Annotated in this window: 64 protein-coding genes and 1 pseudogene (1 of these 65 only partly in view); 29 read left to right on the top strand and 36 right to left on the bottom strand. The window is 64.8% G+C overall.

All coding sequences use genetic code 11. From position 1 onward, the window contains the following. The coding region (locus tag CH293_RS10010) for an EAL domain-containing protein (RefSeq protein ID WP_141217163.1) at positions 1 to 699 on the top strand (699 nt) is incomplete at its 5' end. On the opposite strand, the gene CH293_RS10005 is transcribed toward CH293_RS10010, so the two are convergent. Continuing rightward, entirely contained in the window at positions 696 to 989 is a 294-nt protein-coding gene (locus CH293_RS10005) for a putative quinol monooxygenase (protein ID WP_037109665.1), read from the bottom strand. The two genes, CH293_RS10010 and CH293_RS10005, sit on opposite strands and share 4 nt — an antisense overlap. Positions 990 to 1065: 76 nt before the next feature. Next, positions 1066 to 1947 carry a spermidine synthase gene (locus CH293_RS10000; protein ID WP_094720040.1) on the bottom strand — a complete coding sequence of 294 codons (882 nt, stop codon included), beginning with the start codon at positions 1945 to 1947 and terminating at the stop codon, positions 1066 to 1068. A 228-nt stretch (positions 1948 to 2175) separates the two neighbouring features. Between CH293_RS10000 and CH293_RS09995 the strand changes: the two genes are divergently transcribed. Together CH293_RS09995 and CH293_RS09990 are read left to right on the top strand one after the other, a co-directional pair. Continuing rightward, the gene (locus tag CH293_RS09995) at positions 2176 to 2679 is read left to right on the top strand and encodes a PaaI family thioesterase (protein WP_037109670.1); all 504 of its coding nucleotides are present in this window, start codon (positions 2176 to 2178) and stop codon (positions 2677 to 2679) included. Positions 2680 to 2695: 16 nt separating this feature from the next. Continuing rightward, positions 2696 to 3283, top strand: a complete 588-nt coding sequence (locus CH293_RS09990) for a helix-turn-helix domain-containing protein (protein WP_080732958.1) — start codon at positions 2696 to 2698, stop codon at positions 3281 to 3283. On the opposite strand, the gene CH293_RS09985 is transcribed toward CH293_RS09990, so the two are convergent. The 3 genes from CH293_RS09985 to bla form a co-directional block, all read right to left on the bottom strand. Then, a complete protein-coding gene (locus CH293_RS09985; protein WP_094720041.1) occupies positions 3179 to 3820 on the bottom strand; it encodes a LysE family translocator in 642 nt (213 codons plus the stop codon). The two genes, CH293_RS09990 and CH293_RS09985, sit on opposite strands and share 105 nt — an antisense overlap. A gap of 111 nt (positions 3821 to 3931) precedes the next feature. After that, positions 3932 to 4882 (bottom strand): SGNH/GDSL hydrolase family protein, encoded by a 951-nt coding sequence (locus CH293_RS09980; protein ID WP_094720042.1) that lies wholly within the window; start codon positions 4880 to 4882, stop codon positions 3932 to 3934. A gap of 11 nt (positions 4883 to 4893) precedes the next feature. Next, on the bottom strand, positions 4894 to 5814 hold the full coding sequence (gene bla, locus CH293_RS09975; protein WP_094720043.1) for a class A beta-lactamase: 921 nt from the start codon (positions 5812 to 5814) through the stop codon (positions 4894 to 4896). A gap of 282 nt (positions 5815 to 6096) precedes the next feature. Between bla and CH293_RS09970 the strand changes: the two genes are divergently transcribed. The 3 genes from CH293_RS09970 to CH293_RS28170 all read left to right on the top strand — a co-directional run bounded on the left by CH293_RS09970 (position 6097) and on the right by CH293_RS28170 (position 8871). Continuing rightward, on the top strand, positions 6097 to 6948 hold the full coding sequence (locus CH293_RS09970; RefSeq protein WP_255122776.1) for an MBL fold metallo-hydrolase: 852 nt from the start codon (positions 6097 to 6099) through the stop codon (positions 6946 to 6948). An 86-nt stretch (positions 6949 to 7034) separates the two neighbouring features. Next, positions 7035 to 8675, top strand: a complete 1641-nt coding sequence (locus tag CH293_RS09965) for an alpha/beta-hydrolase family protein (RefSeq protein ID WP_176459953.1) — start codon at positions 7035 to 7037, stop codon at positions 8673 to 8675. Between the two features lie 28 nt (positions 8676 to 8703). Then, positions 8704 to 8871: a hypothetical protein gene (locus CH293_RS28170; protein ID WP_176459954.1), complete on the top strand. Its 168-nt coding sequence runs from the start codon at positions 8704 to 8706 to the stop codon at positions 8869 to 8871. A 41-nt stretch (positions 8872 to 8912) separates the two neighbouring features. Here CH293_RS28170 and CH293_RS09960 read toward each other — a convergent pair whose 3' ends face one another. After that, complete coding sequence (locus CH293_RS09960) at positions 8913 to 9128, bottom strand: hypothetical protein (RefSeq protein ID WP_230595540.1); 216 nt, start codon at positions 9126 to 9128, stop codon at positions 8913 to 8915. Between the two features lie 273 nt (positions 9129 to 9401). Here CH293_RS09960 and CH293_RS09955 point away from each other — a divergent pair, with 273 nt between their 5' ends. Beyond that, on the top strand, positions 9402 to 10370 hold the full coding sequence (locus CH293_RS09955) for an NAD(P)/FAD-dependent oxidoreductase (RefSeq protein WP_094720106.1): 969 nt from the start codon (positions 9402 to 9404) through the stop codon (positions 10368 to 10370). Here the strand turns inward: CH293_RS09955 and CH293_RS09950 are convergent. Continuing rightward, positions 10367 to 10816 (bottom strand): MarR family winged helix-turn-helix transcriptional regulator, encoded by a 450-nt coding sequence (locus CH293_RS09950; RefSeq protein WP_255122777.1) that lies wholly within the window; start codon positions 10814 to 10816, stop codon positions 10367 to 10369. The genes CH293_RS09955 and CH293_RS09950 overlap by 4 nt on opposite strands. Before the next feature lie 43 nt (positions 10817 to 10859). Between CH293_RS09950 and CH293_RS09945 the strand changes: the two genes are divergently transcribed. Further along, positions 10860 to 12056, top strand: coding sequence for a multidrug effflux MFS transporter (locus tag CH293_RS09945; protein ID WP_094720046.1), 1197 nt, complete (start codon positions 10860 to 10862; stop codon positions 12054 to 12056). A gap of 40 nt (positions 12057 to 12096) precedes the next feature. Here the strand turns inward: CH293_RS09945 and CH293_RS09940 are convergent, their stop codons facing one another. From CH293_RS09940 to CH293_RS09925, 4 genes are read right to left on the bottom strand one after another with little or no spacing between them, the layout of a single operon-like run. Beyond that, positions 12097 to 12819, bottom strand: coding sequence for a Clp protease N-terminal domain-containing protein (locus CH293_RS09940; RefSeq protein ID WP_094720047.1), 723 nt, complete (start codon positions 12817 to 12819; stop codon positions 12097 to 12099). Positions 12820 to 12870: 51 nt separating this feature from the next. Continuing rightward, complete coding sequence (locus CH293_RS09935) at positions 12871 to 13593, bottom strand: hypothetical protein (protein ID WP_094720048.1); 723 nt, start codon at positions 13591 to 13593, stop codon at positions 12871 to 12873. Then, positions 13590 to 14174, bottom strand: a complete 585-nt coding sequence (locus tag CH293_RS09930; protein WP_094720049.1) for a MaoC family dehydratase N-terminal domain-containing protein — start codon at positions 14172 to 14174, stop codon at positions 13590 to 13592. The genes CH293_RS09935 and CH293_RS09930 overlap by 4 nt, the downstream gene beginning before the upstream one ends. 19 nt (positions 14175 to 14193) lie before the next feature. Then, the gene (locus CH293_RS09925) at positions 14194 to 14634 is read right to left on the bottom strand and encodes a DUF6069 family protein (RefSeq protein WP_094720107.1); all 441 of its coding nucleotides are present in this window, start codon (positions 14632 to 14634) and stop codon (positions 14194 to 14196) included. 203 nt (positions 14635 to 14837) lie between these two features. On the opposite strand from CH293_RS09925, the gene CH293_RS09920 reads away from it, so the two are divergent. Beyond that, the gene (locus tag CH293_RS09920) at positions 14838 to 17096 is read left to right on the top strand and encodes a bifunctional diguanylate cyclase/phosphodiesterase (protein WP_037140079.1); all 2259 of its coding nucleotides are present in this window, start codon (positions 14838 to 14840) and stop codon (positions 17094 to 17096) included. Positions 17097 to 17126: 30 nt separating this feature from the next. Here the strand turns inward: CH293_RS09920 and CH293_RS09915 are convergent, their stop codons facing one another. The 4 genes and pseudogenes from CH293_RS09915 to CH293_RS09900 form a co-directional block, all read right to left on the bottom strand. Then, on the bottom strand, positions 17127 to 17813 hold the full coding sequence (locus tag CH293_RS09915) for a response regulator (RefSeq protein WP_094720050.1): 687 nt from the start codon (positions 17811 to 17813) through the stop codon (positions 17127 to 17129). Beyond that, positions 17810 to 18904: pseudogene (locus CH293_RS09910) on the bottom strand (ATP-binding protein); the annotation flags it as partial. The gene CH293_RS09915 and the pseudogene CH293_RS09910, both read right to left, overlap by 4 nt. A 32-nt stretch (positions 18905 to 18936) precedes the next feature. Further along, the gene (locus tag CH293_RS09905; protein ID WP_037109716.1) at positions 18937 to 19395 is read right to left on the bottom strand and encodes a hypothetical protein; all 459 of its coding nucleotides are present in this window, start codon (positions 19393 to 19395) and stop codon (positions 18937 to 18939) included. Between the two features lie 7 nt (positions 19396 to 19402). Next, positions 19403 to 19984: an RNA polymerase sigma factor gene (locus CH293_RS09900; protein WP_094720052.1), complete on the bottom strand. Its 582-nt coding sequence runs from the start codon at positions 19982 to 19984 to the stop codon at positions 19403 to 19405. 193 nt (positions 19985 to 20177) lie between these two features. Between CH293_RS09900 and CH293_RS09895 the strand changes: the two genes are divergently transcribed. The 7 genes from CH293_RS09895 to CH293_RS09865 all read left to right on the top strand — a co-directional run bounded on the left by CH293_RS09895 (position 20178) and on the right by CH293_RS09865 (position 23515). Then, a complete protein-coding gene (locus CH293_RS09895; RefSeq protein ID WP_037109721.1) occupies positions 20178 to 20657 on the top strand; it encodes an Asp23/Gls24 family envelope stress response protein in 480 nt (159 codons plus the stop codon). Between the two features lie 14 nt (positions 20658 to 20671). Continuing rightward, positions 20672 to 20947 carry an Asp23/Gls24 family envelope stress response protein gene (locus tag CH293_RS09890; RefSeq protein WP_037109724.1) on the top strand — a complete coding sequence of 92 codons (276 nt, stop codon included), beginning with the start codon at positions 20672 to 20674 and terminating at the stop codon, positions 20945 to 20947. 19 nt (positions 20948 to 20966) lie between these two features. After that, positions 20967 to 21191, top strand: a complete 225-nt coding sequence (locus tag CH293_RS09885; protein WP_037109727.1) for a hypothetical protein — start codon at positions 20967 to 20969, stop codon at positions 21189 to 21191. Between the two features lie 13 nt (positions 21192 to 21204). Further along, positions 21205 to 21405 carry a DUF2273 domain-containing protein gene (locus CH293_RS09880; protein WP_037109731.1) on the top strand — a complete coding sequence of 67 codons (201 nt, stop codon included), beginning with the start codon at positions 21205 to 21207 and terminating at the stop codon, positions 21403 to 21405. Then, positions 21395 to 21739: an Asp23/Gls24 family envelope stress response protein gene (locus CH293_RS09875; RefSeq protein WP_230595541.1), complete on the top strand. Its 345-nt coding sequence runs from the start codon at positions 21395 to 21397 to the stop codon at positions 21737 to 21739. The genes CH293_RS09880 and CH293_RS09875 overlap by 11 nt, the downstream gene beginning before the upstream one ends. Next, positions 21736 to 22614 (top strand): hypothetical protein, encoded by an 879-nt coding sequence (locus CH293_RS09870; RefSeq protein WP_094720053.1) that lies wholly within the window; start codon positions 21736 to 21738, stop codon positions 22612 to 22614. The genes CH293_RS09875 and CH293_RS09870 overlap by 4 nt, the downstream gene beginning before the upstream one ends. 238 nt (positions 22615 to 22852) lie before the next feature. Beyond that, entirely contained in the window at positions 22853 to 23515 is a 663-nt protein-coding gene (locus CH293_RS09865) for a DUF998 domain-containing protein (RefSeq protein WP_052059253.1), read from the top strand. On the opposite strand, the gene CH293_RS09860 is transcribed toward CH293_RS09865, so the two are convergent. After that, positions 23450 to 24187 (bottom strand): EAL domain-containing protein, encoded by a 738-nt coding sequence (locus CH293_RS09860; RefSeq protein ID WP_037109738.1) that lies wholly within the window; start codon positions 24185 to 24187, stop codon positions 23450 to 23452. The genes CH293_RS09865 and CH293_RS09860 overlap by 66 nt on opposite strands. Then, on the bottom strand, positions 24187 to 25428 hold the full coding sequence (locus CH293_RS09855) for a CdaR family transcriptional regulator (protein ID WP_094720108.1): 1242 nt from the start codon (positions 25426 to 25428) through the stop codon (positions 24187 to 24189). The genes CH293_RS09860 and CH293_RS09855 overlap by 1 nt, the downstream gene beginning before the upstream one ends. 267 nt (positions 25429 to 25695) lie before the next feature. On the opposite strand from CH293_RS09855, the gene CH293_RS09850 reads away from it, so the two are divergent. The 4 genes from CH293_RS09850 (at position 25696) to CH293_RS09835 (ending at position 29038) form a co-directional block, all read left to right on the top strand. Further along, complete coding sequence (locus CH293_RS09850; protein WP_094720054.1) at positions 25696 to 26853, top strand: epoxide hydrolase family protein; 1158 nt, start codon at positions 25696 to 25698, stop codon at positions 26851 to 26853. 111 nt (positions 26854 to 26964) lie between these two features. Continuing rightward, positions 26965 to 27333, top strand: a complete 369-nt coding sequence (locus tag CH293_RS09845; RefSeq protein ID WP_020110410.1) for a YciI family protein — start codon at positions 26965 to 26967, stop codon at positions 27331 to 27333. Between the two features lie 11 nt (positions 27334 to 27344). Then, positions 27345 to 28568 (top strand): RNA polymerase sigma factor, encoded by a 1224-nt coding sequence (locus CH293_RS09840; RefSeq protein ID WP_094720055.1) that lies wholly within the window; start codon positions 27345 to 27347, stop codon positions 28566 to 28568. 101 nt (positions 28569 to 28669) lie between these two features. Then, on the top strand, positions 28670 to 29038 hold the full coding sequence (locus tag CH293_RS09835) for a VOC family protein (protein ID WP_094720056.1): 369 nt from the start codon (positions 28670 to 28672) through the stop codon (positions 29036 to 29038). A gap of 18 nt (positions 29039 to 29056) precedes the next feature. Here the strand turns inward: CH293_RS09835 and CH293_RS09830 are convergent, their stop codons facing one another. Next, on the bottom strand, positions 29057 to 30367 hold the full coding sequence (locus CH293_RS09830; RefSeq protein ID WP_094720057.1) for an NAD(P)/FAD-dependent oxidoreductase: 1311 nt from the start codon (positions 30365 to 30367) through the stop codon (positions 29057 to 29059). Positions 30368 to 30451: 84 nt separating this feature from the next. Here CH293_RS09830 and CH293_RS09825 point away from each other — a divergent pair, with 84 nt between their 5' ends. Continuing rightward, positions 30452 to 31369, top strand: a complete 918-nt coding sequence (locus CH293_RS09825; RefSeq protein WP_230595542.1) for a LysR family transcriptional regulator — start codon at positions 30452 to 30454, stop codon at positions 31367 to 31369. Between the two features lie 9 nt (positions 31370 to 31378). On the opposite strand, the gene CH293_RS09820 is transcribed toward CH293_RS09825, so the two are convergent. Next, a complete protein-coding gene (locus tag CH293_RS09820; protein WP_241483752.1) occupies positions 31379 to 31885 on the bottom strand; it encodes a hypothetical protein in 507 nt (168 codons plus the stop codon). 39 nt (positions 31886 to 31924) lie between these two features. Continuing rightward, entirely contained in the window at positions 31925 to 33361 is a 1437-nt protein-coding gene (gene mqo, locus CH293_RS09815; protein WP_255122778.1) for a malate dehydrogenase (quinone), read from the bottom strand. A 67-nt stretch (positions 33362 to 33428) separates the two neighbouring features. On the opposite strand from mqo, the gene CH293_RS09810 reads away from it, so the two are divergent. Further along, entirely contained in the window at positions 33429 to 34337 is a 909-nt protein-coding gene (locus tag CH293_RS09810; RefSeq protein ID WP_037109758.1) for a LysR family transcriptional regulator, read from the top strand. 34 nt (positions 34338 to 34371) lie between these two features. On the opposite strand, the gene CH293_RS09805 is transcribed toward CH293_RS09810, so the two are convergent. From CH293_RS09805 to CH293_RS09790, 5 genes are all read right to left on the bottom strand, one after another. Continuing rightward, complete coding sequence (locus tag CH293_RS09805) at positions 34372 to 34938, bottom strand: DUF6188 family protein (RefSeq protein WP_037109759.1); 567 nt, start codon at positions 34936 to 34938, stop codon at positions 34372 to 34374. Next, positions 34935 to 35336 carry an LLM class flavin-dependent oxidoreductase gene (locus tag CH293_RS28535; protein WP_255122779.1) on the bottom strand — a complete coding sequence of 134 codons (402 nt, stop codon included), beginning with the start codon at positions 35334 to 35336 and terminating at the stop codon, positions 34935 to 34937. The genes CH293_RS09805 and CH293_RS28535 overlap by 4 nt, the downstream gene beginning before the upstream one ends. Then, entirely contained in the window at positions 35320 to 35691 is a 372-nt protein-coding gene (locus tag CH293_RS28530) for an LLM class flavin-dependent oxidoreductase (protein WP_255122781.1), read from the bottom strand. Before CH293_RS28530 ends, CH293_RS28535 begins: the two co-directional genes overlap by 17 nt. A gap of 154 nt (positions 35692 to 35845) precedes the next feature. Beyond that, positions 35846 to 36415 carry a hypothetical protein gene (locus CH293_RS09795; RefSeq protein WP_255122782.1) on the bottom strand — a complete coding sequence of 190 codons (570 nt, stop codon included), beginning with the start codon at positions 36413 to 36415 and terminating at the stop codon, positions 35846 to 35848. Positions 36416 to 36456: 41 nt separating this feature from the next. After that, positions 36457 to 36717 carry a PLD nuclease N-terminal domain-containing protein gene (locus tag CH293_RS09790; RefSeq protein ID WP_019665173.1) on the bottom strand — a complete coding sequence of 87 codons (261 nt, stop codon included), beginning with the start codon at positions 36715 to 36717 and terminating at the stop codon, positions 36457 to 36459. 143 nt (positions 36718 to 36860) lie between these two features. Here CH293_RS09790 and CH293_RS09785 point away from each other — a divergent pair, with 143 nt between their 5' ends. Continuing rightward, complete coding sequence (locus CH293_RS09785) at positions 36861 to 37433, top strand: nucleotidyltransferase family protein (RefSeq protein WP_094720060.1); 573 nt, start codon at positions 36861 to 36863, stop codon at positions 37431 to 37433. Between the two features lie 10 nt (positions 37434 to 37443). Here CH293_RS09785 and CH293_RS09780 read toward each other — a convergent pair whose 3' ends face one another. Both CH293_RS09780 and CH293_RS09775 read right to left on the bottom strand, forming a co-directional pair. After that, entirely contained in the window at positions 37444 to 37974 is a 531-nt protein-coding gene (locus CH293_RS09780) for an SWIM zinc finger family protein (protein ID WP_037109764.1), read from the bottom strand. Beyond that, positions 37971 to 39773, bottom strand: coding sequence for a DEAD/DEAH box helicase (locus CH293_RS09775; protein ID WP_094720061.1), 1803 nt, complete (start codon positions 39771 to 39773; stop codon positions 37971 to 37973). The genes CH293_RS09780 and CH293_RS09775 overlap by 4 nt, the downstream gene beginning before the upstream one ends. 364 nt (positions 39774 to 40137) lie before the next feature. On the opposite strand from CH293_RS09775, the gene CH293_RS09770 reads away from it, so the two are divergent. Further along, complete coding sequence (locus CH293_RS09770) at positions 40138 to 41358, top strand: ATP-binding protein (RefSeq protein WP_094720062.1); 1221 nt, start codon at positions 40138 to 40140, stop codon at positions 41356 to 41358. 18 nt (positions 41359 to 41376) lie between these two features. Here the strand turns inward: CH293_RS09770 and CH293_RS09765 are convergent, their stop codons facing one another. Together CH293_RS09765 and CH293_RS09760 are read right to left on the bottom strand one after the other, a co-directional pair. After that, the gene (locus CH293_RS09765; RefSeq protein WP_255122783.1) at positions 41377 to 41784 is read right to left on the bottom strand and encodes a glyoxalase superfamily protein; all 408 of its coding nucleotides are present in this window, start codon (positions 41782 to 41784) and stop codon (positions 41377 to 41379) included. 83 nt (positions 41785 to 41867) lie between these two features. Then, positions 41868 to 42452 (bottom strand): TetR/AcrR family transcriptional regulator, encoded by a 585-nt coding sequence (locus tag CH293_RS09760; RefSeq protein WP_037109774.1) that lies wholly within the window; start codon positions 42450 to 42452, stop codon positions 41868 to 41870. Between the two features lie 79 nt (positions 42453 to 42531). Between CH293_RS09760 and CH293_RS09755 the strand changes: the two genes are divergently transcribed. Together CH293_RS09755 and CH293_RS09750 are read left to right on the top strand one after the other, a co-directional pair. After that, positions 42532 to 43143 carry an NAD(P)H-dependent oxidoreductase gene (locus CH293_RS09755; RefSeq protein WP_094720064.1) on the top strand — a complete coding sequence of 204 codons (612 nt, stop codon included), beginning with the start codon at positions 42532 to 42534 and terminating at the stop codon, positions 43141 to 43143. 282 nt (positions 43144 to 43425) lie between these two features. Beyond that, positions 43426 to 44112, top strand: coding sequence for a methyltransferase domain-containing protein (locus CH293_RS09750; protein WP_094720065.1), 687 nt, complete (start codon positions 43426 to 43428; stop codon positions 44110 to 44112). 16 nt (positions 44113 to 44128) lie between these two features. Here the strand turns inward: CH293_RS09750 and dnaB are convergent, their stop codons facing one another. The 6 genes from dnaB to rpsF all read right to left on the bottom strand — a co-directional run bounded on the left by dnaB (position 44129) and on the right by rpsF (position 50434). Then, entirely contained in the window at positions 44129 to 45526 is a 1398-nt protein-coding gene (dnaB, locus tag CH293_RS09745) for a replicative DNA helicase (RefSeq protein ID WP_027498586.1), read from the bottom strand. A 763-nt stretch (positions 45527 to 46289) separates the two neighbouring features. After that, positions 46290 to 48476, bottom strand: a complete 2187-nt coding sequence (locus CH293_RS09740) for a SulP family inorganic anion transporter (RefSeq protein WP_369597560.1) — start codon at positions 48474 to 48476, stop codon at positions 46290 to 46292. A gap of 314 nt (positions 48477 to 48790) precedes the next feature. Then, the gene (gene rplI / locus CH293_RS09735) at positions 48791 to 49246 is read right to left on the bottom strand and encodes a 50S ribosomal protein L9 (protein WP_019665162.1); all 456 of its coding nucleotides are present in this window, start codon (positions 49244 to 49246) and stop codon (positions 48791 to 48793) included. Between the two features lie 16 nt (positions 49247 to 49262). Next, positions 49263 to 49505, bottom strand: a complete 243-nt coding sequence (rpsR, locus tag CH293_RS09730) for a 30S ribosomal protein S18 (protein ID WP_019665161.1) — start codon at positions 49503 to 49505, stop codon at positions 49263 to 49265. Between the two features lie 43 nt (positions 49506 to 49548). Continuing rightward, complete coding sequence (locus CH293_RS09725; RefSeq protein ID WP_019665160.1) at positions 49549 to 50088, bottom strand: single-stranded DNA-binding protein; 540 nt, start codon at positions 50086 to 50088, stop codon at positions 49549 to 49551. 58 nt (positions 50089 to 50146) lie between these two features. Then, a complete protein-coding gene (gene rpsF, locus CH293_RS09720; protein ID WP_026347802.1) occupies positions 50147 to 50434 on the bottom strand; it encodes a 30S ribosomal protein S6 in 288 nt (95 codons plus the stop codon). Between the two features lie 229 nt (positions 50435 to 50663). Here rpsF and CH293_RS09715 point away from each other — a divergent pair, with 229 nt between their 5' ends. The 3 genes from CH293_RS09715 to CH293_RS09705 all read left to right on the top strand — a co-directional run bounded on the left by CH293_RS09715 (position 50664) and on the right by CH293_RS09705 (position 53489). Then, a complete protein-coding gene (locus tag CH293_RS09715; protein ID WP_094720067.1) occupies positions 50664 to 52019 on the top strand; it encodes a glycosyltransferase family 87 protein in 1356 nt (451 codons plus the stop codon). A 218-nt stretch (positions 52020 to 52237) separates the two neighbouring features. Then, positions 52238 to 52921 (top strand): response regulator, encoded by a 684-nt coding sequence (locus CH293_RS09710; RefSeq protein ID WP_176459964.1) that lies wholly within the window; start codon positions 52238 to 52240, stop codon positions 52919 to 52921. A gap of 169 nt (positions 52922 to 53090) precedes the next feature. Further along, positions 53091 to 53489 (top strand): response regulator transcription factor, encoded by a 399-nt coding sequence (locus CH293_RS09705; protein WP_037109786.1) that lies wholly within the window; start codon positions 53091 to 53093, stop codon positions 53487 to 53489. A gap of 43 nt (positions 53490 to 53532) precedes the next feature. On the opposite strand, the gene CH293_RS09700 is transcribed toward CH293_RS09705, so the two are convergent. Then, a protein-coding gene (locus CH293_RS09700) for a hypothetical protein (RefSeq protein WP_094720069.1) crosses the window boundary here: on the bottom strand, positions 53533 to 53743 show its 3' end. The gene runs 3563 nt beyond the window's last position; only the last 211 of its 3774 coding nucleotides appear in the window; its start codon lies off the right edge, out of view; it ends in the stop codon at positions 53533 to 53535.

The raw sequence follows: 53743 nt of genomic DNA, 5'->3' as shown, positions 1-53743 counted from the left end.
GCGCTCCTCGTGCGTGATCGCGTCGAAAATCTCATCGCCGACGGCGGCCCGACTGTCGTGTTCCAGCCGATCTGCGACACCGTCACCACCGCCGTCGTGGGATACGAAGCGCTGTCGCGCTTTCCGTTCGGCCACGGCTCACCGCTGATGTGGTTCAAGGACGCCACGGCGGCCGGTGTCGGACCACAGCTCGAACTCGCGGCGATCGACGGTGCGTTGAATACGATGCACGTGCTGCCGGAATCGGCATTTCTCTCCCTCAACGCGTCCGCCTCCACCATCCGCTCGACGGATCTACTGGCGCGATTACGCCCTCACATCCACTCTCGGGTGCTCTACCTCGAGATCACAGAACACGAACGGGTCGAGGACTACCGGGCCATCGCCCGATCGGTCGAAGGACTACGTGCGGCGGGCGTTCGGATCTCGATAGACGATGTCGGCGCAGGATTTTCCGGCCTCAGGCAAGTCGTCGAACTCAAACCGGACACACTGAAGATCGACTACACCCTGGTCCACGGGATCGACTCCGACCCGACGCGACGAGCCGCAGCAGCAGCGTTGGCGTCGTTCGCGCACGAGGTCGGAGCAACCCTGATCATGGAGGGCGTCGAGACCGAAGAAGAACTGCGCGTCGCCGTCGAACTGGACGTCGACATGGTGCAAGGTTTCTACACCGGCCGTCCGGTAACCAGCTAGATGTCCGACACCGTGTACTTGGTCAGCCCTGGCGCGGCGGCCAGCAGCGCGCCCAACTCGGTGGTCTTGCCCGGTCCAGCCCTGAACTCACGGTACTTCGCGTCCGCCTCCGCCGATTCCCAACGCTCGTAAGCGATCCAGTGGGTCTCGTCGTCGGAGTCGACGAGCACGTCCACTCCGAGGCACCCGTCGAACGCCCGAGTCTCGGCCAGCACCCGGCCGAGAACCCGCTTGCCCTCGTCGAGCGCTTCGGGCTTCAGTTTCACGTCGAGCAGGGCAACCAAGGTCATGGTGAATCTCCTCTTGCTTCTTCGGGTGTTCGCCGGTGCAGTTGTCGGGATGAATACTGGTACCGACTGTTCCAGCCTATGCCTCGTCGTCCGACAGCGGTTTGGCATCGCGGCAGAACGCCCGCACGCGCTCGTCCGTCCAGACCTGAGCGGGGACTCCGCCGCCGAGTAACTCCCGGGCGAGCCCGGGATCATCGCCGAGCGGGATGTCGCTGCCCGCGATCACGACGTTGCCGTAACGACGGCCCTTGAGCATCGCAGGATCGGCGATGATCGAGGTGTGGGGAAAGATCTCGCCGATGGTCGCGGCCTCGCGCTTGGCCATCGTCAAGTCCCGGGTGTCGCCACAGTTGACCACGTACAGTCCGCCGGGGGCCAGAACCCGTCGGACATGCTCGGTGAACTGCCGGGTGGTCAGTGGCCGGGGAGTCACCGCACCGGCGAACACATCTCGTACGACGAGATCACGGCTGTTCTCGGACAAGGTTTCGGTGACGGCCCGGGCCTCGCCCACCCGGATGCGGAGTAACGGCGCACGAGGTAGATCGAACCAGTCGCGTACCAACTCCGCGAGCTTGCCGTCCAACTCGACGACCACTTGCCGCGCATCGGGATACACCGACGAGAAGTACCGGGCGAGGGTGCACGCGCCACCGCCGAGATGGAGGGCACGCAGCTTGCCGTTCGAGGAGCGCGAAAGAGACGGGCTGGAAAAACCGTGATGCTCGACGAGAGACGCGATCCACCTCATGTACTCGAAATCGAGCCTCTGAGGATCCAGGGCGTCGATGTGCGAGCTGGGTACACCGTTCACTTCCAGCGTCCACCCGTCGGCGGACAGGGAATCGCGCACGAGTGTCGCTGTCCCGGTCTCGATTCGGTACTCCCCAGCCTCGGCGGTGCCCGTGCGCGCCACCGACGGTCGACGCGCCTTCGGGTTGCGCGACTTCGAACTCATGGTCCTGTCCTCATGATTGCGGCCTCACGATTGCGGCCTCGTGATTGCGGCCTCGTGATTGCGGAATGGGAGTGTCCGTCGATCAGCCTAATCATCCGTTGCCGACCAGCTGGTCGGCCCCTCGCCGGTTCGATCCACCTTCGTGCGATTCGGGGTCACATTGCGCGTGAAGGAGCGGAGGCGCATACTGACTTGCATCATGCAAGTTACTAGCTGCGAGGGGTAGCCATGCTCACCGAGGAACACCAGCGTTCGCAGACTTTCTCCTGGGTCAGCCCCCGTGAGGTGCTGCGTCAGGCATCGAAGCTGAGCGGATTGGAAGTCATGCAGGCGGTGGCGTCCGGTGAACTGCCACCACCGCCGATTGCTGTCCTCATGCAGTTCGCTCCCGTCGAGGTGAGCGACGGCAAGGTCGTTTTCGAGTGCACACCGTCCGAGGCGCACTACAACCCCATCGGTACCGTGCACGGCGGGTTGGCCTGCACCTTTCTGGACACACTCGTGGGCTGCGCCGCGCACACGACGCTCCCCGCAGGCGTCGGCTACACCTCGATCGATCTGAACGTCAGCTACCTCAGGAACATTCTCGACACCTCCGGTCCGTTGATCGGGACGGGAACGGTCACCAAGCGGGGCTCCCGCGTGATCTTCGCCGAAGGTTCGATCGTGGACAAGGACGGTAAGCTCGTCGCTACCGGCACGAGCTCACTGCTGGTCATCCCTCCGAGGTAAGGCCGAGGCACAACCTATGCAGCGCAACGCTTTCGACACGATGGGGTGTCCTATCGCGTCCGCGCTCGAACAGGTCGGCGAATGGTGGACGCTCCTGATTCTGCGCGACGCCCTCGACGGCTTCACCCGGTTCGACGAGTTCGAGCACAACCTCGGCATCGCACCGAACATGTTGACCCGTAGGCTGAAATCGCTCGTCGAATCCGGGCTGCTCGAGCGTCGTCGGTACAGTGATCGGCCACCGCGATTCGAGTACGTCGCCACAGAGCGCAGCCGTGAACTCAGCTCGGTCATCGTCGCGTTGTACGCGTGGGGCAACGAACACATCGAACACGAGGACCGAGAGGTCGTTCTCGTCGACGCCGACGGAGAAACCATCGACCCGGTCTTCGTCGATCGACGAACCGGACGCACTCTTGCCGAGAGCAAAGCTCACTTCGTCGCCGGGCCCGCCGCGTCGGACATGATGCGCGAACGGCAGGATCCGGACAAGCGACGCTCACGCAGGAGCCGGGCGGCTTCCGTCGGTCGCGAGCCGAACAGCCAACAGGCCCAACACAGTTCCCATGATGTAGCGCTGCACCCTCATCCAGGTCGGACGTAGCGACAGGAACCGGGCGATGGATCCGGCACCGACAACGATCAGCGCATTGACGGTCACCGCGACGGCAATCTGCACCCCGCCCAGGGTGACGCCCTGCAGGAACACCGAACCCGCTGCGGGATCGACGAACTGTGGAATGACCGAGATGTACATGACGGCCATCTTGGGGTTGAGCAGGTTGGTGAACAGCCCCATCGTGAACAGTCTTCGGTTCGAATCCCGTTGCACACCTTCGACTTCGAACACCTTCGTCGCACCTCGCACCGCCGAGACAGCCAACCACAGCAGGTAACACGCACCGGCGATCTTGATCGCGAGGTACAGCGTCGGGACCGCCGCGAACACGGCAGCGAGGCCGAGATTGGTGGCGATCACGTACACCACCAACCCCAGCGCGACACCGCCCAAGGACACCAGTCCAGCGCTGCGTCCCTGAGAGATGCTGCGCGACACCAGATACACCATGTTGGGGCCGGGAGTCAGCACCATCGCCAGAGCGACGGCGAAGACACCCAGCACAGCTGCCGTGGACACCATGCCTTCAACAGTGTCACCGACGGACGCCGATGTATCGGTCCAGTTCTACGATCCTGGCCCGCTCACTCTTCGGACAGCTGATTCGGTGCACCCCCCGTCGGGCGCAGTCAGCTAGAGATCGATCGAATCCGCGACGACCCGGGCGAATGCCGCCATTCCCGCGGCAGTCGGATGCAGTGGCGCTGCGGGATTCGCCGGAACGACACCTTCGAGGTACCTCTCCGCAGGTGCGGCACATGCATCGTGTCCGACGCTGACCGGACGCACGTCGACGAACCGAGCACCGTGCTCGGTTGCCTGCTGGGCCAGTGCGTCGTTCATCCGGTCGACGCTCGCCTGCAGATAATCCGCATCGCGGGCCCACACCGCCTGCGTTCCGTAACACCCACCGGGACGAACGTACGTTCCGTATCCGACGACGACCACCTGCGCGTTCGGCGCCCTCTCGCCGATCGCGTCGAACACCTCACCCCATCGAGGAGCGGCCGCGGCGACGGCGTCGGCAAGCACATCGGTGCCTCCGGCGGTCAGCGCATCTGCGCACGACGTGCCGTCCGGCTCGGGGGAGAAGTTGACACACCCTCGGGCCTGCCCGACGAGATCGACGTCGTTTCCGCCGATGGTGACGGTCACCAGATCCGTCTCGGGAGACAGTGCCTCGATCTGCAGCGGGATCGGCCCACTGTTGGTCTGTTGCTGATCGGTGACGATGTTCTCCGACCGCGCCCCGGAGCACGAGACGTCCGTGAACGACGCCGCACCGACGAGACCGGCGAGGACATGCGGATAGTTGGAGTCGGACTGCAGGCACCCGGGTGTCCCCGTCGATCGTGGAATCAACGGCCCCGATGCTGCCGAATCGCCCAATGCCACGTAGTCGATATCCGTGCCTTCGGAGACCGTCGGCCGAGGCGCTTGGAGCCCAGAAGACTCGGGAGCGGCGGGAGATTCGGGAGCGTTGGGGGATTCGGTGGAGCAGGCGGCCAGCATGCTCACCGCGCCCAGGACGAGTGCAGCAGTGAACCCGGTGGATACAGGAATCCCCGGTGCTGCGCGCCGCATAGTGGACGACGTTACTCCCGCGCGACGATTTCCCGGACGGCGTCCGCGACCAACTCGTTCATGGCCGCGGCGTCGGGATCGTCGCTCGCCGTTCTCGACAGCACGACCGCGAGAATCCGCCGCCCGTCGGCTGCGAGGAGAAGACCGGCGTCGTTGGAGACTCCGTAGGACCCGGTGCCTGTCTTGTCCGCCGTCGTCCAGCCGGCTGGAACTCCGGCTCGGAATCGGGTGTCCGACGTCTGCGTGCCCGCCATCCAGTCCAGGAGCGTGGCCCTCGACGAGTTCGACAGCGGCCCGCCGGTGAGCAGGGACCGATATCCCGCGGCGAGGCCGGCCGGGGTCGTGGTGTCACGGTCGTCGCCGGGCAGGGCGGTGTTCAGGTCGGGTTCGATGCGGTCCAGACGGAACTGCCCGTCACCGAGGGAACGCGCGAACGCCGTCAGCTCGCCGGTCCCGCCGACCGCGTCGATCAACAAGTTGCCTGCGGTGTTGTCGCTGCGGGTCAGTGCGGCCGCGCACAGCTGTTCCAGCGTCACCGCCTGGCCGGCCTCCCAGTCGATCGCCGATCCCGGCACCTTGTCCTCGGCTTCGACGACGCGTGTCTCGGTCAGCGACAACGTGCCGGCGTCTGCGGCGGCGAGTACGGCGCCGGCCGCATAGACCTTGAAGGTCGAGCAGAATGCGAATCGCTCGTCCGCCCGATACGTCGTGGTCACCTCCGAATCCAGGTCGACGGCGAACACTCCCAGCCGCGCGTCGAATCGCTGCTCGAGCGCCGCGAACTGCTCCTCGAGGCCGGCCGGCTGTTGCTCGGAGGAGTTCGGCTGCCCAGATCCCGCGGAGTCGGGGGAGGGGTCCGCGCCACAGGAGACCGCGAGAGCCGCCGAGCCTGCGATGACGAGGAACTGCCTGCGTGATCGGGTGTGCGCCATGCATCCCAGGAGAACACGGATGCCGATTCACAGGAAGCTCCCAGTGCCGAAAGGCCTGTGTACCTGGTCGGGCCTGCATTCGGCCGGTACCCTCGACCGGGTTCACCTGGAATACATACGAAAGACGAGACACCTATGATCACGAACTTCATCAACCTGATCCTCGGCGGCATCGGCACCGCGTCCGCCGGAAGCAGCGGCTTCGAGTTGCAGCCGGGCGTTCTCCCCTTCGGTCTCTGACAGCCCGCTCTCCTCTGACAGGGCTTTCTCCAGTTGTCCGTCATGAATAATCGGCTTCCGATCTGCGTGACCTGCGGAGTCCAGTACGACCGTGACTCCGCAGGCCGCGACGATCGGCCCGCCGCATGCATCATCTGCGAGGACGAGCGCCAGTACATCGGCTACGACGGCCAGCGGTGGACATCGCTCGCGAAACTTCGGGAGCAGGGCCACAGCGTCGAGATCCGTGAGGAAATTCCGGGTCTGTGGGGACTCGCGACCTCCCCCGCACTCGCCATCGGACAGCGTGCACTCCTCGTCCCCGGCCACGGCGGGACCGTCATGTGGGATTCGGTGACCTACATCGACGACGCCGCCGTCGCCCGAGTCGCCGAGTTGGGCGGCATCTCCGCGATCGCGCTATCGCATCCGCACTACTACAGCTCGATGGTCGAATGGTCCCGAGCCTTCGACGACGCCCCGATCTACGTTCACGAACGTGACGCCCGTTGGCTGACGCGGACCGACAACGTCGTCCTGTGGTCCGGTGAGCGCACGGAAATCCTGCCCGGCCGCACCCTCCTCCGTGCAGGCGTCCACTTCGACGGCGGAACGGTCATGCACTGGGCCGACGGCGTCGACGGGCGCGGAGCGCTCTGCGCAGGCGACATCTTCACCGTGGTTGCCGACCGCCGGTGGGTCGGATTCATGTACAGCTATCCCAACTTGATCCCCGAGCACCCGGACACCATCCTGCGCGCTGTGAAGATGGTCGCTCCCTACAGCTTCGAATCCTTGTACGGCGCATGGTGGGACCGGATCATCACCGACGATGCCCACGCGGCGGTCGTGCGCTCCGCACGCCGGTACTTCGAACACATCGGCGCACGCGAACACATACTGGCGCTGGAGTAACCGGGCGCGGCAGACCCCGGTGCGGTCCAGAAATACCCTGACCGACAAACAGCACCGTTCCGCGCCTACGGATCTACTATGTGACGATGCACTCGCTGCGGCTGTTCAGCTCGCGACTCGAACCGGCCGCACTGTTCCTCGGCGTCGTGTTCTTCGCCTTCTCGATGACCCCGTCGCTGCTGCCGCGCGCCTGGTATCTACAGGGCGTGGCGTCGGGCATCAGCATCGCCACGGGTTACGGCGTCGGCTGCGCCGTGGTGTGGCTGGTGCATCGGTGCGGGATTCGTCCTCGATGGTCCGACGCGACGAAACGGTACGGCTGGTGGGCCCTCGCCGTATTCACCGCGATCGTCGTGCCACTCTTTCTGGTACTCGGATCATGGTGGCAGCAGATCGTGCGACGGCTCGTCGAGGTCGACGACGAAGGCCCGGGCCGAATCCTGTACATCGCAGTACTTCTCGTCGCGGTAGTCGTTGCCGTTCTCCTGCTTCTCGCCGCCCGCGGACTCCGTTGGTGCGCACGTCGGTTGGCTGTTCTGTGCACGCGGTTCGTACCGATCCCCGCGGCGAAGGCAATCGGAATCGCCGTCGTCACGATCCTGACGCTGTTCGTCGTCAACGGGGCGGTGAACAACGTTCTCATCGCGACCATTGCCAGCTCGTCGAAACTGGCCGACGAAGGTAGCCACCCCGGCGTCGAGCAGCCTGCCGCGATGGAGAAATCGGGATCACCGGACTCGTACGAAGACTGGGACTCCCTCGGAATGGAGGGGAGGCGCTTCGTCGCCTCCGGCCCGACTGCCGAGCAGATCGAATCGTTCACCGGTGCAGATGCTCTCACGCCGATCCGGGCGTATGTCGGGGCTGCGGAGGCCGATTCGATCGACGAGGCCGCCGACCGCGTCGTCGCGGAACTGGAACGTACCGATGCGTTCGACCGGGCCGTCGTCGCCGTGGCCACCACCACCGGACGCGGTTGGGTCAACGAAGCCGTCGCCGGATCGTTCGAGTACATGAACGGCGGGGACACGGCGATCGCGTCGATGCAGTACTCGTTCCTGCCCAGCCCCATAGCGTTTCTCGCAGATCGTGATTCACCGCGTGAAGCAGGACGCGCGCTGTTCGACAAGGTGTACGACGCCATCCTCGAGCGTCCCGAGGGCACGCGGCCCGAACTGGTGGCATTCGGAGAGAGCCTGGGCGCGTACGGCGGGCAGGACGCCTTCGGTGGCGCACGGGACATGGTGGCGCGCACCGACGGTGCTCTGTGGGTCGGTAACCCAAACTTCACCAAGCAGTGGGCGGAGACGACGGCGAACCGCGACGCGGGTTCACGCGAGATCCTCCCGGTGATATCGGGCGGCCGCTACGTCCGGTTCGCGGGCAGACCGAGCGACCTCGACATCGGCACTCCTTGGGCCGAACCTCGTGTGGTGTACTGGCAGCACGCGTCGGATCCCATCACGTGGTGGTCGCCGGATCTGCTTCTGCATCAACCGGACTGGCTGCGCGAGCCCCGAGGAGTCGACGTCGACCCCGGCGTTCGATGGTTCCCGTTCGTCACCTTCTGGCAGACGACGTTCGACATGGTGTTCTCCACCGACGTTCCGCAGGGATACGGCCACAACTACGGCGAGGACGCCGTCGACCTGTGGGCCGAGATCCTTCAGCCCGAGGGCTGGACCTCGCAGGACACCGAGCGTCTTCGCGAGATCATCGCGGGTTGAGATCCCGCACTCGGGGTAACCCGGCCGCATGAGTGAAACGAACAAGCAGCCCGATCCCGCCACGACCGATACCGATACGTCGCCGACGGGTGCCGACGACGACGTTCAGTCCGACCCCGCTGCAGGCGAGGAGTCCGGGGATTGGTCCGGTGAAGGCGGCGCAACCCATGAGGGCCCCGCCACCGACACCGAATGATCCCTGTGTGTCACCGAATGATCCCTGTGTGTCGATGACCCTCAGGTTCCGGTAAGCCGATGCTCGGCAGGCCTGAGCAGGTGCACGTCACTGTCGGTCACGACCTTTTCGACGACGCATCGACCGGAGAGCCAATCTCCGGCGATGTCGAATTCCACGCGCAGATCCCCGAGCCAGTCGATGTCGACCACCACCCCGACGGTTCCGGCCGGTACCCCGCTGCACCATGCACGCTTGCCCAGATTGCGTGCGGCCACCACTACGTCACCTCGCCGGTGCAAGTGCTGTCCTCTCCTCATGTATCCCCCCAATTTCGATCCCTGCGGTCCGTGACTCCTGCGGTTCCGGCCTCGAGTCAACCTCACCCCAGCGGGGTCTTCAAGTCGTAGCCAGTCGGCTGAGCTGCGGTTTCACCGTCGATCGACTCGGTTGGGACGGTCCAAACCGACTCAGAATCCGAAAGGGCCCTATCTTTTGCCGAATCGGCAAACCTACTTGCCATGCGGCTGCAGGTGGGCCACAGTGGTCGCATGACTACACACCTCGACCATGACGTCATCATCGTCGGCGGCGGCCCGGCCGGACTTGCAGCGGCGGTGACGCTCGGACGTGCGCGCCTACGAGTTCTCGTCGTGGACGCGGGCTCACCACGCAACGCACCTGCCGACCACGCCCACAACTACCTAGGGCTGGAGGGGATTCCGCCTCTCGAACTCCTGGCACGCGGACGCGAGGAAGCACAGGGATACGGCGCAGAAATCAAGGCGGGCACGGCGGTGAAGGCGGCTGCGCACGGAGACCACTTCACCGTCGAACTCGCCGACGGCGTCACTCTCACCGCCCGACGCCTGCTCGTGACGACAGGCCTGACGGACGAACTGCCCGACATCGACGGTCTCGCCGAGCGGTGGGGGCGTGAAGTTCTGCATTGCCCGTTCTGCCACGGCTGGGAGGTGCGCGACAAGAAGGTCGGCATCATCGGCAGCCCCTTCGGCGTTCATCAGGCACTGATGTGGCGGCAGTGGGTCGACGACGTGGTGCTCTTCACCCGCGAATTCGTGCCCACCGCAGACGAATCGAAGAAACTCGCTGCACGCGGCGTCGCGGTGATATCGGACGCCGTGCAGAAGATCGCCGTCGAGAACGATGCGCTCGTAGGCGTTCAGCTGACCACCGGTTCGGTGGTTCCGGTGGACGCAGTGGTGACCAAGCCGACGTTCACCGCCAACGCCGGCGTTCTGGTGAGCCTCGGACTGGAGGTCACCGACATGATGATGGGCGACGTACCCGCCGGGGCGTCGTTCGTGGCGACGGATCAGACCGGCGCGACGTCGGTTGCCGGCGTCTACGCCGCGGGCAACGTCGCAGCCCCCATGGAGAACGTGATCGGTTCTGCCGCAGCGGGCGTCCGCGCGGCGGGCGGTGTCGTCGCAAGCCTCATCGAGGAGGACACTCGCCTGCCCGCCGGCCCGGACGACTCGACCGGCGCCGCACGCTAAGCGCGGTCGCGCAACTCGTTCATCAGCAGCATCAGGGCCGGCGCTGCCGAGACGAGCTGCGCGGCGGACTCGTCCGGCAGTCGCCCCAGAGCTCCGGTGATCCGTGCCGACCATGCCGCTTCGATGCGGGTTCGGTGGCGCCGCATTCGATCGGTGACGTTCAGTTGCGTGACACGTCGGTCCACCGGCGACGGACTCTTGACCACTAGACCACGCTCGACGAGGGTGCGGACCGCGGCACTGACGTTGGAGGGTTGCATCGCCAACATGTCTGCCAGCGCCGAGACTCCGATGCCCGCATGCCTGTCGATGTGCTTGAGCACGGTCACCTCCGGTGCAGGCAACGGTTCGATGTCGAGCCCTTCCACGCGATCCCCGCGTTGAATGATCCAACTCAGGTCGTGCAGCACCGAGGCGAGGCTTGCAGGTCCGGTCGTGTCCGTCACACCGACATAATACATATAAAAATATAAGCTATTGTCCTAGTCGATGACTACCACCACGCCCTCCCGGACTGCAGCACCGAACGCCGTACTCATCGGCGCACTCGCACTGCTCACCGCCGTACCACCGCTCGCGACCGACATGTACCTCCCCGGGTTCCCGGCGATGGCAGCCGATCTGAACACCTCCGCCAGCAGCATTCAGCTCACGCTGACCACCTTTCTCATCGGCCTCGCCATCGGCCAGCTGATCATCGGACCCCTGTCGGACAAACTCGGCCGACGAGTCCCGCTGGTCGTCGGAGCCGCCGTGTGCCTCGTCGCAGGCATCGCCTCCGCCCTCGCACCGTCGGTCGAGTTCTTGATCGCCGCCAGGTTCGTCCAAGGCCTCGCCGGAGCTGCGGGCGTCGTGCTGTCGAGGGCGATCATCGCCGACCGGACCGAAGGAAGCCACGCCGCCAAGCTGTTCGGGCTGATGATGATCATCGGCGGCGTTGCCCCGGTCATCGCACCACTCATCGGCGGCGCCGTCGTCGACTCCCTCGGATGGCGCGGCGTCTTCTGGATCATTGCGGGCCTGACTGCAGTGATGCTCCTGTGTGCCATCGCGCTGGTCCCCGAGTCACTGGACCGCGAGAACCGCCGTGATGGAGGCCTCGCCCACATGATCAGCGGTATGGGATCCGTCGTGAAGAACCGCCGATACGTTGCCTACACATTGACGTTCGCCTTCGCCTTCAGCGTGATGTTCGCATACATCTCTGCGTCACCGTTCGTACTGCAGAACATGCTCGGCCTGTCGGCGGGCCAGTACTCGGCGGCATTCGCCGTGAACGCACTCGGACTCATGGTCGGAAGTGCCATCACCGCGAAGCTCGCCGACCGAATTTCCCTGCACCGCATGATGACCGCTGGGATCGGCGTACTCGTTGTCACGACCACGCTGCTCCTCGTTCTCGTCATGGTCGGAATCAGCCTGTGGCCGACGCTCCTCTTGCTGTTCCTCACACTCGTGGCCGAGGGCTTCGTCTTCGCCAACGCGACGAGCCTTGCCGTCGCACAGGTTCCGCATCTCGCCGGCACCGGCTCGGCTGTGCTGGGTGCACTCCAATTCGGTCTTGCCGCACTCATTTCGCCACTAGTCGGCCTGGGCGGCGAGGAGACCGCCGTTCCCATGGTCATCGCCATGTTCGTCAGCGCACTCATCGCCGCCGGTGCCTGCTTCGTGAGCCGAAAGGACTGATCAGGCAGAGGCCTCGGAACAGAGGACAGAGGCCTGGTGCTCAGAGCGAGCCGAGAGCCGCCACCAACTGCTCCTCGACGGCATTCTTCTCCAAGCCGAGGTCGGTGAGCAGACCCTCGCCGTTCTCGAACTCGAGCATTGCCAGCAACACGTGCTCGGTCCCGACGTAGTTGTGCCCCAGACGCAGTGCCTCGCGGAAGGTGAGTTCGAGCACCTTCTTCGAGCCTGCGTCATAGGGGATCAGTGCAGGCGACTCGCCTTCCGACGCGGGAAGCAACGCCTGCGCGGCGTCGCGCACCTGCTGTTCGGTCCGGCCGTCGGACAACAGGAATCGAGTGCCGATCGACTCCTCCTCGGTCAGCATGCCGAGAACCAGGTGGGCAGGAGCGATCTCGGCACTGCCCACGGCGTGAGCCTCGTTCTGGGACGCGACAACGACGTTCTTGGCCCGAGGCGTGAACCTCTTGAAGCCCTCGGAGGCGTCCATCGCGGAATCGGATCCGCCCGGCCCCTTCGGAACGAATCGCTTCTGCGCGGCCTGCTTGGACACGCCCATGCTCTGGCCGATCTCGGTCCACGACGCACCCGACCGGCGCGCCTGATCGACGAAGTGACCGATCAGGTGATCGGCCAGATCGCCGAGGGAATCGGCCGCGACGACCGCGTCGGACAGTTGCTCGAGCTCGTCGTCGTGCACTTTCTTGATGGCGTCGATCAGATCGTCGAGGCGGACAGGGACTTGAACTTTCGTTGATTCGACCATGCGTCAACCATAAGTTGACGATCGAGCTTCGTCAACTCCCAGTTGACGATCTCAGGCGAACAGCCGCGCAGCAGCGACGCCCGCCTCGATGTCGACCTGCCGTGCTCCGAACATCGCCCGCAGCTGCTCCGACGTGACCGCCGGACCCGCAGCCACCGCGGCGGCCACCGCCGTCGCGTCGACTCCCGCGGCGACGCCCTGGTCGCCCGCGATGCCGTTCAGGAACTCCGCCAGATGCTCGGTCGTCGCCTGCGCACTGACGGGCGGCAGATTCAACATCGCGAAACCGTCGGGAGCGCTGTACGCGGCGCGTGACCACCGGCCCTTATCGAATACGTAGACGAACCCGAGCCACATGCCCGACCGCTGAATGTCCGCGATGTAATCGGCCACCACGTCGCCCGTCCAGGCAGGTAACCCGCGCAGGAGGTCCGTCTCGGGTTCACCGAAGTACTCGGCGGCTGCACCGAAGTACGTTTCGCTGTACTCGTGGTCGTACCCCACCAGAACTGCCCGCGAGATCTCACTCGACACCGAAGCGGACGCGTCGGCGATCCTCAGTCCCGCGATCCTCGGTGCCGCGATCCTCAGTGCCGCCCAGTTGCCCCCGCCGTCGTCGTAGTGCCACGTTGCACCGGGCGCTGCACTGCTGCCGGGGCGGGCGTGGCAGTGGTCCGGCCAACCCTGCGCCGCCGTGAGGGCCGCACACAACGCCCAGCGACCACGCATGGCCTCCGGCCCCGGCAGATCAGGAGTAGGCGAGCCGCTGCTCATGCCACCGGAGCCGTTCCGGCCATCATGATCTGCTCGACGGCGCTCATGAAGTCCTCCGGTGCCTGGATGTCCGTGGACGCAGCGATCGTCGTCGCCGCCGTGAGCACCGGTTGATCACGCTGGTCGAAGATCTCGTTCTCCACGACCATCAGATCCGCACCCACGGCCCGCCGCGCCGACACCAGTGACACTTCGCAGCTCAACCGATCCCCGGCCAGCAGCGGCCGGTGAAAGGTGAATCGCTGATCCACCTGGAGGATCTGAGGCATCGCGTAGCAACTGAACGTTTCCTCGAACATCCGTCGCTGCGCCACGAACGCGATGAGCGACATGAAGGTCGGCGGCGCGACGAGGCTGCTGTGGCCGAGAGCCGTCGCCTCGTCCTGGTCGAAGTGCGCGGGATGGAAATTCTGTACCGCGTTCGCGAACTCCGAGACCTTGGCCTTGCCGACCTCGTACACATCGTCGATTCGGTAACTCTGCCCGACCATGGCCCGAACCTGCCCAGGGACGTCCTGCGATGCGGCGTCGTCCTGTGATGCGGCGTCGTCCTGCGATCCTGTGCCGTCCGATGCACTCATGGTGTCCGATTTTACGCGTTCATCTGGACTGCCCACTCCCGACGGCCCCCCGGCGCAGGGCTTCCAGACCCAGCGGCACGACCACCGCGATCACGACGTGCATGAGTGCGAGGGTGATCGTGCTGGCCGCGTCGAAGTCGGCGGCGACGGTCATCGCGATGGTGCCCAACGGTGCGACGACTCCGACGACCTGTGCGATGCGAACGACGGGAAGCCACTTCAGGGACACGAGGGCGGCGACGCCCATTCCCACGACCATGGGCACGACCGTCAACATGACGACTCCGCCCGGTGCGACCGCCATGGTGGTTCCGGTGTCGGTCAGCTCGAAATTTCCGCCCGCTGCCAGCCCGATCACCCAGAGAACGAGATTGAGCACCAGAGCGAGCAACACGGAGAACAACACTGCTCGCGGCCGCGACAACGAGCGAGCAGAAATTCCTGAAATCGACGTGGTCATGGGTGACTCCTGCCTGTACGCAAGGACCAGGGTCGCCTTGCTTCGACAGAGCAGACCCGTACCGATCCGAGAACTCATCGCACACCGACGCAGGACTCGTGACGAGGTTCCCAGCACAGTGGAGGGGTCCTACAGTAATCTTCCCGTCAGGGCGAACTTGACAGCCGGTTCGTGGACTACAGCAGCAGGTGAGGGGGCCTCCGATGAACACGAAGGCGCCGTCGATGCATCGAACGCTTGCCGGGGCACCGAAGTTCGTCGGTGCGGCGAGTGTTCTCGCCGTCGGCGCCGTTCTGTTCCTCGTCGGTGACGCGTCGGTTCGGTCGATGGTTCTCGGCACGTTCGCCATCGGAGCCATACTCGCGATCGGCGTCGGCATCCGCAGACACAGGCCGGCCGACGCCACCTCATGGTGGTGCCTGTTCGGGACCGCGATCCTGTTTCTGGTGGGCGTCAGCCTCCGCGGGGACCCGAGTATCTACCCCTCGGGCGTGACGGCGCTGTCGAACACGTTCATGCTCGGCGGGTACGTGTTGATCGGTGTCGCACTGGCCCGGTGGATTCTCGAACGCCGCTCCCGCGACGACGTGACGCCGCTGATCGACGCGACGTTGACCGCAATCGGTGGGTTGTTCCTGTCGTGGGTCCTGCTGATCTCACCCCTTCTCGACAGCGAGATGGACACTGCCCTCGCCGTTCTCAACGGCATCTACCCGGCCATCGACGCAGGCATGATCACGCTGACTGCGTATCTGTTGATGTCGTCCAAGCGCGGCAACACCTCACTGCGGTTGCTGATGCTCGCGTTGCTGTCGGTGTTCGTCGGCGACATCGCCTACGCGCACTTCCTGTCTCGGGCGTCACCGCTGTCACCTGGCCTGCTCGACGGCATCTACCTCGTCGGCTACGTCTCGCTCGGACTCGCGGCGCTGCACCCGCAGATGGCCACGATGGCTCAGCGTCAGCGTGCGACACCCCGTCACCGGCGTCGGTCCGCGTTCCTCTTCGTCATGCTGTTGGTGTGCGCGGCAATCCCTGTCCTCGGAACCTCGTTGTCCACCGCCGATCTCGCGGTTCGCTCCACACTGCTCTCGGCCATCCTCATCGGCAGCTTCCTCCGCGGCGAACGCGCCATGAGCCTGATGGAACGCAGCGAGGACGACGCCAGGTATCGCGCGGCGCACGACGCGCTGACCGGCCTACCCAATCGCACGATGCTGCCCGACGAGTTCGAGCGCCTCGGGGCGCGGGACGAGCCGGGCAGAATTTTCATCCTGTTCGTCGACCTCGACAACTTCAAAGTCGTCAACGACTCGTACGGGCATCGCGTCGGAGACGAAATGATCGCGGCGACAGCGCACCGAATTCGGTCCACGGTCCGCTCGGTCGATACCGTGGTTCGCTACGCGGGTGACGAATTCATCGTGATCGGCCGCTGCACTCGACCCGAGATGGAAGCGCTGGCGAAGTCGATAGTCGATCGAATCGCCGAGCCGTTCGTTCTCAGTGCCGCCAGCGCGTACATCACCGCGTCGGTCGGCATCGCCGCGACCACCAACCGGGCGCATCGTCTCGACGACCTCATTCGCGAAGCCGACACCGCGATGTATCACGCCAAGTCGCAAGGCGCGTCCCGCATCGCATACTTCGACGAGTCCCTGCGGGCGTCGTCCACGGCCGCGATCGAGACGGCGACCGCTCTGCGCGGCGCCGTCCGGCGCGGAGAGTTGGTGGTCTACTACCAGCCGATCGTGATGACCTCGACCCGCGCTACCGTCGTCTACGAGGCTCTGGTGCGGTGGCAGCACGGTGGAAGACTGCGCGGACCAGGCGAGTTCGTGGCCATTGCCGAATCGACCGACCTCATCGGTGAGATCGGTGCGGCCGTCCTTCGTACCGCCCTCACGGACCTGGCCGAGCTGCGTGCGCAGGGCCAGGACGTCACGATGTCCGTCAACATCTCACCCGTACAGCTACGCGACGAGTCACTGCCGGTACTCGTCGGACAGTTGTTGGCCGAGCTCGGATTGCAGGGATCCGATCTGGCACTGGAGGTCACCGAGACGGCGTTGATCGACGACGTATTCGCCGCGAAGAAGATCCTCGACCGCCTCGCTGCGCTGGATGTGCTGATCGTGTTGGACGACTTCGGAGTCGGTTACTCCTCGCTCAGTCGCCTTCGTGAACTGCCCATTGCACTGCTGAAGATCGACCGCTCGTTCATCGCCGAGATCGGGACCGATGCCTCGGGTGGCTCGTTGGTGTCGGCAATCGCCGCGATGGCACGGGCACTACCCGTCTCCATCGTCGCGGAGGGCGTCGAGACCGAGCATCAGGCCCGCGCCATCGAGGCACTGCACTGCCGGTTCGCCCAGGGGTACCTGTACGGGCGGCCTGCTCCGCTGCAGCACTGGCTGAAGCAGGGCAGCGGCCCCGCCTCGTCGTCCGTGCCCGTTCAGTAACACCCAGGCACCCCAGTACCCCAGCACCCGCTACTTCAGTCGGTATCCCATCCCGGTCTCGGTCAGTAAGTGCCGCGGACGGGACGGATCGTCCTCGAGCTTCTGACGTAGCTGGGCTAGATAGATTCGCAGATAGTGCGTCTCACGTTCGTGCTTCGGACCCCACACGGTCTTCAGGATCTCGCGCTGGGACACCAGCTTTCCGCAGTTGCGGGCCAGCAGCTCCAGCACTCCCCACTCGGTGCGGGTCAGATGGACGACGTCCCCGCCGCGGGTGACGGTCTTCGAGGACAGGTCGACGGTGAACGAATCTGTCTCCACCACTGCGTCTTCCACCGCCCTCGGGCCGCGACGCAAGGCCGCACGCAACCGCGCCAAGAGCACGTCCATCTCGAACGGTTTGGTGACGAAGTCGTCGGCCCCGGCGTCCAGTGCATCCACCGTGTCGGCGGAATCCGTTCTCGCCGAGAGCACGACGATCGGAACGTCGGTCCATCCGCGCAGACCCCCGATGACTTCGACACCATCGAAATCCGGCAGACCGAGATCCAGGAGTACCACCTCGGGGTGAAAATCCGCCGCCAGACGGAGCGCTTCGGCTCCCGACGCCGCGGCCACGACGTCGTATCCACGCACTTTCAAGTTGATGCGCAACGCGCGAACGATCTGGGGTTCGTCCTCGACCACGAGGATGCGGATACTCGGCGATTCGGTCACTGCGCGCCCTCCGAGCTCTGCGACGGAACGGGCCGAGCACCCGACGCCCTCAGTTCCGAGGACACCGTCAGTTCCGAGGACACCGTCGGTTCCGGGGACATGAGCTGCACGGCCACCGTCAACCCTCCGCCCGGGGTGTCGAGGGCGCGGACGTGGCCGCCCATCGCTTCGACGAATCCGCGTACGACGGACAGGCCCAGGCCGACGCCTGCGCTGTTGTCGGTGTCCCCGAGTCGCTGGAAGGCGTCGAACATCGTCTGCTGGGCAGCTCGAGTGACACCTGGACCGTTGTCTGCGACGGTGATCGTCGTCTCGCCTCCGCTCTCCGTTGCACGGATGAACACCGTACTACCGGGAGCGTGCCGGACGGCATTGCTCACGAGGTTGGCCAGTACACGCTCGAGCAGGCCTGCGTCGGCGAGTACACAGGCGCTGCCGACGTCGGTGACGGTCGACGACGGATCGGCCTCCAGTCCGATCAACGCTCGCTGCACTGCATCCTCGACGTAGACCGGTGCGAGGGCCGGCCGTACCACACCTGCCTGCAACCGGGAAGAATCCAGCAGGTTCTCCACCAGAGACGTCAGCTGATCCGCCGACTCGTCGATGGTCGCGATCAGTTCGGCGGTGTCCTCGGCCGAGAACTCCACATCGGTGCTGCGGAGCGACGACGACGCGGCTTTGACGGCGGCGAGCGGGGTGCGCAGATCGTGACTGACGGCAGAGAGGAGCGCGCGGCGCAGTGCGTCCGCCTCGGCCAGAGCTGTTGCGCGACTGGCCTGCTGGGCGCGTCGAGCAGCGAGATCGACCAGGACGGCCACCGCCACTGCGACGACCAGCAGCACCACGGTGACGAGAAAGTTCTCGGGCTCGGCGATCGTGAGGCTGTAGCGGGGTTCGGTGAAGAAGTAGTTGAGCAGGAACCCGGAGATCAGGGCCGACAATGCTGCGGGCACGACGCCCCCGAGAAGGGCGACGCACAGGACGACGACGAAGAACAGCGCACTGATTCCACTCGAGTCGAAATCGGCTCCCAGCACTTCGATGAGTCCTGCCGCGGCACACGGAACCACCACTGCAGCAATCCAACTCGATGCTGCTCGTCGAACCGTGAGCCGACGGGTCACGGCCGGATCTCGATGTCGTCGACGTGCACGTCGACGTCGTCACGCGTCAGCGACACACCGAGGATCTCGGCCACGATCGACATGGCGATGCGCGCCAGGTCGTTTCCGACGGCTTGGAGGTCGCTGTCGTATGCACCGACCACCGAGAGCGATACCCCGGTGCACACGTGCCCGTCGGTATGCACGGCGATCTCGGTCGGCTGACACCCGTGAACTCCGGACAGCGCCCGCAGCACCGCGGTACGCACGACGTGATCGCTGACGCGCAGTGTGTCGGATCCACGGCCTTCCGGCGACGTGGGGAACTGCGCATCCACCGGCCACGTCCGACGGGTCGTCGCACGGACCTTGGAGATGATGGAGTTGCTGATATCGAACCAGCGCGGCTCCTCCGGCGCCTCCCGCAGCTCCCGCGCCGCCCGCTGCAACACCCAGTCGTCCGGTTCCGACGTCATAGCTGCATCACTGCCATGCCGCCAACCTTTCACTCAACGTTGCTCGGGCGCGAACCAGGTGACCGCGTACCGCGCTTGCCGACAATGTCATGATCTGCCCGATTTCCGGATGTGTCATCCCCTCCACTTCTCGCAGCAGCCAGCATGCTCGCTGCCGGTAGGGCAGTTCGGCCAGAGCACGCCCCAGATCCGCCATGAAGTCATCATTGGTGGCACTGACCTCGGGATCCGCGCGTGCATCGGTGCTTCGGCGCTCGAACACCCAGTCCTCGGCAGGTGCGACCGCACGCTTGCGCCGATGATCGACGACCTTGTGCGAGACCATCGAGAACAACCACGTCCGTAGTTTCGAGTCGCCCCTGAACGTATCCAATCCCTTCCACGCTGCGACGAAGGCGTCCTGGACCACCTCCTCGGCGGCCCCGTGATCGGAGAGCATGTTGCGGGCGTAGCGGAACATCTCCGGTCCGTACCTGGCGACGATCAGCTCGAAGGCGTCGGTGTCACCCAGAGCCGCGTTGCTGACGAGCACGTGGTCGGACAGTGGCCGGCCGTCGGACATGACGCGGCCAGGCAGCTCGTCGGTCATCGGAGCGTGTCCGCCATCTGTGCCCCCGTCCTCGAAGTGCTCGTGCCGCGTGTGCCCACCTGGACGAGATGCATTCGACACCGTTCTACCAGCGCTTCACAAGTGTGACGCACGCCACTATTTTCAGACGTGCGCTTTTCCGATTTCGCTACGACCTACTTGGCGTCACAATCGATTCGCGAGAGGACAGAACATGAGCACCCAGACGCTGGACAAGTCGACAGAAGCCGCATCCGGAACGGCTGCCAAGAGCGCGACCACAACGTCCGCACTGGTCAGCACCACCGGACGCACCACCATCGCCGACACCGTCGTATCGAAGATCGCCGGTATCGCCACCCGCGAGGTCCAGGGCGTGCACGACGTCGGCGGCGGAACCTCCCGCGCCATCGGTGCACTCCGCGAGCGCATCCCAGGTGCACGCGTCAACCAGTCGCAGGGTGTGTCGGTCGAGGTCGGCGAGCGTCAGGCAGCCGTCGACATCGACATCGTCGCTGAGTACGGAGTGTCGATCGCAGATCTGGCGTCGGGCATCCGTCGCAACGTCATCACCGCCGTGGAGCGGATGACGGGCCTCGAGGTCACCGAGGTCAACATCGTCGTGCACGACGTCTTTCTCGACGAGGGTGACGACGAGTCCGGGCAGGAAGTGTCCGGGACGCGAGTTCAGTGACATCAGGACCCGATATGGGCGCACCCGACGTCTCGGAAGTCATCGCCGACGCGGTGACCGCGACGGCGGGTGTCGCGGGTCTGCACGGCGGTATGTTCGGTGAAGCCGCGACATACCTGCCGGGCAGGCGCGTTTCCGGCGTTCGGATCCGTGAGGACGGAAGCGTCGACGTGCACGTGATCTTGCGTCAGGGCAGCCCGATTCCGGCCACTGCCGACGCGATCCGAACGGCCGTAGCCGCTGTGGCCGACGGACCGGTTCACGTCACCGTCGAGGACGTAATCCGCTGATGATGCGGTCCACTCACGCATGAGCCGTTCGGCCGAGCACACCGCCGCCCGCCGCGCGGTGGCGAGAAAGCACCATCCGGACGTCGGCGGCGACCCGGCTGTGTACGCAGCCGAACTCGCCGCCGTCGACCGCAGGTTTTCTCGCGCACCCACCACGATTCGTCGGCGCACGTGGAAGCACTACTACCGCAGGATCTTCGGGCCCGCAGGGCGGCTGCGGTCCAAACGTTACTTCGACATCTAGCAGGAGCATCATCATGACGACGTCCACCATCGGCTTGTTCGTAGGACTTCTGTTGGCCATTGCGGCCGCTGCCGGCGGATTCACCGGATTTCTCTTCGCCGTGATCCTCGCGGTCGTCGGATTTGCCGTCGGTCGCTACATCGACGGCGAACTGGACGTGTCGATGTTCCAGAGCCGCGACGCGTTCTCGCGTGGCCGCCGCCATGACCGCTGACGAACGAGGCCACCTCGAGGTACGAGTTCGCGCCGTCACCCGCATCGCCGAGATCACGGCGAGCCGGGTGGACGGCGTGGAACGCGTCACCGGTGGTCTCACCTCGAAAACCCTGCCGCGCGTGGAGGCAACCGTCCGAGACGGAAAAGTGAGGGCGACGGTCGAAGCCGCCACGCGGTGGCCGACGCCCATCGCCGAGGTCGCTGCGCGAGTGCGAACCAGCGTGGCGGACGACCTTCGGAAATCCAGTGGGCTGGAGGTCGACACTGTGGATGTCGTGATGCGTTACGTCGCGCCGGAGAAGGTCACGAGTTCAGGGAGGCGAGTGGAATGACCACACAGGTATCGCCCAAGGCCGCGCCTCGCGCGAGTGCAGTCGCTGTGGTCCTCGCGTTGGCCCTCTGTGTCGTCGGTGTCGTTCTCGGTCGCGACACATCGATCGAATTCGGTTTCGTCGACGGTGCGCCATGGATCGCGCCTGCGATCGACTGGGTTCTGGGCGTCACCGTACTCGGCGCGATGCTGCCGATCGGCGTCGTCACCGCGGTGATCGGGCTCGTCCTGATCATCTGTGCGGTGTTGCCGCGCAGCCGAACTCACCGGCCGTCGGGTTCCGATGGGGTGTGGATCGCCAAGGGCACAGCGCCGGCACGAACTTCGTCGATCAGTGTCGGTACCGCCGCTGTCGACCGTCTGGTCACCGCGCTGGTCGGCATCCTTCTCGGCGCAGCCGGACTGGCGGCGGCCGCGTGGGAACGCGACCGGCTACCACAGTTCGTTCACGACGCCAGGCGGACGGTCGAGTCGTGGAACCCCACCGGGTGGGCAGACACGTCGTGGTGGCCGTGGGCGCTCACCGGCGCCACGGTCGTCGTATCCGTCGCTGGGTTGTACTGGCTGTGGGCACACCGGCCCAGGCGTGCCGCCTCTTTGATCGGTACCGACGACGCCAAGGTGGATCTGACCTCCGCCGCCCAGAACGCTGCCGCAGCACTGGCCTCGTCACCCGGGGTGGATGCAGCCAGCGGTCGTGTGGTGGACACCGGAAAGCACCGACTGCTCCGTATCTCTGCCCGCGCAAGCGACGCGGGCGCACCGTCGGCAGATCTCCTCGCGTCGGCCGCTGCACTCCGCGAGACCTGCGCCAGTGCCATGTCCGGACTTTCGGTGGACACCCAGGTGTTGATTCAGCCGCGTCGGGCCAGGTAATCGAGGGCGAGGGCATCCTGAGAATCGGTCGGGTGCTCTGGGCAGGTAGGCGTCGACGAGCAGAGCCGTCGTTCGGGCTGCACTCTCAGGTTGGGCACGTACAGTCACGCCATCGTCCGTACAGCGTTCACCGAACGCCGACTCGCCACGAAGAGAGTTCCTTATCGCCTCACCGACACCCACCCACGACGTCCATCACGCTGCCGCAGGAATTGCCTGGGTCCTGTGCTTCGCCTACTTGCTCGCGGAAGTGTTCACCGCGGCAGCGTGGAGTACCCCGTACAGCTTCGAGGAGAACTCGATCAGCTCGCTCGGGGTGACGACGTGCCACGTCGGGTCCTGCTCACCCCTGCACGACGTCATGAACGCTGCGTTCGTTGCCCTGGGGGTCCTGACTCTCGTCGGAGCACTGTTTCTGCATCGCCACATCAGAAGTGGACGGGTGAAGAAGGCGATCCTGTCGCTCGCCGTGATCATCGCGGTCAGCACCGCGGCAACCGGACTCTTTCCCGCCGACGACGGAACCATCCTGCACTGGGCCGCCGTGCTACCCGGCTTCATCGCTCGGCACGTGGTTCTGGCGTTGATCGCCTGGCACTTCTGGCGTGAGCGACGAGTAGTGGCACTCTGGTCCGCAGTCTGTGCACTCGTCGGTGTCGTCGGCGCGATCCTGATGCTGGCGCAGACATTCGGATTCGGTCTGGGGGAACGCCTGGCGCTCTACCCGATGCCCACGTGGATGGCCGTCACCGGCACAGCAGTACTCGTCGCGCTGGCCCGCCGGACGGTGCTGCGGCGGTTCGACGCGAGATGGCTTCACGTCGTCTTCCGCGCGTCAGCCGAATCGGGCCCGAAGATCGGCGCCCGCAGCAGCGGCGCCGAACAACCAGCCCTGCCCTAACGTCGCACCGAGGCCGAGCGCCCGCGCTCGATCCCGCTCGGATTCGATGCCCTCCGCGAGGATCACTGCACCGGTGGACGCGACGTACCGTCGGACGGCCGACAGGGCGCGCATGCTTCCGAACGCACGGGGCCGACGCAGCACCGACGCGTCGAGTTTCACGATGTCCGGTTCGACGATCGGCAGCGCTTCGAGAGTGCCGCGGTTGGCACCGACGTCGTCGAGAGCGATGGAGAATCCGCGCCGTCGGGCCGAGGTCACCATCGACCGAAGCCTGTCTGCGTCCCCGACGAGTCCGCGTTCGGTGATCTCGAGAACCACCCGTCCGTCGCCTTCCAACGCGTCGAGATGTGCCTCGGTTCGTTCGATATCCGTGATACCCGACGGCTCGTAGTTCAAGTACAGCGCCAGTCCGCGCCGCAGATCTGCCGAGCGTGCTTCCTTCAATGCCGCGGCACGACAAACGAAGTCGATGTCCGACACCACACCACGCGTGCGGGCGAGAGCGAACACCTCCGCGGGATCGACTCCGACCACCGTCGGCCACCGAGCGAGCGCCTCTACTCCGACGACGTCACCGCTCCGCAACGCGACCACCGGCTGGAAGCACGGAACCATGTCGTCGATCGCGACGAGTGCGGCGCGAGCGGACAGAGACGTGACCGGCGCCATCACACCGTTCTCTTCGGGTCGAGCGAGTCCGCGATCAACGCAGCGTGGAGCGATCGGAGTCCGGACGACTTCATCGGATCGATTCCGGTGATCTGCTGAATTCGCTTCAGCCGATAGTCAACGGTGTTCGGATGTACCACAAGCTGTTTCGCCGCCTTCTTACGATTGGCCTCGGTGGAGACGAACACCTGAAGGGTCGGCAGCAGATCCGGTACGCGGCGCAGTGGATCCAGCATCCTCTTGAGATGTCGGCGGCCGACACCTGGTCGAGCGATCTGGAACTCCAACGCCAAGTCTGCGATTCGATACACGCCGGGTCGATAGTCCAAGCGCTGCACCAGCCTGAGCAACTCGTAGGCATTCTCCGCGGCAGCCGCGATGCGCGATGTCACCGACACCGCCGCCGAGGCCGACACGGGAACGCCACCTGCCTCCGTCAACCGGGTGATCAGGGATTCGACGATACCTGCCACCGGATCCGGCACGAGGATCGTTCCGCCGGTCGCACTGAGAATCGCCAACGGCGGCTCGGCAGCGTGGAAGTCGGCAAGCGCGGATCGAATTCGCTGCAGTTTGCGAGTGGCCGCTGCCTCCCGTGCGACAGGGGCGCCTACCTCCTCGGCGTGCGGAGGAAAGTGCACCGCGACGACTTCGTATCGCTCGGCGAGCTCGGTGCCGTGCCTCTCGGCGATGGACGCGGCACTCTGGTCCCCGGTGAGCAGGGCGGTGACCAATGCCTGCGTCTGGTCCTGACCCTGCGCTGCCACGGCCTTGTACTCGTCCAGATACCCCGACGAGACCACCTCGGACACCACGTCGAGAAGTCCGAACATCAGCACTGCGCCGTCGACGAGCGCCCCGTGCTCACCGTCCACAGCGCGCCCGGCGATCATGCGAAGGCATCGCGAGAACCCCTCGTGGAACGCATGCTGGATGGCGGCCAGCGGAACGCCGATTCGAGCCCACTTGCCCGCGGACCGGCGCAGCCTGCCGAGCGCTTCGGCCGACGGCTGTACGCCGCTGTCCAGTACATCCGCCGCAAGCGCCACGCATTCTGCGGTCACCTCGGCGACGACGGTCCGGCCGGACCTTCCGGTCAGCTCACGACACTGGGTGGTGTCGAGGACGTGGTCGATGATCTTCTGCGTCGAGTCCCGCGCGACTCGAAGTTGATGGGATGCCGGACGCCCTCCCAAGCTCAGCCCCTCTGCCGAATCGGAGGACACCATCGTCGTTGCCATACGCTTCTCACCTTCCGAAACGTTCGGGGCGGCCGGGGCGTCCGCCATTGTCGTAGAAGGTCACGATAGAGCAACAAACGGACCGAGAGAATGTTTGGGTGCCTGAACATGGATCTGAAGTTGGATTCGGGGACATCTACTCACGCATTCGGGCCTGCAATTGTGACGAGTCCACGGCAGAACTGGACATTTTCACATTTCAACAACGCACCCGGGATTCAGGATTGCGGACCGGAAATGTCCGCAATCCGCTCTAGCTTGGGCTACATGAACATCAGCGACTTCACGATCGACATACCGCAAGCGGACCTGGACGACCTCGCCGCCCGGCTGACGCGAACCCGCTTCCCGAACGGCCGCGCCACCGGATGGGAAACGGGGACCGACCTCGACACGATGCGCCGCCTCACCTCCTACTGGGCGCAGGAGTACGACTGGCGCAGCATCGAAGCACGCCTGAACGAGTTCCCACACCATCTCGCCGACGGCACTCTGCATTTCGTCCACGCCCGATCGGATCGTCCGGACGCCCGTCCGATACTGCTGCTCCACGGCTGGGCAGACTCGTTCGCCAAGTACGTGGGGATCATCGACGCATTGCGCTACCCCGTGAACGCCGATGCGCCGGCGTTCCACGTGGTGGTGCCATCCCTGCCCGGATTCGGATTCTCCGAACAACTGCCCGACGGCGACGCGGGCCCGGAGACCACGGCCGCACCGCTCGTCGCGCTGATGGAGACCCTCGGGTACGACCGGTACTTCGTCCACGGTGGCGACTGGGGCAGCGTCGTCGGCCAGGAAGTGGTGCGCGCGAACCCGGACCGGATACTCGGATTGCACCTCACGGACATTCCGTTTCCCAACCTGTTCATGGTCGACCGAGAGTCCGTCACCGATGACGAGAAGACCTTCCTGGAAGCGCTCGACTCCTGGAGCGAGAACGACGCCGCCTACGTGTCCATCCAGTCGTCGAGGCCCTTGACTCTCGCCTACGGTCTCAGCGACTCGCCGGTCGGCCTCGCAGCCTGGATCGTCGACCACTTCGGTCGCCTCTCGGACTCGTTACCGAGCGGCGAGGACTTGATCACCAACGTCATGACCTACTGGGTACGCAACTCCATCCACTCATCGACGCGCTTGTACAGCGAAGGTGCAGCCTGGGATGAGGACAGCGGCGATCAGGACTGGGCAGGTACCGAAGACTGGGCAGATACTGCAGACTGGGACCAGGTCATCCACGTTCCGACGGCAATCGCTTTGTTCCCCAGAGACATCGGCCGGCCACCGCGCGAATTCGTGGAGCGCTTCTTCGACGTCGTCCGCTACACGGTCCAACCTCGTGGTGGACACTTCGCCGCCCTCGAAGTGCCCGAACTCGTCGTCGCAGACATCCAGGCCTTCGCCGGGGATCTGGAGGCCGGGTAGGCCGGCGTACGGATTCTCTTACGTGTCGATTTCGACAACCCTCGATCGTCATGTCTACGTACAACCACGAAGGATCCGGTACAAAATGGACATCGACGCCAGGAGAGAAACATGCGCTACACCTTGATCCTCAACAATGCCGAGCCCGAGGAGGGCGTCCTCGACCAGGAGACGATCGCCCAGATGCAGGAGGCGTTCGGAGCGTACGGCCGCGCACTCGAGTCCGCCGGTGTGCTCGTCGCCGCGGAAGTTCTGACATCCAGCTCGTCCGCGAGAACGCTGTCTCTACGCACCGGCGAACTGCAGGTTCAGGACGGTCCCTTCGCGGATACGAAGGAAGGCGTCGGCGGTGTCTTCGTGATCGAGGTACCCGACGAGGACGCCGCGCTCATGTGGGCCGAACGGTGCCCCGGCGCGCAGTACGGAGTGCTGGAAGTTCGAGCGGCCGCCACCTCCTTCGTCGACGGCGCGTGGACCTGAGAGGCCAACCGATGAGTGCAGTGCAGGAGTCGGCCGAACATGCTGTGCGCACGTCGTACGGCCGGCTCCTTGCCCTCCTCGCATCCGCGGACGGCGACATCGTGGCCGCCGAAGATGCCCTCGCCGACGCCCTGGAACGGGCGCTGACCACCTGGCCCCGCGACGGCGTGCCCACCGATCCCGACGCCTGGCTCCTCACCGCCGCCAGGAACAAGCGTCGGGACGTCTGGAAATCGGCGGCACACCGAACCTCGGTAGCGCTCGATCCCGTGGTCCACGCCGAATCGCGTCTCGACGACATCGATGTCGATGCACTGCCGGACAAGCGCCTTCAGCTGATGGTCGTGTGTGCCCACCCCGACGTCGACCGTGCGGTCAGGACACCGCTGATGCTCGACGTCGTGCTGGGGTTCACGGCCAAGGACATCGCGCAGGCGTTCGCGCTACCCGCCTCGACGATGGCGGCACGCCTGGGCCGAGCGAAGAAGCGCATCCGGGATGCGCACATCCCGTTCGAACTTCCCGATCGGAGTGCCATGCCGGCACGGATCGACGCAATTCGTGAGGCCGTGTACGGTGCGTTCGCGATCGACTGGAACGCCTCGGGATCCGAAGTGCGAGACAACATGATCGGTGAGGCAATGCACCTCGCCGAGACACTGTGCGCGGTGTTACCAGAGGACGCGGAGGCGCACGGGCTTGCCGCGTTGATCGGACTGTCCGCCGCACGAATGCCGGCACGCTGCCGAGGCGGGGTACTGGTTCCGTTGGCCGAGCAGGACTTTCGACTGTGGGACGCAGACCTGTTGCATCGCGGGGAGCAGCACCTCGCCGCGGCGCACCGCCTGGTGGCTGCAGGCTCCAGTGCACTCGGGCGTTTTCAACTGGAAGCAGCTGCCTCCGCCGTGCACTGCGGCCGCCGAAAGACCGGCCGAACGGACTGGACCGCGTTGCGCGAATTGTATTCCGCACTACAGACATCGGCACCGACAGTCGGCAGCGCCGTGGCACTCGCCGTCGTCACCGCCGAAACCGACGGCGCCCTCGCTGCACTGCATCTGCTCGATCGAACGAACGGAACCGAGCGATTCCAGCCCGCCTGGGCCACGCGCGCTCACCTGCAAGCTCAGCTGGGTGACATCGACTCCGCCAGATCCGCCTACGAGAAAGCCATCTCCCTCACCGCGGACCCTCCCACCCGTGCCTATCTGAACAAGCAGTTACATCGGCTGTGAAACCGAGGCGCATTCACAGCCCGCTCGTGCACCACGATGATTTCCAGCGCGCCGTCGAGTCCACCTCTGCGTAGGGACAGACATCGACCTTGGAGGTAACCATGACCGACGCACATGTCACCGGAGTGAGAATGGTGGCCATACCCGTCGCCGACCAAGACCGTGCAATCGAGTTCTACTCCGTTGCACTGGGTTTGACGAAGTCCGCGGACCGTGTGATCGAGGAACTCGGATCTCGTTGGGTGCAGATGAGCGCTCCCGGTATCGAGATCGCGCTACTGAAGGAGTACCCGGGGTTCTCTGCGGGCCGCGATACCGGCGTGCGGTTCGTGACAGGGGACGCCGGAGCCCTGCACGCCCACCTCGTCGGGCACGAGGCGAAGGTGAACGAACTTCTCCTCTGGGAGGGGCTGCCGCCGATGTTCGAGTTCGACGACATCGACGGCAACACCCTGTACGCAGTGGAGTGAAAACAATCGGCCTTGCTCCTAGGCTGCTTCGCGGTCCTCGTGCTGTTTCGCCTGCGTGAGTACGGCGGATTTGTCCGTGTACTGAAAGTGCGGGCGCTTGTCTCCGATGTACGAGCTCATCCACGACACCACGGCCACGTAGCGGTTGCGGAAGCCCACCATGTACATCAGGTGCACCGCCAACCACATGACCCACGCGACGGGGCCGGACATGTCGACCTTTCCGAACAACCGCACCACTGCACTGAACCGGCCGACGATCGACATGCTTCCCTTGTCGGTGTACGCGAACGGGGTTCCGGCTTCCGTCTTTCCGGTGATGACCTTCGCGACGTGGCGGCCCTGCTGCATCGCGACGGGCGACTGACCGGGCAGACCGTTCAACGATGTCACGTCGCCGATCGCGTAGATGTCCTTTGCCGTACCGACGGTCAGGTCGTCGTGGACGAGAAGCCTGCCGGCGCGGTCGGTCTCGCAACCGGTGCGTTCGGCGACGGTGGCCGCCAGATCGCTGGCCTGCACGCCGGCCGACCAGATGACGGTCTTGGCGGCGATGGTCCGCGACGTTTTCGTGTCCACGTCCTGAACCGTCACCGCGTCGTCGACGATGTCGGTGACCATGGCTCCGGTGACAACCTCCACGCCCGACTTCTCCAACTTCGCGCGGGCGTAGGTGCTGAGCTTGCCGCCGAATGCGGGCAACACGTCCTTGACGCCGTCGACGAGCGTCACCGTCACGTCGTCCGGATGGATGTCCGGGAAGGATCCGGCGAAGTACCGCTGGGCGAGATCCCTGATCTGCCCGGCCAATTCCACACCGGTGGCACCGGCGCCGACCACGACGAAGCTGAGCAGCTCCTTCCTCGCCTCCTGGTCGGAAGTCTGGTGAGCAGTCTCGTAGCAGCTCAGGATCTGCTCGCGCAGGGCGACGGCGTCGTCGACGGTCTTGAGCGCGAAGGTGCGGTCCTTGAATTCGTCGCGTCCGAAGTACGCCTGCGTCGCACCCGTCGCGACGATCAGTCGGCCGTACCCGATGGTGTGGCTACCGCCTGCGCCGATGTAGGTGACCTGGTGCAACTCGGGGTCGACGTCGACGACCTTGCCGAGCCGGACGTCGGCCGATTCGTAGCGGGCGAGGATACGCCGGACGGGTGGAGCGATCTCGCCCGTCGACAGCATGCCGGTCGCGGCCTGGTAGAGAAGCGGTTGGAACAGGTGCTCCGTCGTGCTGGAGATGAGCGAGAACTTCACGCCGGCCTTGCCCAGAGACTTGGCCGCAGCCAACGCTCCGAATCCCGATCCAACGATGACGACCTCGTACGTATCCACTGGTTTTCCTTTCCAATCGAGCAACCACACTCCATGAAACGCCCCGGCCAGTGGTCTATCAACGGGAAATTTGGAATAGAATCGATGAGTAAAACTCATGAATGGAGCGCTGTGGAACTTCGGCAACTGAAGTACTTCCTCGCCGTGGGCGAGGAGTTGAGCTTCTCGCGCGCCGCCGAACGGTGCTACGTCTCGCAGTCGGCGATCAGCCTCCAGATCGGCAAACTGGAACGCGAGATGGGCGAGTCACTGTTCGAACGGTCGTCGCGCTCGGTCCGATTGACCGTTGTCGGAACACAATTGATGTCCATCGCACGTCACATGGTCGAGCTCGAGCAGTCCGCGCTCGCGTTGACGGCCAGGCGCCGGAATCAGCTGCGACTGACCGGCAACATGACATTCGCGGCCAACGCAATCGCCGCGATCGTCCAAGTACGCGAGCGGCATCCGGAAGCCGAGATCGATTTCGTTCTGAAACGATTCGCCGAACAGATCGAAGCCGTCACGTCGGGCGACTGCCAGGTGGCCTTGATCCGAGGCAACGTCGAGCGCTCCGGTCTCGAAGTCACCGAACTGTGGAAGGAGAACCTCGTCGTCGTTCTCGCCGACAGTCACCCGCTGGCATCCGGGCCGGATCCTCGACTCGAGCAGCTCGCCCAGTACCCTCTGCTCCTACCCAAGCGTAGCGAGCAGATCCTGCTGCATCGGGTAATCGAAGGAGCAATGAAGAGAAGTGGTCGACGCCTGGCCTTCGGCCCACCTATCGCCATGGACCACACGGCAAGCGCTGAACTGCTCAACCACCCTGAATGCTGGTCCATCATCTACGCGAGCACGGCCGAGAGCACTCCGAAGACCGGGCTGGTGTTCCGCACCGAAGCGCAGCGCAGACTGAAACTTCCCGTCTCGGCGGTGGTCGACTCGTCCATCCCTCCGACGGATATTCAGCGGGATCTCATTGCTGCACTTGCCGATACAGCGCCGTCGCCGGTGCCGCTCTGACGCGCGGTGTCACAGGATGCCGGACTCGCGCATCTGCTGCACGACGAACGCCCCGGAGTAGACGTCGATGTACGTCCGTTCCGTCTGATGCGGCGAGAACGCGACCCCGAACCGAACCGGGCCCGGCTCGGACCGCGACACCGCGATGTCGACCGAGTATCGACCGTCCGGGGTGCTCACATCACCGGCGCGATAGAGGTAGTCGGCGACTCCCACCCGAACATCACGTTGCTCTGCTTTCTTTCCTGCACCGGTGATCTCCCGGAATGAGATGGAGTCCAACCCGACACACGAGTAGACCCGCGCGAAGACGTCGCCCTCCGGGTCCACCCAGCCTCCGCCGAGCGCACCACCCGCCTGCGACAGCCACTCGTCGGCCCACTCGGGAGCGGTCTCCCCAGTCACACGCAGATCCGACGCCACCGCGTCGCTGCAACTGGGGTCGCCCGGCTGCGGCGCGGCACACCCGCCGATCGCAGCCACAGCGACCAGCACAGGCGCGACAACCTTCTTCACCGCTTCCACCACCTCATCCCAGACCGCCGGCGACACTCGTCACCGAAAACCATACCTTTCGGATTGTTCCTGCAGTGCGTCATGCCGTGGGACGGGAGCAGCCAGCATCGCGTCGAGCCGCGGCTGCCACTCGGTTCGATCGTCGGCGAAACATCTCGTCAACACCTCGATCATCGCTCCGGGCGCAACCGAGGCGCCGGGCGAGGCACCGAGCAAGCCCGCGATCGATCCGTCACCGCCGGTGACGATTTCCGTGCCGAACATCAGATCGCCGCGAAATCTGCTGCGTGGCTTGATCACCTGAGCTCGCTGACCGGCCTGGATCAGTCGCCAGTGCGCGGGATCGGCGTCGGGGTAGAACGTTTCGAGTTCGGCGAACTTTCGTTTCGACGACGCCAGAACCTGCCCGGCGAGATAACGGACGAGGGGGAGGTTGCGGATACCGACCGACAACAGAACGGGAAGGTTTCGAAGGCGGACGGTACCGAAGAGATCGCGGAGACGCCCGTGTTTCAGCAGGCGGGTGCTGAAGGTCGCGTACGGTCCGAACATGAGCGACGTCATGCCGTCGACATGCCTTCTGTCCAAGTGCGGCAACGACATCGGGGGTGCACCGAGCGACGGTTTACCGTAGACCTTCACACCGTGCCGCGCGACGACCTCCGGGGCATCGGTGAACAAGAACTCGGCGCCGAAGGGAAACACTCCGTACCCGCGGATTTCGGGAACACGAGCCTTCTGCAACAGACGCAGTGCGTAACCGCCGGCGCCGACGAACACGAACCGCGCGCGAACCTCGAACACCCGCCCGGTCGACCGGACTCGACCCGAAAGATGCCACAGACCGTCCGACGTGCGGCGCAGACGTGTCACCTCGTGGCCGGTGCGGATCAAGCACCCGCTGGCCTCCATCGTCCGGCCGAGCGATTCGGTGAGCGCGCCGAAGTCGATGTCGGTCCCACCGGCGTCCCAGGTCGCCGCGATCCGCTCGTCCGGCGCGCGACCGTCGACGAGCAACGGCGCCCAGCCGCGAATTCGATCACGATCCTCGGAATACTCCATACCCTGGAACAGGGGGTTCGACTTCAGCGTCTCCCATCTGACTCGCAGGTAGTCCGCATCGACATCGCCGAACACCACGTCCATGTGAGGCACTGCGTTCAGGAACGACGGATCGAGGTCCCCGCTCCGCGTCAGCGAGTCCCAGAATGCCCTCGACACCGCGAACTGCCGTGCGATCTGCTCGGTCCGGGACGAGTCGTCGGCGTCGGGCATGTAGTTGAGTTCGCACAGACCTGCGTGACCGGTACCCGCGTTGTTCCACGGACCCGAGCTCTCGCCGGCCAGCCGGTCGAGTCGCTCGAACAACGCGATCGACCTGTTCGGCAGCACCTTCTGGATCAGCGTTCCGAGGGTCGTGGACATGACGCCGCCGCCGACGAGCGCGACGTCCAGGATTTCCGCGTGTGATGTCATGCCGTCAATGCTGGCGGCGACGAGACCGTTCCGTCCAATGAGAAGTTCGAGCAATTATCATGCGGAAATGGATGACTACTCGTTCGACCGCCCGGAGTCCGTAGCGCCCCTGCTCGCCGCCTTCGACGCCGTCGCCGCGGAGGGCCACGTCACCCGCGCGGCCGCCCGGCTCGACGTGCCCCAATCCTCGGTCAGCAGAAGGGTGCACAGCCTCGAGCGCATCCTCGGGTTGGCGCTGATACAACCGGTGGGTCGCGGGGTCACGCTGACCGCGTCGGGCCGAGAGTTGTTCGACCGCACCCACCATGTGATGCGGGAACTCGACGACGCTGTCGCCGCGGTGCGGTCCGACGCCGATCCGGACAGCGGAGTCGTCGGGTTCGGATTCCCTCTGACGCTCGGATCCCGTTCGGTGGCCGCCCTTCTGACGGACTTTCATGCAGTCGCTCCCCGCGTCAGGGTTCGACTGGTGCAAGCACACGGCGAAGCCCTCGCGGACATGATTCGCGACGGCCGATTGGATCTCGCCGTCATGATTCCTCCGCCCGACGATCTGGACGTGACGGTGCTGGGCAGCCAGCAGATCTTCGTCCACGTAGCGGCCACACACCCGTTGGCGTCTCGTCGGGCACTCGCGGTCGAGGATCTCGCCGACGAAGCCTTCGTGGCCAGCCCACCGTCGTTCCAGCTCCGCACCCTGCTCGACACGTGGTGCGCGGAAGCCGGATTCGTCCCGCGGGTTCCCTTCGAGATCAGTGAGATCGACACCATCGAGGCACTCGTACGAGCCGGGCTCGGGGTCGCGCTGCTACCCAAACCGGAGGTCACCGTCGCCGGAGTGACGACCGTTCCCTTGACCGGTGACCGCACTCGATCGGTCGGGCTGGCGACGGGTCGACGCCGACCGACAGCTCCCGTCGCGCACTTCCATCGTCACGTCACCCACCACGCGCAGCAGCTCATTGTTCGACCCTGAGCGCTCGGAGCCCGCCTACCCGAGAACTCCGATGTCAGAGAACATGACCCGAGGACAGCTCGATACCCCGCCCGACCCGAACGACGCTCTCGCGCAGAATCAGATAGGCCGACTCCAGATCCACATTCGTCGCCAGCACAGTACCGTCCGAGAATTGAATCCCACCGTGCTCACCGGACGAAACACGCACGACGGTCGAGCCGATTGCCGGTGAACCGGTCGGTGACGCAGGCGCGGCGGACGTTTCCGGCGCGTCCAGCGTCTCGATGATGCCGCCGGGAAGGCACAGCACCGTCGCACCGTCCGGCGCCGTGTATTCCCAGGACTCGACTTCCTCCCGGGGGGCTGCGGTGACGGCAGTTCCATCGTCGAACTGCAGCGTCAGCGTGCCGTCCGCAGACAACTCGGACAACGTGCACCGCGCGGTCAGCAGGGACGTCAATGCACGCAGCCCCTCGAACTGGTTGTCCTCGTCGAACCGTGTGCCACCGATGTCGAGCTGACTGAACGCCACCGCCGAACCGTCGTCGAAGCCGATACTCAGATCGAAGTCGAGGTGAACGTTCCGCACTCGTGCGTTCTGCACGTCGACCGTCGTCACCGGGGAGGTCCCCCGGAGGCGAGGTGGACGGCGCGCTGGAACACACCGTTCAGATCGGTTGTCTGCGGGCCTGGTTCGAGGACCAGAGTGGTCGCACCGGCCTCGACGTACGCGTCGAGGTCATCCACCTGATCCGACACGTACACGACGATGTCGTGGCCCGGCCCACCGACGATGTGGCCGATGGCGTCGCGGACCTGCTGCGGCGTCGTGGAACTCGTCAGGATCGTCCCGCAGCTCGTCTCGCCGCTCACACTAAGGGTTTTCGGTCGCGTCGCACCGACCAGAAGTGGCGGAGGCACCGCCGGCGGCCAATCCAAGCGGACGTTGTCCAACGAGACGTAGCGGCCTCGAACGTCAACCGTCTCACCTGCCAGCAGACTAGTCAGTGCCGTCATCTGCTCGCGAAGAAGAGTCAGCGGGGACTGCACTCGCGCCCCGAACCTGGCCCATCCAATCCTGCACACCGTGACCGAGCCCGACCCGCGTCCGTCCCGGGTGCAGCCGAGCCAGAGCAGCGACCTCCATCGCCGTGGACGCGACGTTCCGCAGCGGGGTGGGCAGGACTCCGATCCCGACCTTCACCCGCGGCGTCACCGCGAGAACAGTTGCGGCCATGGAGATTCCCCCGGAGAAGAAACAGTCCTCCCACAGCCAGATCTCGTCCACCCCCGCCGTGTCGGCCGCACGCGCCGCGTCGACGATGGCCTCCGGCGGCAGTTCCGGTCTCAGCACAACACCGAATCGCGTCATCACATCCCCTTCTCTTCCACTTCATCCTCCACTCCCGCTTCACCGAAGGTCATTCCGCAGGCTCCACTCCCGCCCCACCGAAGGTCATTCCGCAGGCTCCACTCCCGCCGCACCGAAGGTCATTCCGCAGGCTCCACTCCCGCCCCACCGAAGGTCAGGATCGACGCCTACCCAGCAGAAGAACCCCGCCGACGGCAACGACCACGCTGACCACTCCGGCGACCCCGAGCCACAGCGTCGCACCGATCGGAGGGGAATCGGTCTCCAGCACGGTGGGAGTGCCGTAGGAGCGCTCGGCAGCGTCGCGCGTCGTACGATCGGTCCCCGGCGCCGTGGCCGAACAGCTGTTGACCTGCAAACGATCCCGCGACGACTCACCGCGTTGGGCGAAGAAGATGTATTCGTCACCGACCGCCAGCGTCGAGCCACACGCGGCCGACTCCGCGGCCGTCGACACCACGGCGTCGGCATCCACGTCACCGTCGTAGATCTCGCTGACCCGAACGCTGTAGGTGAGTGTGCTGCCGTCGTCGCGGACATCGGTCGCCACCCCGACGAAGACCGCGCCGTCGGGAGACGAGTGCTGTCGAACACGGTCACTCACCTGAGACAGGCCGTAGGCACACGTGCAAGCCTGCGCGACGGGGGGAGTGATGCCGGTCGCCAACCCTGCCGCCACGGCACCGACCAACACGACTCGCCCTGCGATCCGCCCCGTACGCATGAGACCAGCGTCGCACGCCACGTCGGTGCAGTCCATGCGTCCTACCGCGGACGGTCGGTCGTGAAACTCGAACCGCGACCCCAGACGAACCACACGATCGTCCCCAGAAACGGGAACGCCAGCACGATCAGGACCCAGATCGCTTTGCCAGCGGTCGTGTAGTTCTTCGACTGCAGAATGCTGACCAGGGCGGCGACGAACAACGCGAACGCCGCGACGACAAGGATCAGAATCAGAACCCCGAAACCGAGCCCGAAAACCGTGGTGGCCGTGTCGTCCTGCGCGCTGAGTTCCAGCAACATCGAACGTTCCTTTCGTCGAAGCGGTGATGTGCACTCCACCCTACGAACGCGGGAGCCGTCACACATCGTCGTTGCGATGTACATTCCGTACGCCTTCGGAACGACTCGACCCCGACCTCGGGTGCTGTGGCACGATCGGACGAATGGGGCGTGACGACTTTCTGGCGGCCATCGGAACCAACCCTGTGGTCGTCGAGATCCTCGAGCGTGGACCAGAACTCGGGTTCACCGACTGGTATCTGACGGCAGGTGGCCTGTTCCAGACCGTCTGGAACCACGTCACCGGTTCCGATCCTCGAGCCGGCATACGCGACTACGACTTTCTCTACTACGACGGCACGGACCTGTCGTACGAATCAGAGGATCGCGTCATTCGACGTGCGGAAACTCTGTTCGCCGATCTGGGAGTCGACGTCGAGGTGCGCAACCAAGCCCGCGTTCATCTCTGGTACGAAGATCGCTTCGGCGCACCGGTGAAGCCGTTCCGGAGCACGGAGGACGGAATCGACCACTTCGTGTCCACCACCTGCTGTTTCGGGGCACGCAGCGAGAACGACGGAACGACGACGGTGTACGCACCGCACGGATTCGACGACGTGTTCGCCGGGGTGATCAGGCCGAACCCGCTCCTCCCGATGCGGCACGTCTACGAGTCGAAGGCCGCCCGGTGGACGTCGATCTGGCCGCATCTGACGGTTCTCCCGTGGCCGGAGTAGATGCGCTGTCCTACCCGTAGAAGGTCGCCGGGTCGAGGCCGTCGATCGGCAGCCGAGCCGCATCGGCGTCGGGCGAGGTACTCACCCCGCGCAACTCGATCGCCGACACCGGGCGCTCGTCCATGCGTCGAGCAATCTCGAAGAACACCGCGAGCACGTGCACACAGGGACGAGTTCGTTGCGGGCAGTCGCAGTCGGCGGTCAGCTCGTCACGACTCGGACCGGCGGGCATGCCTGCCTTCGACCAATCGGCGTGGACTGAATCCGGCACGTCGCCGGCGGGTAGACCGCGCAGCGCTGCTCGGGCAGACTTCGCAGCGTCGTCCGCCCAGATTGGACAGTGCAGGCTGACGTGCTGGTCACGCGCCCCGAACACGGTTGCCGTGATCGACCCGGCCGCGATAACGACGTCGCCGACCTTGTCGTTTCGGACCAGTGATCGAGCCCGAGGAAGCGCGGGATTCGGTCGGGTGATGGACGTCGGCTGCGCCAGCCGTACCCAGTCACGCCCCCACGCAGTGACTCCGAGATCGTCACTCATCGGCCTGCTCCGATCTCGAGCAGCTCGCGAAGCTGACCGTCCGACAGTTTCGCCAGATCGCCACCGATGTCGAGCGCCGCTTCGCTGGTCGCGATGTCCGCGAGGTCACGCTTGTGTCCGTGCATGTCGTCGATCGACTGCTCGAGGGTTCGTTCGGTGAGCAACGTGTGCACCGTGACGGTCTGCGTCTGCCCGATTCGGTGGGCGCGATCGCTCGCCTGGCTCTCCACGGCCGGGTTCCACCAGCGATCGAAATGAACGACGTGGGACGCACGAGTGAGGTTGAGGCCGAACCCGGCCGCGCGCAGACTCAGAATCAGAATCGGTGGGCCGTCGCCCGATTGAAAGTCGTCGACCATCGTCTCGCGGGCCGCGGTGGACAGACCGCCATGCAAGAACGGCACCGGATGTCCGGTGACCTCGTCACCGAGATGACGGGACAACAACTCGCCGGTTCCGCGATACTGGGTGAACACGAGCGCCGCCTGCCCGTCGTCGACGATCTCCGACAGCATCTCCGTCACCCGATCGAGTTTGCCTGATCTGCCCTGGATTTCGGCGCCGGTGCCGTCGACGAGCTCGGGATGATTGCAAATCTGTTTGAGGCGAGTGAGCAACGTCAGGATCCGTCCCCTGCGTCCTATCCCCGTCCCGAATCCTTCGGTCAACGAGCTGTCGAGGTGACGCCGATACAGCCGCTCCTGCTCCTGGGTGAGCGTGCAGACCACCGAATTCATCACCTTGGCAGGAAGTTCGGGCGCAACATCGACCTTGCGTCGCCGCAGAATGTGCGGCCCCACGAGCTCCCGAAGCCGGCCGGCGGCGGCATCGGACCGCTTCTGCTCGATGGAGACGACGAAGCGGCGACGGAAGCGCGCGCGTGCTCCCAGAACGTCGGGCGATGCGAACGCCATCAGGGACCAGAGTTCGTCGAGTCGATTCTCCACCGGAGTACCTGTCATCGCGATGCGCAGTTGCGCCTGCAGCCTCCTGGCCGCGCGCGCCTGTTGCGAATCGGAGTTCTTGATCTGCTGTGCCTCGTCGAGAACCACTGTGTCCCAGCCTGCTTCCGTGAGCAGTTCCGCATCGCTCCGGAGCGTCGGATAGCTGGTGATCACAACGGAACCCGACCGAACGTGCGCGAGGCTCCGCATCCTCGACGGCCCGTGATGAACGTGAACCTCGACACCCGGCGCGAACTTGGCCAGTTCCCGAGCCCAGTTGCCGACCAACGACGTCGGGCACACGACCAGATGCGGCGCGGCGCAGCGCAGTGTGAAGACCGCGATCGCCTGCACAGTCTTTCCCAGGCCCATCTCGTCGGCCAGGATTCCGCCGCCGCTCGCTGCAACGGCATTCATCCACGCGACGCCTGCCCGCTGGTAGGGCCGGAGTTCTGCCCGCAGAAGCGTCGGCTCACCCGGCTGCCGATGCAGCGCTGCGTCGACTGTGGACATCGCGGACCAGATCGTCGTCGTGTCGAGACCGACCGCCGCGTGTCCTGCAACCGGGAGCGACGAGACAAGTCCCTCCACGTTCCCACCAGCCGCGGCCACCACTGCAATCCGCGCCCAGACCCGCAGCGACCGACTCGCGTGATCTCCCGGTCGCCACGTGGTGAGCGCAGTGAGCGCGTCCTGCGTGTCCACCAGTGCAACCGGAACCGACCGCGCGTGCACCGATTCGGCGGCGGCGTCGGGCAAAGCGATGGTCAACGACGCCGGAGTTCCCGAAGGTAGTCCGGCCTCGGCGGCGTCATGAGAGGGCGCGTCCGTGCCCCACCACACGAACTTGTCCAACTCGATCGAGTAGCACGCTTGCAGTGTTCCGGGGAGGCTCGCATCGACCGATGGTTCGTCGGTTCGGACGTCTACCGTCGTGGAAATATTCGTGACCTCCGGTCAGGGCACTGTGAGGTCCGACAAACCGCGTCGGACCCAACCTGGTGGGCGGTGAGGGATGGCGGGTTCCGATCGTTCGGTGATCGGCAGTGGGACAGCGCGGTCTGCCACCATCCGTCGGTTGAAGACCGTCGAGAGTAGACCGAAGTGCCGAAGTGTGCAATAACCGATCTGCGCGGCCGGTGTACGTCACTTTTCTCGCATGTCACAGAGTTTCTCGCAGCGATGTACTTACCTGCCGAGTGCCCATATAACTCTTCCTATGAACAATCCCTACACACCCGAGTCGGGCGAGGTGCCGGGGGAACTGGCGGGACGCGAGAAGTACCGATCGGCGTTCATCACTCTGCTCGACGGCCTCGAACGCGGTTACACTGCACGATCGCAGCTGATCACCGGCATGCGCGGCACCGGTAAGACCGTACTGCTTCGCGAGTACGTCTCGATCGCGCGGTCGAGACGATGGGCGATCGTCGACATCGATGCGGTCCGACGAGACGACGACGGATTCCGACGACAACTGGCCTTCGAATGCCGCAGTGCCCTGCTGGCCGTGTCCGCGCGCGGGCACTGGGGATCGGAGGCCAAAAGAGCGTCCGGTGTGCTCGGCTCGTTCGCCTCCGTGCTCGGACCGAGCAGTCCCCTCACCGCGGATTGGACCGAGACGACGCCCGGAGCAGCCGACACCGGACAGTTGGCCGCGGACACGACGGCGACCTTCCTGGCGCTGGGAGAGGCCGCGCGTGCCCACGACACAGGCATCGTCTTCGTGATCGACGAGCTACAGCGGCTCACCTCGGCACAGCTCTCCGCACTGATCGACGCGTTCCATCGTTGCTACCTTCGCGAACTGCCGCTCACGGTCGTCGGTGCAGGGCTCACCGATCCCGTCGACGAGATACCAGAGGGCGCGCAGCCGCCGAACCGACCGACAGTGGACGAGGTTCGATCGCGCGCGGACCGCCTGTTCGAATTCCCGGTTCTCGGCGCTCTCGCCGACGCCGATGCCGCCGCGACGCTGCGCAGCGGAGGGTCGTGGACGGACGGAGCGGTCCTGGCCGCGTCGACGATCACCGGGCGATTTCCGGCGTTGCTGCACGCCCTCGGATTCGTCGTCTGGGACGCGCAGGATAGTGACGCCGTCACGGAGGCCGACGTCGAGACCGCCGTCCCCGAATACCAAAAGTTCGTGGACAAGACATTCTTCCGCCGAAACCTCCCTCGTGTCGGCGAATTGGACCTCGCATACCTGCGCGCCGTCGTTGATGCTCCCGCCGAGATCGACACCGCACGAGCCCTCGAACGCACCGTCGCGCAGTGCGCGGAGACGCGAGCGGGACTGGTGAACAGAGGGCTGCTGCACATCACGAAGAACAACGAATCGGTCTTCACCACACCGCACTTCGAGAGTTTTCTGCTACGAACGATGCCGACACTGGAAGTACCTGCCCGCAAACAGCGCCGACGACGCTACGACCCGTGAACGGTGTCACCGGTCGAATTACTCGTCCGGGTCCTCTACTTGGCAGAAACGCAGCACGTTCGACGACGGATCGATCACGGTCACCGTCGGCCCACCCGGCGCATCGGTGTCCAGACCCGGCCGCATCGACCGATACTCGGCGGCGTCGAGCTGCCGATGGAACGCCCGAATGTCCTCAACCGGAATCCACACGACAGTCCCCGGTGTTCCATCTCCATGATGCTCCGACAGATCGAGCACCGAACCGGAACGACGAACCCTCATGTACAACGGCATCCCGGGCTCGAACCTGTGCTCCCACTCCACGTCGTAACCCAGATAATCGATGTAGAACGCGCGCGTAGCCGCGTCGTCGAACATGCGAAGAATCGGGATGCTCGGGCCCAGAGCGATGCCTGCGTCAGCGGGCCGTTTCTTCCACTTCACGTGCACTCACCTCACGTTCGCGTCGCCGAGACAACAGTACAAGCTTCTCGGCATGTCACGTCGAGCGCGGGAATCCGCCCGCTCTATGCCCCGCTCCTGCCGGCGACGGCGACGATGGTCTCGGCCAGTTCACCCGTGGCCTGATCCGGGGACAGGTCACCCGTCACCGCCGCACGAGACAGCGCCTCTGCCGCGCCGAAAATCGCGGTGATCGAGGGTACGGACACCCCCGTCGACGACTGGACGAACGGGGCGAGAATCTCGCGGCATCGTTGCGAATAAGCCTGGTCTGCAGCGCGTTTGACCTGTTCCAGCTCCGGAGATCCTTCCAGGGCAGCGAGTACTCCGGTGAGTTCGCGGCCCTGCGCGAGCGCGCACCCGACGTACGAGTTGGCAATGGCCGCGGCCCGGCCGTCGAGCGTCGCTTCTGCGTTGTCGAGGTACTCCTCGAGCATGGCCGCCTGACGGTCGTCGAACTCCTGGAAGAGCGCGGCCAACAGCACTGCTCTGGAGGCAAAATGGCTGTACACCACGGGTTTTGCAACTCCCGCCCGTTCCGCGAGCCGGCCGAGAGTGAGGGCGTCGGCGCCCTCTGCGCGGACGAGCGCCCACGACACCTCGATCAATTGGTCGTACCTCTCGGCACGCGACAACCTGGTCCGAGCCATCCACACACCTCCTTGCGCTATGTACCAACAGTAACCTACCTTTGGTACATAGCGTTCTTCGCCCAACGAAAGGATCTCCGTGAGCAGCCTCGTCGTAGTCTCCCATTCCGACCCGAACTCCCTCACCCACCACGTCGCACGTTCGACCATCGACGCGCTCGTCGACGCGGGCGACACGGTGGAGTTCGCAGACCTCGCCGCCGAGAACTTCGACCCCCGCTTCACCCGGGCCGACCTGGACCTCTTCCGCGGAACCGGAACCGTGGGCGCCGATATAGCGTCCGAGCAGGCCCGCGTCGACCGTGCGGACCACCTCGTCCTCGTCTTCCCCATGTACTGGTGGTCCATGCCCGCTCAGCTGAAAGGCTGGATCGACCGCGTGTTCATCAACGGATGGGCCTTCGACGACAGCCCCGACACCGGGTTCGTCAAGAAACTGGGTCGACTCACCATGCACCTCGTCGCCGTCGCAGCCGACGACGCCGACAGCTTCGGGCGCCACGGCATCGACCAAGCCTTCGCCATCCAGATCGAGCGCGGCATCGTCGAATACGTCGGCGCAACACTCGGATCCTCGACCTTCCTCCACGAATCCGAAACCAAGAGTCGCGAAACCCTTGCTGCCGAGGTGAACGTCATCGCCGACGCTATTGCAACCCGAGTGTCAGGGCGTGCCACCGTCGATGCATAGGGGTCAGGGGCTGGGCAGCGGCATGAATTGCCCGATACTTCGCCTGTTCGACGGGATCCGCCGATTCGGCCGCGTATCGAGCAATCCGTGTCGGGCCCTTTCACGGGCTGATGTGTTTCACTGATCAGGTGACCACGTTCGTACAGCTTCGGTGGCGGCCCTGAACCCGCGGCCCTGACCTGTGCACTCCTTCGGCCGCCTCATGTCGGCCGACGATTCTCACCTGCACATCGCGTTCGTGGTCGACGCCCGAGGTGGCCCCCATCCCGAGAGGACCACCCCATGACCCTCGACGTAGTGATGACCGCCAGATCGTTCGACGAATATCGTGCGATGTTCGGCCTGACCGACTCCGATCTGTCCCGTCGCATCCTCGACTGCCCTGCGGGCGCCTCCGGGTTCACCTGCGAGGCAACCGACCGCGGAGGCGACGTAACAGCCTGCGACGTGGCGTATTTCGCGGACGACCCGGAGGAACTCGCGTCCGTTGCACTGTCCGAGACTGATCGCGGGCACGCATACGTACTCGCGCACGCCGACCACTACGCATGGACGTTCTTCGCTGGACCCGACGAACACCGACTCGCCAGACACACCGCTGCGCAACAGTTTTCGGCCGATATAGAGCGGCACCCCGGCCGGTACGTTCCCGGGCGGCTACCGTCGTTGCCGTTCAGCGATGCCAGCTTCGATCTGGTGCTCAGCTCCCACCTACTGTTCAGCTACGCCGACAGCCTCGACGTCACGTTCCACCTCGACACGATCGTCGAACTCATGCGAGTCACGTCCCACGAGCTGCGAATATTTCCGCTCGTCCCGGTCGGGTCGTCGGAGCCCTATCCTCGGCTCGTCGAGTTGCTCGACGAACTGCGCAACCGAAACATTCACTGCCGCACAGCAGACGTCGACTACGAGTTCCAACGGGGCGCCACACAGATGCTCGTGTGCCACCACGGCCCATCCGGCTAGACACCCAGCGCGGCGATCAGCCCCTCGCCATGTCCACGAAACGCGACAGGTGCAGCTGGTGAGCCACCGTGATGGTCGCCGTCGGACCGTTACGGTGCTTACCCAGAATGAGGTCGGCCTCGCCGCCACGGGGGTCGTCGCGCTCGATGGCGTCGGGGCGGTGCAGGAGGATCACCATGTCGGCGTCCTGCTCGAGCGATCCGGACTCACGGAGGTCGGACACCATCGGCTTCTTGTCGGTGCGCTGCTCAGGACCACGGTTGAGCTGACACACGGCAACCACCGGGCATTCGAGTTCCTTGGCGAGAAGTTTGAGCTGACGGGAGAAGTCCGAGACTTCCTGCTGACGCGACTCAACCTTCTTGCCCGACGACATCAGCTGAAGGTAGTCCACGACAATCAACTTCAGACCGTTGCGCTGCTTCAGACGCCGAGCTTTGGCGCGAATCTCCATCATCGTCAGGTTGGGGGAGTCGTCGACGAACAGCGGCGCCTCGCTGATCTCGCTCATCCGTCGAGCAAGCTTGGTCCAGTCGTCGTCCGTCATCTTTCCCGAACGCATGTCACCGAGCTTGATCTTGGCCTCCGCCGACAGCAGACGCATCACGATCTCGGTGCGGCTCATCTCCAGCGAGAAAATGACACTGGGCATACCGTGCTTGATCGAGCACGACCGCATGAAATCCATACTCAGGGTCGATTTGCCCACACCAGGCCTCGCCGCGACGATGATCATCTGACCAGGGTGAAGACCGTTCGTGATTTCGTCGAGTTCGGCGAATCCGGTGGGCACACCGAGGGAGATACCGCCGCGACTGGCGATGGAGTCGATCTCGTCCATCGTCGGCTGCAGCAGCTCCTCCAGAGGGAGGAAGTCCTCGGAGGTACGACGCTCGGTGACCTCGTACACCTCTGCCTGCGCACGATCCACGACCTCGGCGACGTCCTGGCCGTCCGAACCCGCGTACCCGAACTGCACGATGCGAGTGCCGGCCTGCACGAGCCTGCGCAGGATCGACTTCTCGGCCACGATCTCCGCGTAATAACCGGCGTTCGCCGCAGTAGGAACAGTCTGCGTGAGCGTGATCAAGTACGGAGGACCCCCGATCCGCTTCAGGTCACCGCGACGATCCAGCTCCGCCGAGACAGTCACCGGGTCAGCGGGCTCTCCACGGCTGTAGAGGTCGAGAATGGCGTCGTACACGCTCTGATGCGCCGGGCGGTAGAAATCGCCGGGACGGAGCACCTCGAGCACGTCGGCGATGGCGTCCTTGCTGAGGAGCATGCCGCCCAGCACCGACTGCTCCGCAGCCATGTCCTGTGGGGGTTGACGACCGAAATCTTCGCCCGGGGCTTCACTGGGCGGCGGCTCGGAGGAGTAGTCCGATTGCCCTCGATCGTCCACAACTGCCACGTGAAGTCGACCGTCCTTTCCCCGTACGAAACCTCGCAGCCGACTACCGCACGACTACGTACCGACACAATTTCTACCCCTCGCCACCGACAAGAATCCCGCACGCGCACCAGCGATCGGGCGCTTCCGTGCGTCACCCCTTCTGCCGGTGGAGACACGCTGCTGGGACGTTAGGCGTAATCGTTTCCCGTCACAACACAGCCTGTGGATGAAACTGTGGATCGAATGTGGATAGTGCTGAACAACCGTGTTGACCATCTGGGGATAACCTGGGTATAACTTTCCGAATATCGACCATTTCGCCAGCTCAAAGGGTGTACATAAACTTTCTGTCCTGTGTATGAATTATTGCGCGGCGTGTCGCCCAAGTTGACAACTCGGGCGTGTTGAGTAAATGCGAAGTGAACAAACCAGTGATTCACGTCACAGTGTCTGGGAACACTCACAAAACCAGGCGTCAGCCCGGTTTCGCCGCATTCCTCCCGATTCTGCACCCGCCCACTCCACCCCACTCCGCCCGTAACACCCCGCCGTGCACCGCACCGTCCCCGCCCCGGACCGAAAGTGAGCTCCAGTCAGTCAGACGGACCAAACGGCACGTTCGCTCACGAAGCCGGGCCAACCACACACGCCCCCATCCGGACCCAATGTGGCGTTCGGTCACTCTGAGTGACCGGACGGTACATTCGGTCCGAAATGGGGGCGTGGAGCGTGGGACGGGACAACGGCCCGAGGGCCGAGCGGGTTAGACGGGCCGAGCGGGTTAGACGGGCTGAGCCTCGGCTGCATCGAGGACGGTGATGTCCTTGGTGCTGATTTGGAGGACGCGGGCGGTGGGGATGTCGAAGAAGAGCCCTGTGACCCGCAGTTTGCCCTCTGCGGAGGCGCGGCCGACGACGCGGTGTCGCGTGAGGGTCTGCAGCTGCACGGCGACGTTGACCATGGCGAGTTGGTCGCCTTCGGAGAAGCCGAGTTCTGCGGCTGCGCGTCCGACGGGGTGACCGCTGCGGTAGGCCTCTAGGCTTGCGAGGCCGTGTTCGAGCCATTCGACGACGCGTTCGTCGCCTGCTTTGTCCGGTCCGGCGAGGACAGCTTTCATCGCACCACAGCCGGAGTGACCGCAGACGACGACGGAGCTGGTGCCGAGGACGTCGACTCCGTAGGCGAGCGAGGCTTCCACCGAGGTGTCCTGACCCTGTGCCGGAATCATGTTGCCCATGTTCCGCACCGTGAAGAGGTCGCCCGGTCCGCTGCTGGTGATGGTGTTGGGCATGACCCGCGAGTCGACGCAGCACAGGAAGAACGTGTCCGGGTCCTGGAATTCGGTGAGACCCTGCAGGTGGGGTTTGATGGCCTCCGCGTGTGTCCGGTGGTACTCGGCGACGCCGGACAGGACCGGTCGCAGTGCGGGTGGGTTGTCGTCGACCGCACTGTCTTCCTTCAGCTGCCATGCCGACCACGGGGCCAACGAGCCACGGACGCTTGCGAGTCCGCGCTTCGGCGGTGCTTCGGCTGCGGCTGCGAGCGAGGCGGATCCGTTCTCTTCGATCTGCACCGTGCCGCCACCGAGTTCGTGCTGACGCACCCATTCGTGCAGATGTTCGTGCACTGCGTGGTCGAGGAAGTCGACGGCGAGTTCCATGTTGACTTTGGAACCGCTTGGTACGGAGGACAATACGTGGGTCAGGCGAGGAAGCGACAGGAAGCTCAGCGAACCTTGCATGTGTACACGCCAGGAACCGTCGACTGTCTCGTCGGCGTGCACGTGCGCCCACACGACGCGTCGCAGAACCAGGAAGATGGCGAGCGCCAATCCGATGAGCACGCCCTCGAGCAGGTTCAGTGCGACCACGCCGAGAACGGTGACCGCGTACACCGCGATGTCACCCGTCTTGCGGGCAATCCTGATGTCCGCCAACTTGATCAGCTGTACACCGATCATGACCAGCAGACCGGCGAGTGCGGCGAACGGAACCAGTTCGACGACCGAGATGAAGAGAACGGAGAAGACCAGGATCCACAGACCGTGCAGGATCGCCGACGCACGCGACTTGGCTCCGGCCTTGACGTTGGTGGAACTGCGCACGATCACACCGGTGACGGGGAGACCACCTGCGGCGCCGGAGACCATGTTGGCCGCACCCTGCCCGAGCAGTTCGCGGTCGAAGTTGGTGCGCGGTCCGGTGTGCATCTTGTCCACCGCGACGGCGGACAGCAAGCTCTCCACGCTGGCGATCAGTGCAATGGTCAGAACACCGGTGGCAACGCCTGCCCACTGGCCTTCGGGAAGCGCGGGGAGGCTCAACGCCTCGATCAGGTTGCCTGGCAGGTCGATTCGTTCGACGTTCAGATCGAGAACGACGGACAAGCCGGTAGCCGCTACGACAGCCACGAGCGCACCGGGCACCTTCGCCACTGCGCCCGGCAGCCTCGGCCACAGCAACATCAACGCGATGACGACGCCACCGACGAGGATGGACGGCCACTGGCCGTCGGCAACCGACGTGGGGATGGCCAGCAGATTCTCGACCGCCGAGCTCTCGGATTCACCACCGAGCAGAACGTGAATCTGTTGCAGCGCAATGGTTACACCGATTCCGGCAAGCATGGCATGCACCACCACCGGTGAGATGGCCAGCGCGTGGCGGGCAATTCGGCTCAGACCCAACAGGATCTGGACCGCACCTGCACCAACGGTGATGAGGCACGTTACGGCCCAACCGAATTGATTGACGAGCTCGGCCACCACCACGGTCAGACCTGCGGCCGGCCCACTGACCTGCAGCGGCGATCCACCCAGTGCGCCGGCGAGAATGCCGCCGATCACGGCTGCGATCAGTCCGGCCATCACGGGCGCACCCGATGCAACTGCGATACCGATCGAAAGTGGCACCGCCACAAGGAATACGACCAGCGATGCCGGTACGTCGAATTTCAGAATGCTCCCGATCCGAGATGGAGACTCGGACCCCTTCGTTGATGACTCGCTGTCCGATGAATCTTTGTCGACTGTCGTGGTCACGGCAGTTCCTCCGGGCGTCTAGGCGTCTGGTCGGTCGTTTGCGTGTCGCGTACGCACATCTGTGTGCTTCTGTCGCCCCTCGTTAAAGGGTACGCAAACCTTCGGTCACACGCCCGCGATGAGAGCCTCCTCACAATTGAAAACCGTTGCCGCAGTGTATTTTTTGTGACAAACCACGAAAAAAGCCCCACGAACCAAGGTTCGTGGGGCTTTTCCCAGCCGTATCGGGCCAGAAGCTTGAATCAGCTTCCGACGACCTCCAGCTTGAACTTCGCAGCCACATCGGGGTGCAGGTTCACGACGACGTCGTGCTTGCCCGTTGCCTTGATGTGAGCCTTGGGGAGATCGATGCTGCGCTTGTCGACGACCGGTCCGCCGGCTGCCTTGATGGCAGACGCGACGTCCGAGGCCGTTACGGAGCCGAACAGCTTGCCCGAGTCACCTGCGGTCTTGACCGACAGAGAAACCGACTCGAGGCCTTCGATGGCCTGCTTGAGCTCGTTGGCGTGCTCGAGGCCGCGAACGGCGCGAGCTTCCTGAGCGCGGCGGATGCCTTCGACCTGCTTCTGAGCTCCGCGGGTGGCCTGAATGGCCAGTCCACGGGGCAGCAGGAAGTTGCGGCCGTATCCGTCCTTGACCTCTACGGTGTCGCCGGGCGCACCGAGGTTGTCCACATCAGCGGTGAGGATCAGCTTCATGATGATCGCTCCTTTCTTATCGTGCCGTCGCGGCGTAAGGCAGCAGAGCTACCTCACGCGAGTTCTTCACGGCAACGGCCACGTCACGCTGATGCTGGACGCAGTTGCCGGTGACTCGACGCGCGCGGATCTTTCCGCGGTCGCTGACGTACTTACGCAGCAGCGTCGTGTCCTTGTAGTCGATCTGTGTGTTCTTTTCCTTGCAGAAGGAACACGCCTTCTTCTTGAGCACCTTGTCGCGCAATGGCGGTTTCGGCATGGTCTTTCTCCGTTACGTCTGATTGTTCTCGATCACGAAGGATCTAGAACGGAGGCTCGTCGTCCCCACCGCGAGACCCACCGAAGGAGCCCGACGCCTGCGGGGCACTGCCCCAAGGGTCGTCTCCACCGGAATTCGATCCCGAGTTGGAGTTCGAGCGTCCGCCGCCCGATCCACCCGAGGAACCACCGAAGCCGCCGCCTCCGCCACCTCCACCACGATTGGCTTTGTTGACCTTGGCGGTGGCGTAGCGAAGCGAAGGACCGATCTCGTCGACTTCGAGCTCGACAACAGTCCGCTTCTCGCCTTCACGCGTTTCGTACGAACGCTGCCTGAGCCTGCCGGTCACGACGACGCGTGCCCCTCGGGTCAAGCTCTCGGCCACGTTCTCCGCAGCTTCACGCCAGATGTTGCAGCGCATGAAGAGTGCGTCTCCGTCTTTCCATTCGTTGGACTGACGGTCGAACGTGCGCGGTGTGGACGCAACGGTGAAGTTGGCCACGGCCGCACCGGCCGGGGTGAAACGAAGTTCTGGATCTGCCGTCAAGTTCCCGACGACGGTGATGACGGTCTCGCCTGCCATGGTTCCTCTTTCAGTAGTAAGTCTTTGTTGATGCCAGCCTAGAGGCGAGCAACGACAATTACTTGCCCTGTCGCAGGACCTTCGTGCGCAGAACGGACTCGTTGAGTCCGAGCTGGCGGTCGAGCTCGCTGACGGTGGCAGGCGCGGCGTTGATGTTCACAACGGCGTAGATGCCCTCGGCGTGCTTGGCGATCTCGTAGGCCAGACGACGCTTGCCCCAGACGTCGACCTTGTCGACGCTGCCGCCGTCCTTGCGAACGACGTTGAGGAACGTATCGAGCGACGGAGCGACAGTGCGCTCGTCCAGATTGGGGTCGAGAATGACCATCAATTCGTAATGACGCATAAGACCTCATCACCTCCTGTGGACTGAGTGAAAACGGCCACGGACGATCCGTGGCAGGAGGGTCGTTGCGTCAGCAACCCTTGGAGGGTACACGGCCATGCCCTGACCTGCGAAATCAGACGACGGTTCCGACGACCGCCTCGGCTCGTCCTAGGCTTACCTCATGCATCCAGGTGGACGGTCGTCTCGTGGGCGTCGCCTGCCATCGGCCGCCGCGTCGACGTCGACGATGATCGTCCTGGTCGCGTCCTGTGCGCTGACGTTGATTCTCGGCTACCTCAACAAGGCCAGATGTGCCGTGGCGCCGTTCTACGACAACGGCCGGAGCACGACGTTCGACGCCGTCAAGGACAGTTGGGTCTGCTACTCGGACATTCAGTTCCTGTGGCTCGGCCGCGACATCGACAACCACGTGTTCCCCTACCTTCACGGTGCGATCACCTCCAACGGAGTGTTGACGGGTGGAACGGTCGAGTACCCCGTGCTGAGCGGGGTGTTGATGTGGCTCGGCGCAGTACCGGCCCACACCGACGCCGAGTTCCTGCTCTACACGGCTCTGCTTCTCGCGCCGTTCGGGCTGATCACGGCGTGGATGCTGGGCCGACTGGCGGGGAAGTCCGCATTGCTGTGGTCGGTGGGTCCGCCGTTGATCATGTACGCGTTCCACAACTGGGAACTGCCGGTGGTCGCGACGGCCGTCGGCGCAGTGTTCGTGATGAGCATGCGGATGTCGTTGCGGGTGAAGGCTGTTCTCGCGGCGGTACTGCTGGGAGTGGGTTTCTGTCTCAAGCTGTACCCAGGCGCCTTCGTTCTCCCGCTCGCCGCCTACGTCGCGTACGGCGGTGCGACGGGCCGAGTGCCTGGAACCAAGCTGGACATCCGCGGCGCGCTGTCCGTGCTGGCCGCCGCGGCAGCGACCGTCGTCGTCGTCAACCTTCCCTTCGCGGTCCTCGGATACGAGGGCTGGAAGGCCTCGTTCGCGTTCCAGAGTCTGCGACAAGCCGACATCACCACGAACTCGATCTGGTACTGGGGTCTGCGGCAACTGTGGGTGACCGACGCGATGACGGCGGAAAGTCACGAGCAAGCCGAGACCGCGTTCCAGAACACCGTCGACATCCTGTCGCCCCTTCTGGTGTTCGCGGCGTTCGGTCTTGCGCTGTGGATCGGTGTGCGACGCGCGAGTACCGAGCACGTGTATCCGTGGGTGGCTGTCAGCGGATCGATGCTGTGCGGATTTCTGCTGCTCCACAAGGTCCATTCGCCTCAGTACACGTTGTGGCTCATCCCGTTCTTCGTACTGCTCCGGGTCCCGTGGGCTCTGGTCGCCGCCTACCTGGTGGCCGATCTGTCGATGGGCATCGGCGTCTTCCGATACTTTGCCGCGCTCGCCCAGGGCACCGATGCAGGCACCGAGGAATTCTTCGTCGAATTCGGTGTGTGGGGTCGCGCCGTACTGCTGGTCGTTGCGTTCTTCGTGTTCGCGCGAGCGCGGCCGCGCTTCGATGCGTCCCGTTCCGGCAGCGACGTCCCGGCGCCCGACGTTCCCGCCTCGTCGACGACGTCGACATCCGCTGCTCCCTGACCGAGCTCCCTGACTTCTCCCCGTTCCACACCACTGACGTAACGAACCGGTCGCGTTGTTCGACATTCGACTCAGGCAGCCGAGTTCACCTCGGTTGAAACATCAGAGGTGGGGCAATGACAGTGGTTCCGGGGGCGACGACACCGCACATCGCGGCAGAGACGCGGCCGTCGACAGCGACGCAGCCAGTGGCAGTACAGCAATCAGCGCCGACGTCGATGGTCGCCGACACAGTGCGCGACACCACGACAGCTCGCCGACGGATCGGCCTGGTCGAGGATCACGAGTCCGTCGCGGTCGGTCTCCGCGCGATTCTGTCCGGCGAAGCCAATCTCGAGCTCGTCGCCGTGACCACCACCGTCGACGAGCTCGTCGGACTCGGCCAGCGGCTGGATCTCGTCGTCCTCGATCTTCGGCTGGGCGACGGTTCCTCACCGAGGTCCAACGTCGAGAAGCTGCACTCCGTCGGCGTGCAGGTCCTCGTCTACACCGGTGCCGAGAACCCGTTCCTCGTACGCTCCGCTGCGAGGGCGGGCGTGCTCGGCGTCGTCCGTAAGTCGGAACCCGCCGCCGCGATCGTGTCGGCCATTCGCCGGGCAGCGGCGGGCGGCCAGGTGGTCACGACCGATTGGGCCGCGGCCATCGACGGCGATCCGCATCTTCCCGACGTCGGACTCAGCCCACGCCAACGCGAAGTCTTGGCGCTGTACGCGTCCGGGGAGAAAGCTGCTCGCGTCGCCCGGCTGGCCGGGTTGTCCGAGCAGACGGTCAACGACTACCTCGTGCGTATCCGAAACAAGTACGCCGAGGCAGGCAGGCCCGCACCGACCAAGACCGATCTCTACAAGCGGGCGGTCGAAGACGGCTGGCTCCCGATGCCGGAGCCACCGAACCAGAATTGACGGCCACCGCGCCTGTGCGTCATCTCGGTCACAGTGCACGCCGTGTACATGGTTGTCGTTTCAATGCCCCTAGTTTTCAGGGCAGACAAACCTGGCAGTCAACTGTGAAGATCATTTACGCGAATGGTTGTGCCAGACCACAACCGCTGGAACCTCGGGGAGAATTCACATGACAGTCAGCATCGACGCCTCAGCTTTCGACGCTTCAGCCTTCGACGCTTCGGCCTCGAGTACGGGCAGCGGGCTCGGCACCGCAGTCCCGCGACGGACCATGTCTCTCGTCCCACCGCCCATCCAGCTGCCTCCGACCGGCGGATCGCGCGCAACCGGACCGTTTCTCCCTCGGCCCATGCTCACCCAGCGCGAGATCGAGGTGCTCACCGGCTGGATCAAGTGCGACTCCAAGGTCGAGGTCGCGAAGTCGCTGTTCCTGTCGCTGGGAACCGTCAACACTCATCTCACTCGTATTCGCGCGAAGTACGCCGCTGTCGGCCGTACTGCGTCCACCAAGGCGTCACTCGTTGCCCGTGCCCTGCAGGACGGCCTGATCGACATCGCCGATCTCTGACGCCCACCGTCTGCCGAGCTCACGAATCAGCACAGCTCACGAATCAGCACAGCTCCCGGAACGGCGATCCCGGGAGATACTGATCCCATTCCTCCCGGGTGATCGTCGATCCTCCACCGGCGCAGATCCTTTCGACCACGTCCTCGGGATCGGTCCGCCACACTCGTAGGTCCTTCTCCGGTCCACCGCCGATCACTGCGGCGCCGCCGGCGGTGAACACGGCGTCGTTGACGCGGTTGCCGTAGGCGGTCAGC

This window comes from Rhodococcus sp. 14-2470-1b, assembly GCF_002259415.1.
Lineage (GTDB): Bacteria > Actinomycetota > Actinomycetes > Mycobacteriales > Mycobacteriaceae > Rhodococcoides.
This window is presented reverse-complemented; position numbering and strand designations above follow the sequence as displayed.

Excerpts from the sequence above, each read along its gene's own strand:
- CH293_RS10005 (WP_037109665.1), bottom strand. The coding sequence starts at position 989 with ATGACCTTGGTTGCCCTGCTCGACGTGAAACTGAAGCCCGAAGCGCTC.
- CH293_RS10000 (WP_094720040.1), bottom strand. The coding sequence starts at position 1,947 with ATGAGTTCGAAGTCGCGCAACCCGAAGGCGCGTCGACCGTCGGTGGCG.
- CH293_RS09995 (WP_037109670.1), top strand. The coding sequence starts at position 2,176 with ATGCTCACCGAGGAACACCAGCGTTCGCAGACTTTCTCCTGGGTCAGC.
- CH293_RS09990 (WP_080732958.1), top strand. The coding sequence starts at position 2,696 with ATGCAGCGCAACGCTTTCGACACGATGGGGTGTCCTATCGCGTCCGCG.
- CH293_RS09985 (WP_094720041.1), bottom strand. The coding sequence starts at position 3,820 with ATGGTGTCCACGGCAGCTGTGCTGGGTGTCTTCGCCGTCGCTCTGGCG.
- CH293_RS09980 (WP_094720042.1), bottom strand. The coding sequence starts at position 4,882 with ATGCGGCGCGCAGCACCGGGGATTCCTGTATCCACCGGGTTCACTGCT.
- bla (WP_094720043.1), bottom strand. The coding sequence starts at position 5,814 with ATGGCGCACACCCGATCACGCAGGCAGTTCCTCGTCATCGCAGGCTCG.
- CH293_RS09970 (WP_255122776.1), top strand. The coding sequence starts at position 6,097 with ATGAATAATCGGCTTCCGATCTGCGTGACCTGCGGAGTCCAGTACGAC.
- CH293_RS09965 (WP_176459953.1), top strand. The coding sequence starts at position 7,035 with ATGCACTCGCTGCGGCTGTTCAGCTCGCGACTCGAACCGGCCGCACTG.
- CH293_RS28170 (WP_176459954.1), top strand. The coding sequence starts at position 8,704 with ATGAGTGAAACGAACAAGCAGCCCGATCCCGCCACGACCGATACCGAT.
- CH293_RS09955 (WP_094720106.1), top strand. The coding sequence starts at position 9,402 with ATGACTACACACCTCGACCATGACGTCATCATCGTCGGCGGCGGCCCG.
- CH293_RS09945 (WP_094720046.1), top strand. The coding sequence starts at position 10,860 with ATGACTACCACCACGCCCTCCCGGACTGCAGCACCGAACGCCGTACTC.
- CH293_RS09940 (WP_094720047.1), bottom strand. The coding sequence starts at position 12,819 with ATGGTCGAATCAACGAAAGTTCAAGTCCCTGTCCGCCTCGACGATCTG.
- CH293_RS09935 (WP_094720048.1), bottom strand. The coding sequence starts at position 13,593 with ATGAGCAGCGGCTCGCCTACTCCTGATCTGCCGGGGCCGGAGGCCATG.
- CH293_RS09930 (WP_094720049.1), bottom strand. The coding sequence starts at position 14,174 with ATGAGTGCATCGGACGGCACAGGATCGCAGGACGACGCCGCATCACAG.
- CH293_RS09925 (WP_094720107.1), bottom strand. The coding sequence starts at position 14,634 with ATGACCACGTCGATTTCAGGAATTTCTGCTCGCTCGTTGTCGCGGCCG.
- CH293_RS09920 (WP_037140079.1), top strand. The coding sequence starts at position 14,838 with ATGAACACGAAGGCGCCGTCGATGCATCGAACGCTTGCCGGGGCACCG.
- CH293_RS09905 (WP_037109716.1), bottom strand. The coding sequence starts at position 19,395 with ATGACGTCGGAACCGGACGACTGGGTGTTGCAGCGGGCGGCGCGGGAG.
- CH293_RS09900 (WP_094720052.1), bottom strand. The coding sequence starts at position 19,984 with ATGACCGACGAGCTGCCTGGCCGCGTCATGTCCGACGGCCGGCCACTG.
- CH293_RS09895 (WP_037109721.1), top strand. The coding sequence starts at position 20,178 with ATGAGCACCCAGACGCTGGACAAGTCGACAGAAGCCGCATCCGGAACG.
- CH293_RS09890 (WP_037109724.1), top strand. The coding sequence starts at position 20,672 with ATGGGCGCACCCGACGTCTCGGAAGTCATCGCCGACGCGGTGACCGCG.
- CH293_RS09885 (WP_037109727.1), top strand. The coding sequence starts at position 20,967 with ATGAGCCGTTCGGCCGAGCACACCGCCGCCCGCCGCGCGGTGGCGAGA.
- CH293_RS09880 (WP_037109731.1), top strand. The coding sequence starts at position 21,205 with ATGACGACGTCCACCATCGGCTTGTTCGTAGGACTTCTGTTGGCCATT.
- CH293_RS09875 (WP_230595541.1), top strand. The coding sequence starts at position 21,395 with ATGACCGCTGACGAACGAGGCCACCTCGAGGTACGAGTTCGCGCCGTC.
- CH293_RS09870 (WP_094720053.1), top strand. The coding sequence starts at position 21,736 with ATGACCACACAGGTATCGCCCAAGGCCGCGCCTCGCGCGAGTGCAGTC.
- CH293_RS09860 (WP_037109738.1), bottom strand. The coding sequence starts at position 24,187 with ATGGCGCCGGTCACGTCTCTGTCCGCTCGCGCCGCACTCGTCGCGATC.
- CH293_RS09855 (WP_094720108.1), bottom strand. The coding sequence starts at position 25,428 with ATGGCAACGACGATGGTGTCCTCCGATTCGGCAGAGGGGCTGAGCTTG.
- CH293_RS09850 (WP_094720054.1), top strand. The coding sequence starts at position 25,696 with ATGAACATCAGCGACTTCACGATCGACATACCGCAAGCGGACCTGGAC.
- CH293_RS09845 (WP_020110410.1), top strand. The coding sequence starts at position 26,965 with ATGCGCTACACCTTGATCCTCAACAATGCCGAGCCCGAGGAGGGCGTC.
- CH293_RS09840 (WP_094720055.1), top strand. The coding sequence starts at position 27,345 with ATGAGTGCAGTGCAGGAGTCGGCCGAACATGCTGTGCGCACGTCGTAC.
- CH293_RS09835 (WP_094720056.1), top strand. The coding sequence starts at position 28,670 with ATGACCGACGCACATGTCACCGGAGTGAGAATGGTGGCCATACCCGTC.
- CH293_RS09825 (WP_230595542.1), top strand. The coding sequence starts at position 30,452 with ATGAGTAAAACTCATGAATGGAGCGCTGTGGAACTTCGGCAACTGAAG.
- mqo (WP_255122778.1), bottom strand. The coding sequence starts at position 33,361 with ATGACATCACACGCGGAAATCCTGGACGTCGCGCTCGTCGGCGGCGGC.
- CH293_RS09810 (WP_037109758.1), top strand. The coding sequence starts at position 33,429 with ATGGATGACTACTCGTTCGACCGCCCGGAGTCCGTAGCGCCCCTGCTC.
- CH293_RS28535 (WP_255122779.1), bottom strand. The coding sequence starts at position 35,336 with ATGACGGCACTGACTAGTCTGCTGGCAGGTGAGACGGTTGACGTTCGA.
- CH293_RS28530 (WP_255122781.1), bottom strand. The coding sequence starts at position 35,691 with ATGACGCGATTCGGTGTTGTGCTGAGACCGGAACTGCCGCCGGAGGCC.
- CH293_RS09795 (WP_255122782.1), bottom strand. The coding sequence starts at position 36,415 with ATGCGTACGGGGCGGATCGCAGGGCGAGTCGTGTTGGTCGGTGCCGTG.
- CH293_RS09790 (WP_019665173.1), bottom strand. The coding sequence starts at position 36,717 with ATGTTGCTGGAACTCAGCGCGCAGGACGACACGGCCACCACGGTTTTC.
- CH293_RS09785 (WP_094720060.1), top strand. The coding sequence starts at position 36,861 with ATGGGGCGTGACGACTTTCTGGCGGCCATCGGAACCAACCCTGTGGTC.
- CH293_RS09780 (WP_037109764.1), bottom strand. The coding sequence starts at position 37,974 with ATGAGTGACGATCTCGGAGTCACTGCGTGGGGGCGTGACTGGGTACGG.
- CH293_RS09770 (WP_094720062.1), top strand. The coding sequence starts at position 40,138 with ATGAACAATCCCTACACACCCGAGTCGGGCGAGGTGCCGGGGGAACTG.
- CH293_RS09760 (WP_037109774.1), bottom strand. The coding sequence starts at position 42,452 with ATGGCTCGGACCAGGTTGTCGCGTGCCGAGAGGTACGACCAATTGATC.
- CH293_RS09750 (WP_094720065.1), top strand. The coding sequence starts at position 43,426 with ATGACCCTCGACGTAGTGATGACCGCCAGATCGTTCGACGAATATCGT.
- rplI (WP_019665162.1), bottom strand. The coding sequence starts at position 49,246 with ATGAAGCTGATCCTCACCGCTGATGTGGACAACCTCGGTGCGCCCGGC.
- rpsR (WP_019665161.1), bottom strand. The coding sequence starts at position 49,505 with ATGCCGAAACCGCCATTGCGCGACAAGGTGCTCAAGAAGAAGGCGTGT.
- CH293_RS09725 (WP_019665160.1), bottom strand. The coding sequence starts at position 50,088 with ATGGCAGGCGAGACCGTCATCACCGTCGTCGGGAACTTGACGGCAGAT.
- rpsF (WP_026347802.1), bottom strand. The coding sequence starts at position 50,434 with ATGCGTCATTACGAATTGATGGTCATTCTCGACCCCAATCTGGACGAG.
- CH293_RS09715 (WP_094720067.1), top strand. The coding sequence starts at position 50,664 with ATGATCGTCCTGGTCGCGTCCTGTGCGCTGACGTTGATTCTCGGCTAC.
- CH293_RS09710 (WP_176459964.1), top strand. The coding sequence starts at position 52,238 with ATGGTCGCCGACACAGTGCGCGACACCACGACAGCTCGCCGACGGATC.
- CH293_RS09705 (WP_037109786.1), top strand. The coding sequence starts at position 53,091 with ATGACAGTCAGCATCGACGCCTCAGCTTTCGACGCTTCAGCCTTCGAC.